Below are 56,043 nucleotides of genomic sequence, written 5' to 3'. Positions count from 1 at the left end.
CTCAGATTGGCTGCTATCTCTTCGACTGAGGCGGCGGTGTTTTGCAGGCTGGAGGCCGAGCGAGCGGTGCGGTCTGACAGATCCCCATTGCCGCTGACGATTTGCCCAGTGCTCTCCGCGACGTCGTTGGCTGCCGCGCCGACGCTGCCAACCACCCCGGCCAAGGCCTGCTGCATGGCTTGCATCGAGTCCAGCATCTGCCCCAGCTCGTCAGAGCCGGCGGCTTCGAATTGATGGGTCAGATCACCATTGCGAATGGCTTCCGCGGCGGCTTGAGCCTGCTTGATAGGCACAGTGATGGAGCGAACAATCGCCAAGCCGCCGAAGCTGCCGATCAAGACTGCGGCGATGACCAAGATCACGGTCACCAAGACCGAATTGCGGGCCAGCTCGCCGCCCGAAACAGCCAATTCATTGGCGTTCTCGAACTGCAGATCGACCAGGCCTTTGAGCCCGTCTTGATAGCTTTGCTGGGCCGGACGCACATCGGTGATCAGGCTTTCGCGGGCTTCGTCGGGGCTGCCGTCAATTTGAACCTTGCGGAACTTGGCGATCGAGGCGAAGAACTTGGCCTGAGCGTCCTTGATTTGACTGAGCAGCTCGGTCTCGCGACCTTGTTCGGGGTTGCTGAGCAGCGCCGCGAGTTGCTTCTCACTCTCTTGCAAGGCACCGTCGATCAGTGTTTTTTGCTTCTTGATCGCTCCTGCCGAGTCCAGCAGCAGCAGGTCGCGGGAGGCCCGGGCCACGATGCTGACTTGACTTTCCAGCCCGTTGGCGGCGGCGATTTTGACCAGGCTTTGCTTGGCGGTTTGATCCAAGTCCTTGGCGAGGCGGTTGGCGCTGTATGCGCCGTAGCCACCGATGATGGTGAGCAAAATAATCAGCAGACCATAGCTCAGTGCCAGGCGCTGGCTGATACGCAGCTTGCTAAGGAAGTTCATGGGAGCGCTTTCTTCCGTGCCGCGGCCGGCGGCGTTTCCGTTCCACCCCATGTGGATTACGGTAGACCAAAGCTACATCGACTGCCCCCCAAACTTCTTGAGCACTTCTTGCGCAGTTTTTTTGGGGATTAATCTGTAGCGAGGCCTAGCGTAACTGGATCGCCGCGACCCAATCGAATGATTTGCGCCGTTTCGCCGGTCAGATCAATCACCGTGGTGGGCTCAAGTGGGCAGGCCCCGGCATCGACGATGACTTGCAGCAAGCGATCAAAACGATCCGAGATCTCGCGCGCGTCGTTCATCGGTTCGGTCTCGCCGGGGGCGATCAGCGTAGTTGCCAACAAGGGCTGGCCCAGCAGGGCCAAGAGTTCCTGCGTGACCCGATGCTCGGGCACGCGCAGACCGATGGTACGGCGCGAGGGGTGAGAAAGCCGGCGCGGCACTTCCTTGGTGGCCTCCAGAATGAAGGTGAAAGGACCCGGCGTTGCCAGCTTGAGCAGGCGGTACTGGCTGTTGTCGACGCGGGCGTAGCTGGCCAACTCGCTCAGGTCGCGGCACAGCAGCGTCAGGTGATGCTTGTCGTCGATGCCGCGAATGCGCCGCAGCGATTCGGCGGCGGTCTTGTCGTCAAGGCGGCAGACGAAGGCGTAGCTGGAGTCGGTCGGGATTGCGCCGATGCCGCCTGCATTGATGATTTGCGCCGCTTGTTTGAGAAAGCGTTGCTGCGGGTTTTCGGGGTGAACTTCGAAATATTGGGCCATGCGGCAATTGTGTACCGCCGCTGGCTCAAATAGCGCCTACTGCCGCGCGGCCGGCGGCCAATGGATGCGCGTATCCAACAGTTGCCAGATCGGGCTCAAGCGTCCCGACAAATCCTTCAGTTGTCCCAGGTCGGTGCGGCTTTCCTCGGGCGAGTGAAAGTCGGAGCCGCGCGAGGCGAGCAAGGCGAATTCCAGGGCGGTCTCGGTGTACTTGGCCGCATCGGCGTCGCTGTGGCTGCCGGTGACGACTTCGATGCCGCGTCCGCCGTGGGCAATGAATTCGGTGATCAGCGCATATTCTTCGGTTGGCGTGAAGCTGTAGCGGGCCGGATGGGCAATCACCGCTTGGCCGCCGGCCTCCAAAATCCAGCGCATTGCGTCGCCCAGGCGTGCCCAACGGTGCTCGACATAACCGGGCTTGCCTTCGGTGAGGTAACGGCGAAACACCTCGGAGATATCGCTGCAATGGCCGGCCTCGACCAGAAAGCGCGCGAAGTGGGTGCGCGAGATCAACTCCGGGTTGCCGACATACTTCAGCGCGCCTTCGTAAGCGTCTTTGATGCCGACTTGAGCCAAACCTGCCGCCATCTCACGCGCGCGCTGCTCGCGCCCGCCGCGGGTGGCGCGCAAGCCCGCAAGCAAGGGCTCGTTGTGGTGATCAAAGCCCAGGCCTACGATGTGCACGACCTGACCCGCGAAGCTGACCGACACCTCGACGCCGGTCAAATAGGGCAGGCCCAGCGCCAGCGCCGCGTCCAGCGCGCGCTGCTGCCCGGCCACTTCGTCATGATCAGTCAATGCCCATAACGTCACACCATTGGCCTTGGCCCGCGCCGCCAGCGCTTCCGGCTCCAGCGTGCCGTCGGACACCTTGGAGTGGCAATGCAGGTCGGCGTTCGTCAGGTGATTGACGCGATCAGGGAAGGTCAATGTAGAGGTGCTCACAGCGGCATTCTAAAAGAGCAGGCCTCACACCATTGCTTCAACAATCATTTGCACCCGTTGTTGCCCCTGGTACTCGTCCAGGCTGAGCCGGTAAGCCATCTGGCCTTGGCTGGGTAGCGGCTCGATATGGCCGAACCAGATCGCATCCCGCAGCTGACCGGCTTGGCGCAGCCGCAGCTTGGTGTGCTTTTCGCCCACGATGCGCTGCGAGATGATTTCGACTGCGTCGCAAAACAGCGGCGCCTCGAAGGCCTGACCCCAGACCTGCGCCTCCAGCGCCCGCACGCTGTCGGGCTTGAAGTGCTCGGGCGCCAAGGGGCCGTCGGTGCGCAGGGTGCGGGTCAGGGCGCTGGCATCCAGCCATTCACCGGCCACCTCGCGCAAGGCCGCTTCAAAGGGCTCAAAGCCGTCATCCGCCAGCGTGCAGCCGGCCGCCATCGCGTGGCCGCCAAACTTCTTCAGCAAAGCGGGGTGGCGTTTGCTGATCAGATCCAGCGCGTCGCGCAGATGAAAGCCGGCAATCGAGCGGCCCGAGCCCTTGAGCTGGCCGTCGGCGCCGCGCGCGAACACAAAGGTCGGCCGGTGCACGCGGTCCTTCAGGCGCGAGGCGATGATGCCGACCACGCCTTCGTGGAATTCGGCCTCGAAGATCGCCAGCGCCGGCGGCGGCTCACCCTTCAGGCGCGGGTCTTGCAGCAGCGCATCGAGCTTGAACTCGGCCTGCTCGCGCATATCGGCCTCGATCACGCGGCGCTCGCGGTTGATGGCGTCAAGCTGCTTGGCCAACTCCAGCGCGCGGCCGGGGTCGTCGGTCAGCAGGCACTCGATGCCCAGCGTCATATCGGACAGGCGGCCTGCCGCATTGATGCGCGGCCCCAGCGCGAAGCCCAGATCGAAGGCGTTGGCGCGCGCGCTGTCGCGGCCCGCGGCGCTGAACAAGGCGGCCACGCCGGGGTGCGCCCTACCGGCGCGCATGCGCTTCAAGCCCTGCGAGACCAGACGGCGGTTGTTGGCATCAAGCCTGACCACATCGGCCACCGTACCCAGGGCCACCAAGTCAAGCAGGCCGTCCAGCTTGGGCTGGCTTTGCGCGTCGAAATGCCCGCGCGTGCGCAACTCGCTGCGCAGCGCCAGCAGCACGTAAAAAGCAACGCCGACGCCGGCCAAATTTTTGCTCTCGAATGTGCAGCCGGGCTGGCTGGGGTTGACGATGGCCGCCGCCTCGGGCAACTCGGTGACGCCGTCGAAGACAGCGGGCAGGTGATGGTCGGTCACCAGCACCTGCAGGCCCAGCGCCTTGGCGTGCGCAATGCCGGCAATGCTGGCGATGCCGTTGTCGACCGTCATCAAGAGCTGCGGGCGCGGCCCTTGTTGGGCCAGCGCCAGGTCGACGATGGCCGGCGTCAGCCCGTAGCCGTGAATGGCACGGTCGGGCACCACATAGCCCAGCTGCGCCGGCTTGGCGCCCAGCAAGGCCAAACCCCGCAGCGCCACGGTGCAGGCGGTCGCGCCGTCGCAGTCATAGTCGGCGACGATGCAGATGCGCGCCTGCGCTTCGATGCAATCGGCCAGCAGTCGCGCCGCGTCGGCGATACCCTTCAGGCCCGAGGGCGGCAGCAAGCGCCCCAGGCCGTCGTCCAGTTCCTCGGCAGTTTTGACGCCGCGCGCCGCAAACAGCTGTGCCAGCAGCGGCGACAGCCCCGCTTGCTCCAGTGCCCAGGCGGCACGCGGCGCGGCCGGCCGCTGAATCAGCTGCGGGCCGGCGCTCATAGCGCCCCCAAGATGCTGGCGGTGTTGCTGCGGCTTGACCGCAAGGACTGCCAGAGCCTTTGCAGGCGCGGGCGTGGCTTCAGCGACCAACTGCTCGCCAAGCGCTCACCGCAAAGCGTGAGGCGCAGGCCAGTTTCGCCCTGCCTGGCCCTCGCCAACAAAGCCGCCACAGGGCCGGCGTCGAGTCGCACCCAGGCATCGCTCCAGGCCTGCCAGTCGCCCGCCAGCAGCGGCTCACGCAGACCCTCCTCGATTTGTAAATCGGCCGGCAAGGGGCCGCCGCGGGCAACGCCGCAGCCGCTGATCCAGACCGAATTCAGGGCCAAGGCGCCGACTGCCTCGCGGGCCTCATTCAAAGGGTGTCCATGCAAGAGCATCTGCACCTCGTTTTGCAGCGTCCGCAAACGCCGGGCTTGCGGCATCCAGGGGTCCACATTGCGCTGCACCACCCGCTCTAGGCTGGCGCTGCGCAGGCCGGCAAAGCTGGGGTGGGCGATCAGCCATTGATCGCGGCCCCGCCACTGCGCGGCCCAGCCCTCGTCCGCCGGCCACAGTTCGGCCAAGCTGTTGAAGAAGGCTTGCGACTCGGCCTCGGTCAGCGCCAGCGCTTGTGGGGGCAGGGCAGTGATTTGGTCACTGCCGACCGACAGGTGAATGGGGCTCAGTTGGGCCCAGGCCTCAGGGCCGGCCGGATCTTTTGCCAGCCCCCAGGCTGCGGTGGGCAAGCAGCCGTCCTCAACTGCAGGCGCACCGCGCAGTTGGGCAAGGGCCAGCTCAAAAGGCGTGTTGAAGCTGTATTCGTCGCTACCTATTGGCGCGCCGACCGGCGTGAGCAGCGGCAGCAATTCGGCGAGATGGGGGAGGGTCAGTTCACCCAGCGTGTGGGAGGCGGCCTCGCCGACGGCGCTGGTATGGGGAATCATCAGGTGCATGGGGCTGATTATCCGGGCAGCCCGCGGATCGAGTGCTTGTCACGCAAGCTTCACCGAGTTGCCACGGCCGCGACACGCCCGCGCGTCAAGCTTCCCAGCCATGCAGCACGACTCCGCCCTGGCGCGCGCCGCCGCCGCCCTTGCCAACCCAGCGCTTGATGACGCTGAAGCCACTGCCGGCGCCGATGAGCCGAGTCAGCGCTTTCGCACCGTCTGGATTTCGGACATTCATCTGGGCACGCCCGGCTGTCAGGCCGAGGCCTTGCTGGAATTCTTGCGCGAGGTTGAATGCGAGCAGCTGTTCTTGGTCGGCGACATCATTGATGGCTGGCAGTTGCGCCGCAGCTGGTATTGGCCGCAGGCTCACAACGATGTGGTGCAAAAACTGCTGCGCAAGGCACGCAAAGGCTGCCGGGTGATTTTTATTCCCGGCAACCACGACGAGTTTGCGCGCAAGTACGTCAATCATGACTTCGGCGGCATTGAGGTCGTGCAAGATTGGATTCATGAGACGGCCGATGGCCGCACGCTCTGGATCACGCATGGCGACTTGTTCGACGGCGTCATCCAATGCGCCAAGTGGCTGGCGCATGTGGGCGACACCGCCTACGAGTTCACCTTGAAGCTCAACAGCTACCTGAACCGGCTGCGTGCCCGCATGGGTTTGCCCTATTGGAGCTTGTCCAAATACCTGAAGCTCAAGGTCAAACGGGCGGTCAGTTTTATTTCCGACTTCGAGGTCGCCGTCGCTCGCGAGGCGCGCAAGCGCGGCGTGCACGGCGTGGTTTGTGGCCATATCCACCATGCCGAGCTGCGCGAGATCGACGGCATCCTCTACGCCAACGATGGCGACTGGGTCGAGAGCCTGACGGCCTTGGTCGAGCATGCTGACGGGCGGCTGGAGATATTGGACTGGAGTGAGCGTTACCGCCGTCCGGTGGCGAAGGGTGTTGCTGCACAGCCGGCGTCGGTCGGGGTTGCGCTAGCTCAATTAAAATAGGCTCATGACCCTAAACACGCAGCCCATCGCCTTGCTCAGCCGAGAGCAAGCCATTCTTGAATTCAACCGGCGGGTGCTGGCGCAGGCGCAGCGCGTCGATGTGCCGCTGCTGGAGCGGCTGCGCTATGTCTGCATCGTGTCCTCGAATCTGGATGAATTCTTCGAGGTGCGCTTTGCCGACATGCTGGACGCCGCGCGCGACCCGCAGTCTTCGATCAATGCGCGTGATGTGGAGCGCGTTGCCCGCGCCGCCCATGCGCTGATCGACGAGCAATATTCGATCTTCAATGAGCAACTCGCGCCCAAGATGCTGGCCGAGAAGATCACCATCCTCAACCACGCCGATCGCAACGACGCGCAGCGCTTGTGGGTGGCCAAGTATTTCGAGCGCGAGGTGCGCCCGCTCTTGGTGCCGGTGGGGCTGGACCCCGCGCACCCGTTCCCGCAAGTGGCCAACAAGTCGCTGCACTTCATCGCGCGCTTGTCGGGCAAAGATGCTTTCGGTCGCGACAACCGTATCGCCATCGTCAAGGTGCCCCGGGTGCTGCCGCGCGTGATCAAGCTGCCTGCCGCGCTCAGCGATGGTCAGCAGGCCTTCGCTTTGCTGACCAGCGTCATCCGCGCGCATCTGGAGGAGCTGTTCTCTGGGCGCAAGGTCGAGTCTTTTTCGCAGTTCCGTGTGACGCGCGATTCCGAGTTGGAGGTGGACGAAGAAGAGATCGCCAATCTGCGCCACGCACTGCGCTCCGGCCTGACGACACGCAACTTCGGGCGCGCCGTGCGCTTGGAGGTGACCAAAAGCTGTCCGGCCGAGTTGGCGGACTTTTTGCTTGAACAGTTTGAGTTGCCGGCCGCCGCGCTCTACCGCGTCAACGGGCCGGTCAATCTGGTGCGCTTGAATGAGTTGATTGATCAGACCGATGCGCCGGAGCTGCGCTTTGTGCCGCATGAGCCGGTTTGGCCGGAGTGGCGTTTACCGCGTCAAAAGTCGATTTTTGAGTGCATACGCAAGGGCGATGTACTGTTGCACCACCCCTTTGAGAGTTTCGACCCGGTCGTGCAGTTTTTGCGCGAGGCGGTCGAAGACCCGGCTGTGATGGCCATCAAGCTGACGATTTATCGCACCGGCAGCAAGTCGGTGTTGATGGATTTGCTGATCGAGGCGGCCAGGCGCGGCAAGGAAGTGATGGCGGTGGTCGAGCTGAAGGCGCGCTTCGACGAGGAGGCCAATATCAATTGGGCCGAAAGGCTGGAAGCCGTCGGCGCGCAGGTGGTGTACGGCATTGTGGGCTTCAAGACCCACGGCAAGCTGATGCTGATCACGCGCCGCGAGGGCAATCGTTTCAAGCGTTATGCCCATTTGTCGACAGGCAACTACAACCCCAAGACGGCGCTGCTCTATACCGATCTGGGTTATTTGACGGCCGATCCCGAGCTGACCTCGGATGCCGATTCGGTTTTCCGTCAGCTGGCTTCGCTGGGCAAGATCAAGATGCCGCGCCGGCTTTTGTTGGCGCCGTTCAATCTGCACAGCAGCATGATGGAGTATTTGGCCCGGGTGGAGCAGGCTGCGCGCGAGGGCCGGCCGGCGCGCATCGTCGTCAAGATCAATGCCTTGACCGACACCGAGTTGATCAACGGACTCTTGAGTGCGGCGCAGGCCGGCGCCAAGATCGATTTGATCGTGCGCGGCGCATGCATGCTGCCGCCCGGCTTGCCCGGGATCAGCGACAACATCGTGGTGCGCTCGGTGGTGGGGCGCTTTTTGGAGCACACGCGGATCAGCTATTTCCGCTGGGGCCCGACGGATGCGGACGAGGCCTTGTACTTGTCCAGCGCGGATTGGATGAGCCGCAATATGTTCCGCCGTATCGAGATCGCTTGGCCGGTGCAAGACCCCAAGCTGCGCCAGCGCGTCATCGACGAAGCGCTGCAACCCTATTTGCATGACAGCCTGGATGCCTGGCAGCTCGGCCCCGATGGACGATCCACAAGAGTCGGCGGCGGGGGCATCAGTGCTCAGCAAGCCTTGATGCGGCGCTTTTTAGAGAATTGATGGGGCTGGCGCAATGGATTTGATCTTGTGGCGTCATGCCGAGGCTGAATTGCTGCGCGAAGGCAGCACCGACCTGCAGCGCTGTCTGACGCCCAAGGGAGAGCGCCAGGCCAAGCGCATGGCAGCATGGTTGAACCAGCGCATGACGGCCAGCACGCGCGTGCTGGTCAGCCCGGCGCAGCGTACCGTCAGCACGGCCGAAGCGCTGGGGCGGGAGTTCCGCATCGTCCCCAGCATTGCGCCCGACGCCAGCGTTGAAGACCTGCTGGCCGCTGCACGTTGGCCGGATGCGACCGAGCCCACGCTGCTGATCGGCCATCAGCCCACGCTGGGCATGTTGGCGGCGCTGCTCTTGACCGGGCATGACCAGCCCTGGTCCGTCAAGAAGGGCGCAGTCTGGTGGCTGCGCTCGCGCGAGCGTGACGGGCAGTCCGAGCTGCTGCTGCAGGCGGTGCAGGCGCCGGACTTTCTTTAGGCGATCGTCAATTCCAGCACGCCGCTACGGCCCCAGGCCAGCGCTTCTTCTTGCAGCAAAAAGTGAGTCCTGGGATGCTCGGCGGCCCAGCCTTTGGGGAGCGTCAATTGCACCCGTCGGCCTTGGCGGCTCAGTCGCATGGCCAAGGGGTTGACCGTGCTGCGTGCATGGCATTTGATCGAGGCCAGTCGCAAGCTCAGCAATTGCCAGAGCAGGCTCTCATCATCGAGCAAGCCATCCAGCTTGCGCAGGCCACCGCGCTGACCCAGGGCCAAGTCGCCCAGGCGCTTGAGCTGGTCTTGCGAGAAGCCGGCTGCGTCCACATGGGCCAGCAAATAAGCGCTGTGGCGGTGGTGGTCGTGGTGCGAGACCATCATGCCGATCTCGTGCAAGGCGGCCGCCCAGTGCAACTCGCGCCGGCGTTCCCCGTCTGTGCGTGGCAGCAGTTGGCGGTGCAGCGCTTCGGCCACCGCCTGCACGCGGCCGGCCTGTTGCAGGTCAACGGAGAAACGCTGCTGCAGGCCCGCGACCGAAGCGTCACGCATATCGAGCGCGGTCAGGCCCAGGGCGGCGGCGCTTTCGGCTTCAAGCCGTTCGATCAGATCGAAGATAACGCCTTGGCGCAGCGCTCCCTTGGCGGGCAGCAACTCCTCGATGCCGAACTGCGTCAGCAAGGTGTAGAGGATGCACAGGCCGCCACCGACCACGGCGCGGCGGTCTTCTTTCAGGCCGGGCAGCTTGAGCTTGTCCATGCTGCCAGCCGCCAAGGCCTGCTCAATACACCAGCGCAGCGCGGCTTGGGTGATGCGGCCATCGGTCACGCCGCTGGCGGCCAGAATTTGCGCCACCGCGCCGACCGTGCCTGAGGAGCCCAGTGCCTCTTGCCACAGGGCCGGCTTGAACAGCGTCAAGGCTTCTTCCAACTCGGCGCCGGCCGCGACCTGGGCCGCGCGGAAGGCGTCAGCGGTGAACTTGCCCTCGGGGAAGAAGCGCAAGGATAGGCTGACACTGCCGACCTGAAAGGATTCGGCTCGCTGCGGCTTGCGGCCCTTGCCCAGAATCATCTCGGTCGAACGCCCGCCAATGTCGATTACCAGGCGTGGCAAGTTGGACGGCTGCATGCGCGCCACGCCGGCAAAGATCAGCCGCGCCTCTTCGCGGCCCGAAATCACCTCGATCGGGAAACCCAAGGTTTCTTTGGCACGCTCCAAAAATGCGTTGCGGTTGCGTGCTTCGCGCAAGGTTTGCGTCGCGACGGCACGCACACGCACGGCGGGGAATCCGTTCAGCCGCTTGGCAAAGCGAGCCAGACAGTCCAGCCCGCGCTGCATCGCCGCTTCGGTCAACATGCCCTCGGCGTCCAAGCCAGCGCCCAGGCGTACGGTTTCTTTCAGGTATTCGAGACGCTTGTACTGGCCGCGCGGCATATGCGCAATTTCCAGTCGGAAGCTGTTGGAGCCCATGTCGATGGCGGCAAGTGGGGCGGCTAGGTCGGAGCTCAAGGGAGTAGCGGGCAAATTCATGCGCGCGATTGTCGGTGTAAATGACGACAAATTTGGGACAGCCGATGCGCTTTCATGCGCTCGGGCGCCTGCCTGCGCCGGATAACAACAGCCGAGCCGAGTCCGCCGGGAAGGCTTGCCGCTTGACACGGTTGATAAGATGTTGGCCTGCGCGACGCGCGGCTGCCTGAATTTAAGCCGCGCCGACTGGGCGCGGTTCTAGTTTGGGCCTGCAGTTCACTGGAAAACCATGACTCTTCTCTATATCGTGCTGGCGACCTTGGCCGGCGGGCTGCTGTCGGTCTTGATTGCCGCCAGCCTGACCGTGAGCCTCTTGGGGCGTGTGGTCAAACATTTGGTCAGCTTATCGACCGGCATCTTGCTGGGCACGGCCTTGTTGCAAGTGCTTCCCGAAGCCTTTGATGGCCGCGCCAGCCCGCAGTCGCTGTTCATGACGCTGTTGGGCGGCCTGATGTTTTTCTTTTTGCTCGAGAAGGCTGAGCTGTACCGTCACACCCATCACCATGAGGGCGATGGCCATCACCATCATCATCACTTTGACGTCGAGCAGGCCGGCAAGGGCGGCACCAGTGTGCTGGTCGGCGACAGCATCCACAACTTCTGCGACGGCATCATCATTGCGGCGGCTTTTTTGACCGACCCCTATTTGGGACTGGTGACCTCGCTGGCCATCATTGCGCATGAAATCCCACAAGAGGTGGGCGACTACATCGTGCTGCTCAATGCCGGCTTCTCACGCTCCAAGGCCTTGTTGTTCAACGCGCTGTCCGGCCTGGCCGCGGTGATAGGCGGCGTCGTCGGCTACTTTTTGGTCGGCCCCTGGGAAAGCTTGTTCCCCTATCTGCTGGTGGCCGCAAGCAGCAGCTTTATCTATGTCGCGGTGGCGGATTTGATTCCGCAGTTGCAGCGCCGCCTGCCCTGGCGCGAAACGGTGCTGCAACTGGCCTGGCTGGGCGGCGGCTTGGGGCTGGTGGTGATGGTCGTGGCGGTTTCCAGTCACGGCGGCCACGGCCACTGAGTCAGGCCCCAGCTGGTTTAGCGAACCACGAGCACCGGTGTGGTGCAGTGGGTCAGCACCTTCTGCGTCTCGCTGCCGAGCAACAAGGCTTGCACACCGCGCCGGCCATGCGAGGCCATAACAACCAAGTCACATTGATTGCTGCTCGCATGTTCGATGATGGCTTCCCAGGCATGCAAGGCCTCGACGGTATGGCCTTCGCAAGCGACGCCGGCGGCAGCCGCAGCGTCCATGGCCGCCTTGACGCGGGTGGCAGCGATGCGTTCCTGAACGTCAAAAAATTCCTGCGGCGGTGTCGGCTGCATCTCGGACACGGCGCTGTAGGGGAAGGGTTCTTTGACGCTCAAGGCGTACAAAGTGGCGCCGTGAAGGCGTGCCATGCCGACAGCAGTGTTGAGTGCCTTGGCGCTGATGTCAGAGCCGTCGGTTGGAACAAGAATTCGCTTGAACATGGTGACAATCCTCCGTTGAAATGCTCTGCAGTGTCGAGCGGCGAGGGCGGGGCTATCTTGCGCTATGTCAAGGGTACTCGCCATCCCTAAGGCGCTCAGCCTTTGGCGATGGGTCGCCTTGAATCGGCCGACCATTCGCTCCAGGAACCGGGGTAAAGCAGCGAGCCGCTCAGGCCGGCGTACTCCATGGCCAATAGATTGTGGCAGGCCGTAACGCCGGATCCGCACTGATGCACGACTTGGGCGGCCGGGTAGGGTGCCGTCAAAGCCTCGAACTCGGCCCTCAATTCAGGCGCGGTCTTGAAGCAGCCATTGGCTTGCAAGTTGTTTTTAAACAAGCGGTTGCTGGCGCCTGGGATATGGCCGGCCTGCTTGTCCAAGGGCTCCAGCTCGCCACGAAAGCGCTCGGGCGCCCGGGCGTCGATCAGCCTGACTCGGCCCAGGCTGGCTTGTAACTTGGCGGCGTTCAGGCTGGGGCTCAGGCAATCGGCGGCGGCGAAGTCACTTGCCTGCGCATTCGGAGTGGCCGTGGTCATGGGCAAACCTGCCGCCAGCCAAGCTTGTTGGCCGCCGTCAAGCACGGCCACTTGCCTATGGCCTACCCAGCGCAGCATCCACCAAAGCCTGGCCGCATACATGCCGCCTTGATTGTCGTAGCTGACAACTTGCTGGCCCGGCCTCAGGCCCAAGGCGGCGAGGCGCTTGGCGAAATCGGCTCGCTCCGGCAGTGGGTGGCGGCCGCGAAACTGGCCCTGGGAATCAAGCTTGGGTCCGCTGAGTTCGCGGTCCAGGTGCAGGTAATGAGCGCCGGGCAGATGTCCCTGGGCATAGGCGGTTTGGCCGGCCTCGGTGTCGGCCAGATCAAAGCTGACGTCAATCAAGAGCGGTGTCTGACCTAGTAGGGTCAGGTCTTGCAGCTGCGCCACCGAGATAAGAGTCTGATAGTTGGCTTGGATCATTTTGGCTTGGCCTGAGTTGACTGCAGGCATTATGGCCAAGCCATGAAAAACGCCCCGGCAGCGAGGCTGCGCGGGGCGCTGGATCTGATGGGCTGGCGCCGTTGAGGGTCAAGCTCGGATATTCATCTCGCGTCGGTACCACTCATGGAAATGCAGCATGCCGTCTTCCATCGGGCTCTGGTAAGGGCCGACCTCGTTGTCGCCGCGTTCCATCAAGGCACGCCTGCCGGCGTCCATGCGCAGCGCAATTTCGTCGTCCTCGACACATGTTTCCATGTACGCGGCTTGGTGGGCCTCGACGAAGTCGCGCTCGAAGGCGGCGATTTCTTCCGGATAGTAGAACTCGACAATATTGGCGGTTTGCTGTGGGCCCTTGGGGAATAGCGTCGACACCACCAGCACATGCGGGTACCACTCGACCATGATGTGCGGGTAATAGGTCAACCAGATGGCGCCAGCCTTTGGGGTCTCGCCGCCGCGGAACTTCAGCAATTGCTCGTGCCAGCGCTCGTAGACGGGTGAGCCAGGCTTGGCCAAGTCTTTGTGGATGCCGACCTTTTGCACCGAATGGTGGCGACCCATCTCCCAGGCCAGATCGTCACAGGTGACAAATTGGCCCAGGCCCGGATGGAAGGGACCGACGTGGTAGTCCTCCAGGTAGACTTCGATAAAGGTCTTCCAGTTGTAGTCGCATTGGTGCACATGGACCTTGTCCAGCACATAGCCCGAGAAATCGAGTTCGGCCGCAACACTCAGCTTGGATAATTCTGCGGCGACGTCGTGACCGTTGTCCTCGAACAGCAGACCGTTCCATTCGCGCAGTTTGTAGCGGTTCAAGTTGAGACAGGGGTCCTGCTCAAAATGCGGCGCGCCGACCAACTCGCCCTTGAGGTCGTAAGTCCAGCGGTGCAGCGGGCAGACGATATTGCTGCGCGTGTTGCCCCGGCCGCGCAGCATCACCGCTTGGCGATGCCGGCAGACATTGGAGATCAGCTCCAGCCCTTGGGGGGTACGCACCAGGGTGCGGCCCTCTCCTTCTTGGGGTAGCGCGTAGTAGTCGCCAATTTCGGGCACGGCTAATGCGTGACCGAGATAGCGGGGGCCGTTTTGGAAAAGCTGCACCTGTTCTTGGCGAAACAGGGCCTCATCAAAATAGGAAGTTACAGCTAACTGCGTCTTGCTGCGTTCAAGCGCTGAGAGGGAAATACTCAGGTCGGACATGATCCAGTCGGTTCTCCGAGAATCCAGCCACCCGTTCAGTCTCGGCCGGCGGGCTGAGCTGGGGTTGACCCGCTTGCGAAGCGGAAGGATTCTTGTGCCGGCCTGTTGTCAATCAGCTGCCGGGTTCGCGAAATAAAAGCTGGATAGCCATCAAAAGCGGATCCAGAAAGGGCGCGATTGTACCCAGCGGGCGAAAAGCCGTGTTGTGCTCTGTCAATACGACCTTTGGGGTGGGCGTGGCGGGCTTGTGACAGTCCTTATGGCCTCACTGACTACAATCGCCGCTTTTGCATAACGCAATGACCAGATCCAGCACCAGCGCCAAACCCGCGTCAAAAGACGCGGCGCCGACAGTGGCTACCAGCTACGAGCATGCGCTCGGCGAGTTGGAGCGGCTCGTGGCCGTCATGGAAGCGGGCCAACTGCCGCTGGATCAGTTACTTGAGAGTTACCAACGTGGGGCAGAACTGCTGGGATTCTGCCGATCGCGACTTCAGGCCGTAGAACAACAAGTCAAGGTGCTGGAGGGCGAGGAATTGAAACAATGGGGAGAGTCCTGAGCGTGAATGCCCGTGAGTTTGAAGAATGGATGCAGCGCTCACTCGCTGCATGTGAGGCGGCGCTCGACGGCTTTGTGCCGATTGATGCGCCGGTGGGGCTGGGCGTGGCGATGCGCTATGCCGTGCTCGACGGCGGCAAGCGACTGCGGCCGCTGCTGGTCTTGGCGACCTGCGAGGCGGTTGACGGCGATCGGGAGGCCGCAATGCGGGCCGCCTGTGCGGTGGAGTTGATCCATGCCTATTCCCTGGTCCATGACGATATGCCTTGCATGGATGACGATGTGTTGCGTCGTGGCAAGCCGACCGTGCATGTGCAATTCGGCGAGGCGCAGGCGATGTTGGCCGGCGACGCGATGCAAGCCTTGGCCTTTGATGTCTTGACGCCTGACAGCGGCGTGGCGCCGGTTTTGCAAGCCCGGCTGTGTGCTTTGTTGGCTCGCTCGGCCGGCCATGCCGGTATGGCCGGTGGCCAGGCCATCGATTTGGCAAGCGTTGGCTTGTCGCTCGATGAGGCCACCTTGCGCGATATGCACAGACGCAAGACGGGTGTGCTGCTGCAGGCCAGTGTGATGATGGGCGCGGCCTGCGCGGAGACGCCAGCGCGGGCGACGGAGGCGCTGGCCGAATACGGCGCTGCTTTGGGCTTGGCATTCCAAGTCGTTGACGATATTTTGGATGTGACCCAGGACTCGGAAGTGCTGGGCAAGACAGCGGGCAAAGATCAAGACGCCAACAAGCCGACCTATGTCAGCTTGATGGGCTTGGAACCGGCTCGGGCTTTGGCGCAAGAATTGCGATGTCAGGCGCAGCAGGCGCTGGCGGACAGCGGCTTGCCCAACACGGCCTGGTTGAGTATGTTGGCCGATATGGTCGTCGAGCGCGATAACTGAAGGCTGGCCCAGAGATGAATTACCCCCTCTTGCGAACGATAGACAGCCCTGCAGATCTGCGCCGCCTACCGCGCACGGAATTGGTCAAACTGGCCGGTGAGTTGCGCGCCTATGTGCTGGATACCTTGTCTAACTCCAAGGTTGGTGGGCATCTGGGCTCCAATTTGGGCACGGTCGAACTCACGGTAGCGCTGCACTATGTGTTCAATACACCTGAAGACCGTTTGGTTTGGGATGTGGGTCACCAGACCTATCCGCACAAGGTCTTGACCGGGCGGCGCGAGCAACTGGCGACTATCCGGCACCTGGGCGGCATCAGTGGCTTTCCGCGCCGGGATGAGAGTCCTTTTGATACCTTCGGCACCGGCCATTCCAGCACCTCGATCTCCGCCGCGCATGGCATGGCCATGGCCGCCAAGATCAAGGGTGAAGACCGCCGAGCCGTGGCCATCATTGGCGACGGATCGATGACCGCCGGCATGGCTTTCGAGGCGCTTAACAATGCCGGCGTGCCGCATGGCGGCCTGCTGGGCAATATGCTGGTGATTCTGAACGACAACGATATGTCGATCAGCCCGCCGGTCGGGGCACTTAACAAGTATTTGGCGCGTTTGATGAGCGGCAATTTCTACTCTTCAGCCCGCGAAGGTGCCAAGTCGGTATTGAAGAACACGCCGCTGTATGAGTTTGCCCGCCGCTTTGAAGAACACACCAAGGGCATGGTCGTGCCGGGGACGATTTTCGAGGAGTTCGGCTTTAACTATGTCGGCCCTATCGATGGCCATGATCTGGATGCCTTGATCCCTACGCTGGAGAATCTGCGCGCCAAAAAAGGCCCCCAGTTCCTGCATGTGGTGACCAAAAAGGGTCAGGGCTATAAATTGGCCGAGGCCGACCCGGTCAAGTACCACGCCGCACCCGGTAAGTTTGATCCCGCTGTGGGCTTTGTTAAGTCGGCGACGCCGGCCAAGACGTCCTTCACGCAAGTGTTCGGTGAGTGGTTGTGCGATATGGCCGAGCAGGACAAGCGCCTGGTCGGCATCACGCCGGCGATGCGCGAGGGCTCCGGCATGGTGGAGTTCCACCAGCGCTTTCCGACCCGCTATCACGATGTCGGCATCGCCGAGCAGCATGCAGTGACCTTCGCCGCCGGTCTGGCTTGCGAAGGCTTGAAGCCGGTGGTGGCGATTTATTCGACCTTTTTGCAGCGTGCCTATGACCAGCTGATTCATGACGTGGCGTTGCAGAATCTGCCTGTCGTGTTTGCGCTGGACCGGGCCGGCTTGGTCGGCGCCGACGGTGCCACCCATGCCGGCAATTACGACATTGCCTTCACGCGCTGCATCCCGAATATGGCCGTGCTGACGCCGGCCGACGAGAATGAATGCCGCCAAGCGCTGTTCACCGCCTACCAACACAATGGCCCGGTGACGGTGCGTTACCCGCGCGGCGCCGGGGCCGGTGTCGCGATAGAGAAGGAAATGACGGCCCAGGCCTGGGGGCGCGGCGAGATTCGGCGTGAGTCCAGCAAAGTACAGGCGCGTCCCGGTCAAGATACGCCCCGTATCGCCATACTGGCCTTTGGAACCTTGCTGTATCCGGCTTTGCAAGCGGGCGAGCAACTCGACGCGACGGTGGCCAATATGCGCTTCGTCAAGCCGCTGGATCAGGCTCTGGTGGCCGAATTGGCGCGCACGCATGATGCCTTCGTGACGGTCGAAGATGGTTGCGTGATGGGCGGCGCGGGTTCGGCCGTGATGGAGGCGATGCAAGCGGCTGGCTTTAATTTGCCAGTGCTGCAACTCGGTTTGCCGGATGAATACATCGAGCATGGCGACGTTGCCAGTTTGATGAGCGCCTGCGGTTTGGATGCCGCAGGTATCGAGCAGTCCATCTTGAAGCGTTTTGGTGCCCGGCCAAGTTTGGTGAGGCCGGCCGCGAATCAGTAGCCATCAATCAAGTCCTTGCGGCGGCAGGGCTTGGCAATAGCTGGCATGCTGGGCGCCTTGCCTTAATCAAGTATCCACGGTCCATTTTCTTCAGCATGAATCAAGTCACCAGCGCCCTGCACATCCCCGACACCCAAAGCGAGCGCGATGAGCGGCATCTATTGATTCAGCGCGTTGGCGTCAAGGATGTCCGTTATCCCTTGCAGATCCAGGTCGGCAAGCAGGCGCAAACAACGGTCGGCTCATGGACCTTGGATGTGGCGCTGCCGGCCGAGAAGAAGGGCACGCATATGTCCCGCTTCGTCGCTTGGCTGGACGCTTTGAACGCGCCGCTGACAGCGGAGTCCTTGCGCGAGCTGCACGGCCAGATGCTCAGCAAGCTGGAAGCGCAAGACGGCCGCATCGAGGTGCGTTTTGCCTTTTTCCTGCGCAAGCGTGCGCCGGTGTCCGGCATCGAGAGCATGTTGGACTACCAGGGTGCCTTGATCTCCGAGACACGGGCCGGCTTGACCTCGGTGTGGGCCGAGGTGGCCGTGCCGGTGAAGAGTTTGTGTCCTTGCTCGAAAGAAATTTCGGACTATGGCGCGCACAACCAGCGTTCCTTGGTGACGATCCGGGCTGAGCTGAGCGGCGGCGCGCCCATCAGCTGGCTGGAATTGGTTAGATTCGCCGAAGAAAGCGCCTCCAGCGAGCTCTGGCCGCTGCTCAAGCGCGCCGACGAGAAATGGGTCACCGAGCATGCTTATGAGAACCCCAAGTTCGTCGAGGACCTGGTGCGGGATGTGGCCTTGCGACTGAATGCCGACGCGCGGATTGGGCGTTATGCGGTCGATGTCGAGAATTTTGAATCCATACACAACCACAGCGCTTATGCGCGCATAGAGCGCGCATAAGCCCGCGCTTTGTGCGGCTTGGCGCTGAAGCGCCAAGGCTGTGATTGGACAACGTTAATATCGCGCAGCGATGTGAGCGTTGGCACAACCACAGCGCCTATGCGCGCATCGATCGCTCTAAGTTTGCTGCGGCAGCAAAGCGAATTTGCAGATTTTCAGTTTCTCGCTTTAGGCATTCAATCAACTCGCCCACCAGCGGCTGAGCAGGCCTGTGCAGCGGCAGTAAGGCCGCCACCTTGAACGGCACCGACTCGCTGAACGGCCTCAGATGCAGCTGCGGCCCGGCCAGTGCCAAAGCGGTCAAGGGGTTGACGATGGCCAAGCCCAATCCGGCACTGACCATTGCGCAGACGGCCACTGCGCTATGCGTTTCCATGCGCAGACGCCGGCTCACACCTTGTTGCGCAAAGATCGCGTCGAGCTGGGTCCGGTAGGGGTCGTCGGCGGACAGGCTGACGAAGTCCAAACCCTCAAAATCAGCAGGCGTCAGCACCGTCTTGGCCAGCAGCGCATGGCCTGCCGGCAAGATGCAGACCTCGTCCATCGCCAGCAACGGCAGCAACTGGGTGCCGGCCGGCGCTTGGTGAACCTGCTCGGTCAAGCCCAGGTCAAAGCGTTGGGCGCTCATCCATTCTTCGAGTAGCGGCGACTCCTGCGGCGTGACAGTTAGCTGCACGCCACTGTGCTGGGCCATGAAATCGGCACAGGCGCCCGGCAGCAAGGCATGGCTGAGCGCAGGCAGGCACAGCACGCTTAAGCGCACCGCCTGCTCGGCACGGCCCAAAGCATGCGCACGGCCAGCGATATGGTCCAGGCTTTGGTAGCTACGCTGCACTTCGTCGAACAAGCTCAGGGCGCGGGCATTCGGTTTGAGGCGGCCGCGCAGGCGCTCGAACAGGGCATAGCCGAGCAAAAACTCCAGCCGTGCCAGTTCGCGACTCACGGTGGGCTGTGAGCTGTGCAAGAGGGCGGCGGCCTCGGTCACGCTGCCGGCCGTCATGACGGCGCGGAAGACTTCGATGTGTCGGTGGGTCAGGGCTGCTGCCATGTCAAACCATATCAGATATGAATAAAGCTAAGAATACAAAGCATTTGTGCGAATGATAAGACGCTGGCATGCTGAGTGCATTCTTTGTTCTCGTCCATCTTGTAGGAATCAGCCCCATGCCTGCCGCCACCTTGACTCCCGCCCGTATCCAATCGCTGGCCGCCAGCTTCGGCACACCGCTGTGGGTTTACGACGCCGCCACCATCCGTGCGCGGATCAAGGCCTTGGCCGCTTTTGACACGATTCGTTTTGCCCAGAAAGCTTGCTCCAACACCCATATCCTGCGCCTGATGCGGGAGCAGGGCGTCAAGGTCGATGCGGTGTCGCGCGGCGAAATCCTGCGTGCTTTAGCCGCTGGTTTTGTTGCCGGAGGGGAGCCGTCAGAAATTGTCTTCACCGCTGATCTGTTTGACCATGCGACGCTGGCCACCGTGGTTCAACACCGTGTTCCGGTCAATGCAGGTTCGATCGACATGCTGCATCAGTTGGGGGCGGTCTCGCCCGGCCACCCGGTCTGGCTGCGCATCAACCCCGGCTTTGGCCATGGCCACAGCAACAAGACCAATACCGGCGGCGAGCACAGCAAGCATGGCATCTGGCACACCGAGTTGCTGAATGCTTTGGCTGCGGTGCGCCAGCATGGCCTGAAGCTGGTGGGCCTGCATATGCATATTGGCTCCGGCGTTGACTATGGGCACCTGTCCGAGGTTTGCGGCGCGATGGTGGGTTTCGTCAAGCAGGCCCATGAAGCCGGCCATGATTTGCAGGCGATCTCCAGCGGAGGCGGCCTGTCGACGCCTTACCGCTACGGTGACGCCAGCGTCGACACCCAGCATTACTTCGGCCTCTGGGATGCCGCCCGCAAGCAGGCCGAGGCCTTGCTCGGCCATGCCATCGGGCTGGAGATTGAGCCCGGTCGCTTTCTGGTTGCCGAGTCCGGCGTGCTGATTTCCGAGGTGCGAGCCAGCAAGAACGCGGGCCGCAATCACTTTGTGATGGTGGATTCAGGGTTCAGCGAGCTGATGCGGCCGGCCATGTATGGCAGCTATCACGCGATGAGCTTGATCCCCGCAGATGCCGAGCCTCGCCCGCTGCTAGCCACCGTGGTGGCCGGGCCTTTGTGCGAGTCGGGCGACGTGTTCACGCAAGGCGAGGGCGGGGTGGTTGAGCCGCGTGAATTGCCGCAGGCCCGGGTTGGAGATTTGCTGCTGATCCATGACACCGGGGCCTATGGTGCTTCGATGTCCAGCAATTACAACAGCCGCCCCCTGGTGGCCGAAGTCATGGTTGACGGCGACAGCGAGCGCCTGATTCGTCGCCGCCAGACGGTGGAGGAACTGCTGGCGCTGGAAGCACTGTGACGGTTTTATGGCTATCGCGGGTGCTGGTTGAATAGCCTGGGCCAATAGGCTCAGGCAATGACGGTGATTTGATTTATCAAAACTGCGGGCAAGCTCTTGCTCTTATGATTCAGGCACTGCAAGTTTTTTACCGTGTCTTTCGTTCGTTAGTTTTGTTTTTCAACCCAAAGGAACCCGTCATGTCCCTGATCAATACCCAAGTCCAGCCCTTCAAGACCGAAGCCTTTCACAACGGCAAGTTCATCACCGTCAGCGAAGAGTCGCTGAAGGGCAAGTGGTCGGTGCTGATCTTCATGCCAGCGGCCTTCACCTTCAACTGCCCAACCGAAGTGGAAGACGCGGCCGAGCACTATGCCGAATTCCAGAAGGCCGACGCCGAGGTCTACATCATCACCACCGACACGCATTTCTCGCACAAGGTCTGGCACGAGACTTCGCCTGCGGTGAGCAAAGCCAAGTTCCCACTGGTGGGTGACCCAACCCACAAGCTGACCCGCGCATTCGGCGTGCACATCGAAGAAGAAGGTCTGGCGCTGCGCGGCACCTTCGTGATCAACCCAGACGGCATCATCAAGACTGCCGAGATCCACTCGAACGAAATCGCCCGTGACGTCAAGGAAACCCTGCGCAAGCTGAAGGCCGCCCGTTACACGGCCGCCAATCCAGGCCAGGTTTGCCCAGCCAAGTGGAACGAAGGTTCTAGGACCATCGCTCCGTCGCTGGATCTGGTTGGCAAAATCTAATGAATTGCGGGACAGACCGATCGAGCGTCAGCGAGTAGCTCTGTCCCCAACTGACTAGGTCGCCTAGATCAAATGTTTGTCGAAGTTGCAGGCCCGGGAGGGTTTGCACTTTCCCCAGCGCAACGCTTGGACTTCAAGCCACGCTGAAAGCGTCCCGGCCTCGACCAGGGTGTTTTCAATGTGACTTAGCCTAGTCACGCCTAAACCCCAAGGAGAACCGCCATGTTGGACAGCCATCTGAAGACCCAGCTCCACGCCTACCTCGAGCGCGTCACGCTGCCGTTTGAAATCGAAGTCAGCCTGGATCAGCGGCCCGAGTCGGCCGAACTGCTGGACCTGCTGCAAGAGATCGCGGCCATGTCCGACAAGATCACGCTGAAGACCGACGGCCAAGACGCGCGCCGCCCGTCCTTCAGCCTGAATCGCATCGGCTCGGACATGAAGTTGCGCTTTGCCGCCATCCCGCTCGGCCATGAGTTCACGTCTCTGGTGCTGGCGCTGCTGTGGGTCGGCGGCCATCCGCCCAAGGTCTCTGACGAGACGATTGCGCAGATCAAGGGCCTGGACGGCGAATTCAGCTTCGAGGTCTATATGTCCTTGACCTGCCACAACTGCCCGGACGTGGTGCAGGCACTTAGCTTGATGGCGGTGCTGAATCCCAAGATCAAGACCGTGGTGATCGACGGTGGCTTGTTCCAGGACGAGGTGAACGAGCGCGAAATCATGGCCGTGCCCAGCATTTACTTGAACGGCGCGGTGTTCGGTGCCGGCAAGATGAGCGTCGAAGAAATCGTCGCCAAGCTGGACACTGGTGCGGCGGCCCGCGACGCGGCCAAGCTGAGCGAGAAGGCACCGTTCGACATGCTGATCGTCGGTGGCGGCCCGGCCGGCGCTGCGGCTGCCGTGTACGCCGCTCGCAAAGGCATTCGCACCGGCATCGCCGCTGAGCGCTTCGGTGGCCAAGTCAATGACACGATGACGATCGAGAACTATGTCTCGGTGCTGGAGACCGACGGGCCGAAATTCGCCGCCGCGCTGGAAGCGCATGTCAAGGAGTACGACGTCGAGATCATGAATCTGCAACGCGCCGAAGCGCTGATCCCAGCGACGACGCCGGGCGGCCTGATCGAGATCAAACTAGCCAACGGTGGCGCGCTGAAGGCCAAGTCGGTGGTCCTGTCGACCGGCGCGCGCTGGCGCCATGTCGGCGTGCCCGGCGAAGAGGAATACAAGAACAAGGGCGTCGCCTACTGCCCGCATTGCGACGGCCCGCTGTTCAAGGGCAAACGCGTGGCGGTCATCGGCGGCGGCAATTCAGGTGTTGAAGCGGCGATCGATCTGGCCGGCATCGTCGCCCAGGTGACCTTGATCGAATTCGGCGAGGCCTTGCGTGCCGACGCGGTCTTGGTCAACAAACTCAAGAGTTTGGCTAACGTGACGATTCATGTGAACGCGCAAACGACCGAGTTCACCGGCGCGGCCGGCAAATTGAATGGCCTGAGCTACACCGACCGGGTCAGCGGCGAGGCCAAGCACATCGAGCTGGAAGGTGTGTTCGTGCAAATCGGCTTGGTACCCAACACCGAGTGGTTGAAGGGTGTGGTCGAGCTGAGCAAGCATGGCGAAATCATTGTCGACCCCAAGGGCCAGACCTCGCTGCCCGGTGTGTTCGCGGCGGGCGATGCGACGACCGTGCCCTTCAAGCAGATCATCATCGCGACTGGCGATGGCGCCAAGGCGGCACTCGGCGCGTTTGATTACATGATGCGTTTGCCTGCCTGAGGTTTTAGGCCTGGGCTGTGCGCCGGCTGGCCCACCAGCCCTCCAGGCTGTAGGTCAGCAGCGCCGCCCAGATCAAGGCAAAGCCGAGCAGGCGCGAGGGCTGCATGGGCTCGTGGTAGAGCCACACGCCCAGCATGAACTGCAGCGAGGGCGAGATGTATTGCAACAGGCCCAGCGTCGCCATGGGGATGCGGCGGGCGCCGGCCGCGAACAGCAGAAGAGGGATCGCGGTCAGCGGCCCGGCAAACAGCAGCCAGCCCATCGTCGCGACTTCACCCTGGGTGACCGCCGCCGAGATGGCGCTCTGGCCGGTCCAAGTCCACCAAGCCAAAGCGGTCAGCGCGATCGGCGTCAGCATCAGGGTTTCCAGCGTCAATCCCTCCAAGGCGCCCAGCTTGGCAATCTTGCGCAGCAGGCCGTAAAAGCCAAAACTGATCGCCAATACCAGCGCCACCCAGGGCAGGCGGCCGGTTTGCAGCGTCAGCCACAAGACGCCGGCAGCGGCCATGGCGACAGCGGCCCATTGCAGCCGGCGCGGCCTCTCATGCAAAAACACATAACCCAGCGCCACATTGACCAGCGGGTTGATGAAGTAACCCAGACTGGCGTCCAGCACATGGTCGGTTTGCACGGCCCAGACATAGACCACCCAGTTCACTGACAAAAGCAAGGCCGACAGCATGAAGGCGGCCAGCACCTTTGGGGTTCGGCGCAGTTCGCCCAACCAGGCCCAGCGCTTCATGAAAGCCAGGATCCCCAGCATAAAGACCAGACACCACAGCGTGCGATGCATGACCACCTCCAGCGACGGCACTTGGGCGATCTGCTTGAAGTAGAGCGGGAACAAACCCCAGGCCAGATAGGCGAGGGCGGCATAAACGATGCCGCGGCTCATGTTTGGGGTGAGGTCGGTGATGGGATCATGGGCCCATTGTCGGCTAAGGATTTTTGAGCAATTGCCATTCCTCGCCCAGCGGTGCGTGTAGCAGCAGCGGCGCGCCGCTGACGGGATGCGCGATCTGTAGCTCCAGCCCATGCAACCACAGGCGGTTCAGGCCCAGATGAGCAGCCACGGCACGGTTGTGCGCGCCCTTGCCATGGGTGGTGTCGCCGATGATGGGGTGAGCGATGTGCTTGAGGTGGCGGCGGATCTGGTGGCGCCGGCCTGTCAGCGGGCATGCCTCGACCAAGGCGTAGCGGCTGCTGGCAAAGCGTCCTTCGACGCTGAACGGCCATTCGATCTGTTCAAGGCAACGCCAATCGGTGCGTGCGCTCAACATGGTTTGGCCGGCCGAGGGCAGCTCCGGGTCGCGTGCCAAGGGGTGCTCGATCACGCCGCTCTCGGCTGGCCAGCCGCGCACCAAGGCTCGGTAGCGTTTGTGCGCCCGGCCTTGCTCGAAGGTCTGGCCCAGCAGTGAGGCGGTTTGCGCATCGAGTGCAAACAGCAGTAGCCCCGAGGTGCCTTTGTCTAGCCGGTGGGCCGGCCAGACCTGCCGCCCCAACTGATCGCGCAGCATCTGCAGCGCGAATTGCTGCTCGTGAGCGTCCAGCGCCGTGCGGTGGACGAGCAGGCCGGCCGGCTTGTTGATGGCGACGAGGTGTTCGTCGATGTAGATGATTTGCAACATGGCTGATGGTGAATATTGCCTATGCGAGCCAAGGCTGCTCTATGAAGGTGCGATTTCACACAGATATGACCGATACCCCATTCAGGGGGTATGGCGCGTATGGGGCAGCACCGAAAGAATGCTGTCACACGCCACGCGCATCATCTCAGCTGTGTGTGAATGAATCGTTTGAACCAAAGGGTTCGAACAAAGTTGTGCAAAGCATCAGGAGTCAACATCATGCCTATAACCTTCCGTGTTGGATATCGCTCGCCCTTGGTCAGCGCCGTGGCTTGGGCCCTGATGCTGCTGGGCTTGTTGGGCCTGGGTCTGAGCGGCTATTTGTTTGGCCACATGAGTGGCTTTGCGGCTGCCGGACATAGCTGGTGGTTGATGGCTGGCCAGGCGCTGTTGGTGCTGGCCTCGGCTGCGTCGATTGCGTCAGGTCAGGGGCTGCTCCGCCGCCTGGAGTGGGCGCGCCGCTTGAGCTTGGGCTTGCTGGCGCTGATTTTGTTCTCGCTGCCGGTGCTGCCTTGGGTGGCGGGCTCGCCTGTGATACTCGGTCTGGCTTGCTTGGCCGCAAGTGCGGCGCTGCTGTGGGCCTTGCGCGAACTGAACACGATGCTGGTTCGCCAGGAATTCGCCTGATCAGCCAATCTCTCCGTCGAGATAGAGCCAGGCGCCATCCACTCGTTCAAACCGGCTGATCTCGCTCATCCGGTAGGCCCGCCCCCCCAGCTTGCTGCGGGCCACGAATTCCACCAAAGCATGTTCGGCATCTTGCCGGACATGCTTTTTTACTTGCAGGCCCAGCCATTTCAAACCCGGCTCGTTCGGCGTCAATGTGCTGGGTCGGCTGCTCGGGTGCCAAGTCGCCAGCAAATAGTCCAGCAGGTCCAGCACATAGGCGCTGTAACGTGAGCGCATCAGCGCTTCGGCATCGGCGGCGGTCAACTTGCCGGTGGCCGCAAAGTGCTGGTGGATGAGTCCGCAGCATTGCCCGTAGCTGGACGGTAGGCCGCAGGGGCAGGGAAGGTTGGAGTCATTCATGGCGACCCGCATCATGCCGTAAATTCGATTTCACGCGGGCCTCTCTAAAATGCCCCAATGAACCTGCCCCCGCAAGACGATTTCTTCGCCGCTCCTGATGCACCTGTTGCTGCTGTTGACGCCACCGGCCTGCTGAAGAGCCTCAACCCCGAACAATACGCGGCCGTCACCGCCCCGGCCGAGCCCTGCTTGATCTTGGCCGGCGCCGGCTCGGGCAAGACCAGGGTGCTGACCACCCGCATCGCCTGGCTGATGCAGACCGGCCAGGTCACACCGGCCGGCGTGATGGCGGTGACCTTCACCAACAAGGCGTCCAAGGAGATGCTGACGCGCCTGACCGCGATGCTGCCGGTCAATGTGCGCGGCATGTGGATTGGCACTTTCCACGGTCTGTGCAACCGCTTCTTGCGTGCACATTGGAAGTTAGCGGGTCTGCCGCAGGGCTTTCAGATTCTCGACAGCGCCGACACCGTCTCCGCCATAAAGCGGGTGATACGCGCTATGAAGCTGGACGAGGAGCGCTTTGTGCCCAAGCAGGTCGGCTGGTTCATCGCCGGCGCCAAGGAGGATGCCAAGCGCCCCGGTGATATTGAACCGATCGACGAGCAGACCAAGACGCTGATCGCGATCTACCAGGCCTATGAAGACCAATGCCAGCGCGAGGGTGTGGTCGACTTTGCCGAGTTGATGCTGCGCTCCTATGAGCTGATGAAGAGCAATCTGGCCATCCGCGAGCATTACCAGCGGCGCTTCCAGCATTTGCTGGTGGACGAGTTCCAGGACACCAACAAGCTGCAATACGCGTGGTTGAAGATGTTCGCGCCACCAGGGCGGGGTCAGGGCGTGATCGCGGTTGGCGACGATGACCAGAGCATCTACGCATTTCGCGGTGCGCGGGTCGGCAATATGGCCGATTTCGAGCGGGAATACCGGGTCAAAAAAGTCATCAAGCTGGAGCAGAACTACCGCAGCTTTTCCAACATCCTCGACTCCGCCAATGAGCTGATCAGCCGCAACAGCAAGCGCCTGGGCAAGACTCTGCGCACCGACGCCGGCCCCGGCGAGCCGGTGCGCGTGTACGAGGCGGCGAGCGACTTTGCCGAGGCGCAATGGCTGATCGAAGAGGCGCAGGCCTTGCACCGCCAGGGCGTGGACCGCAAGGAAATCGCCGTGCTCTACCGCAGCAATGCGCAGTCACGGGTGATCGAGTCGGCGCTCTTCAATGCCGGCATTCCTTACCGCGTTTACGGCGGCCTGCGCTTCTTTGAGCGGGCCGAGGTCAAGCATGCGCTGTCATATCTGCGCCTGCTCGAGAACGCCAATGACGACACCAGCTTTTTACGCGTGGTCAATTTTCCGACTCGCGGCATCGGTGCGCGCGCGATCGAGTTGCTGCAGGATGCGGCCAGGATGTCGGGCCGCAGCCTCTATCAAAGCGTCGGCGCGGTGGCCGGCAAGGCGGGCAGTAATTTGCAAGCCTTCACGCAGCTGATCGACTCGACCCGCAATCTGACGCAAGGCTTGACCCTGCGCGAGATCATCGAACAGATTCTGGAAATCTCTGGTCTGTCCGAGTTTTATCGCAATGACAAGGACGGCGCCGACCGGCTGGAGAACTTGGGCGAATTGATCAACGCCGCCGAGGCCTTCGTCACGCAAGAGGGTTTTGGCAAGGACGCTGTGGCGTTGCCGGTGGATGAGCTGTCGCCGGGCGCCATCTCGGAAGGGTTCCCGACTGCTGTGGCACCCGCCAATTTCACGCCCGATGCCGAGACCGGCGAGATCATGTCGCCGCTGGCCGCCTTCTTGACGCACGCCTCGCTGGAGGCCGGCGACAACCAGGCGCAGGCCGGCCAAGACGCGGTGCAGCTGATGACGGTCCATTCCAGCAAGGGCCTGGAGTTCGATGCGGTCTTCATCACCGGCCTGGAAGAGGGCTTGTTCCCGCATGAAAACTCGGCCTCCGACGCCGATGGCTTGGAGGAAGAGCGCCGGCTGATGTATGTGGCCATCACGCGGGCACGCCAGCGCCTTTATCTGTGCTTCAGCCAGACGCGGATGCTGCACGGCCAGACCCGCTACAACGTCAAGAGCCGCTTCTTTGACGAGTTACCCGAGAGCGCCTTGAAATGGCTGACGCCGCCGCGCCAGGCTTTTGGTTCCGGCTTTGCCAAGGAATACCAAAGCGCCTGGGAGCGCGGCTCGGGGCTGAAGTCCATGGTCGGCGCGGGTCGCGTCAATCACGACAAGGCCGCCTGGGCCGAGCCGGCCGTGCCAGCGGCGATGAAGAAAAAAGAAGACGCGGAGCATGGCGGGCTGAAGGTAGGCAAGGGCGTCTTCCACACCAAGTTCGGTGAGGGCGTTTTGCTCACGCTGGAAGGTAGCGGCGCCGACGCCCGCGCGCAGGTCAACTTCGGGCGGCATGGGATGAAGTGGCTGGCGCTGTCGGTGGCGAAGCTGACGCCGATCGACTGAACGGGTTTGTAAGCTCTTAGCCCCCGCTGAGCGCCAGCACGATGGCGACGAAATCATTCGGCGCCAAGGCGTGGCTCAGGTCGCGCACGCCGACACCGTTGACGAAGATGCGCATATTCGGCCGCAGCTGATTCTGCTCATCGACGACGCGAAAGCGCAGTCCGGGGTAGCGGCGCTCAAGCTCGGCGAACAGCTCGTTCAACGAGTCACCGGTTGCCGTGATCTGGGTTTCGCCGGTGTACGAACGTAGGGCGCTCGGCAGCAAGACGTTCACGTTTGAATCACGGCAAGGTCGCGACTTCCACCGCGTAAATCTCAGGCAGGTGGCGCGCGATATTGACCCAGTTTGCGCCTTCCTCGTGCCCTATCCACAACTCACCGCTGGTCGTGCCCAGGTACAGGGCGGGGACAGCCTGTGTGTCTACCGTCATCGCTTGGCGCTTCAGCGTCCACCAGGCTTGGCCGCTAGGCAAGCCCTGATCCAGTCGTTGCCAGCTTTTGCCGGCATTGCGCGTCACATAGGCGGCCGGGCGCCCGTCGGGGCTGGTGCGCGGCCAGACGTCGGTGCCGTCCATCGGAAAGACCCAGGCTGTGTCGGCATCAAACGGGTGCACCACCATGGGGAAACCGATGTCGCCGACGCGCTTGGGCATCTTCAGGCCTATGCGTTGCCAGACGTCGTCAGCAGGGTCGCCGGTCCGGTCCAGCCGGTAGATGCCGCAATGGTTTTGCTGGTAGAGCCGGTCCGGATTGCTCGGGCACAGTCGCAGGCAATGCGGGTCATGAAAGGTGACGGTGTCGGGGTCAAAGCCGCCGACTACCTGCATGCCCTTGATCAAGGTGGCCCAGCTGCGGCCGCCGTCGCGCGACTCGTGCACGCCGCCGCCGGACATGCCGAAGTACAGGTGCGCGGGGTCACGCGGGTCAATGATGATGGAGTGCAACTTAGGGCCATCGGGCGTGCCGTCCTGCACCGAGCCCATCCATTCGAGCAGCTGCGGGTTGTCGTTGACGCCGGGCAGTGGCGCCCAGCTGACGCCGCCGTCTTCAGAGCGGAACAGGCCCTGCGGCGAGGTGCCGGCGTACCAACTGCCTGTCTCGCTGGCATGCCCCGGGCTGAGCCAGAAGGTGTGGTCGACCGAGCGCGCCGGTAGCTCACCGGACGGCTTTGCGAAAGCGGGTGGTTGCTGCGCCTCTTTCCAACTACGGCCTAAATCCGTGGAGCGGAAGATCGTGGGCCCAAGGTGGCCGGTCTTGGCAGCAGCCAAGAGCGTGCGGCCGTCGCGCGGGTCCATCTGCAGATGGCTGATGGTATGGCCGAGGAAATGCGGGCCATCGACCTTCCAGCTCCTGCGGCGGGCGTCGCCGTGAAACAGCCAGGCACCTTTGCGCGTGGCGACGAGGATGACGAGACGCTGCGAAGCTTTGGCTTTGGACGCGGGCTTGGCACGAGCTGAAGTTGTGCTCATTGAAACTCCTCTGCGAACGCTTGCAGATAAGTTTAGTGCTGGGATAGTGGCCAGGCACTGAGGTGTGACCCTGACAAAACAGCAGGCCCTGGCCGCATCGCGCGAGCAGGGCCTGCTAGCTAACAAGTGGCCAGTGAAATGGCCGAACCTGGTGTTAGAGCTTGTTCAACTTGACGCTGGTGGCCTCGGCCGTCAGGTAGCCGACGGCAGCGCTGGCGCGGCCGGGGAAGTTCTTCAGCACCAAAGGTTCCAGCGTGGCGCGCACCTTGTCGTGCAAGCCCTTGCTGTCCCAGTCACCGGGGTGCTGGAAGTTGCTGGTGATGTAAGTCCAGCCATTCAAGTCGTCCACCACGCCCAGGCCGGTCGCTTCGGCGCCGACCGGCATCGACACTAGGCGGCTCAAGGTCTTGGTGTCGACGTTGTAGGCCCAGACGAAGTTGTTGACATGGTAGGCACTGTCTTCGCCAATGAAGAGGGTACGCAGCTTCTCGGAGAACTTCAGATTGTCCGGCGCACCGATCTTGTCGGGGTTGGCCTTGTTACCCAAGGCATCGGGCGTGGCCAGGTCTTCACCGACCAGCAAGGCCTTGGTCAGCGAAGGCACCCACTCGCTGTTGATGGCCGCGCCGGCGATGTCTTTCTGGCCCGCGCTCAGCGTGTGAGCCAACACAGCGCCGGCGTTGACGACTTTGTCGATCGCGATGCCGTAGTCGGGATTGTTGGCCGATTGGCCTTTGACCATCGAGCTCTGCATATTCTGCAAGGCCGAGTAGGCGATCTTGTCCTTGGCGTTGACGGTCGTGCCTTCCATCTTGGTGAAGGCCATGCTGCCGCCCTTGATCGCCGCATAACGGTGGGTTTCCAGGAAGGCTGCTGCCTTGTCCATGCCGGGCTTGACCTTGGCCCATTGCACCGCGCCGCTGAACCAGATCTTGGTGAAGCTGGCATCCTTGGGGTCGGCAGTGACGACATCCATGATGTCGGCCGGCTTGAGCGTGTTGGCCAGCGCTTCGATCTCGGCGCTGGTGGCCGATCCGAGCTTGATCCAGCTCAGTGCCGCACCTGCCGCTGCGGTGTCGATCGAGAAACCGGCGCCGACCTTGGCCACATAGAGCGAGCCCGCCGACAGGTCGGCGTCTTTGTCCGCCACGAACATGAAGAAGCCGCCGTTGGTAGCGTCATCACCCATCAGTGCCGTGCGCTTGTCCGGCATGACTTGAATCAGCTCATGCGAGATGCGGCCCAGGCAGTAATGCTTCTTGATGCTGCCGGTGCCGTCTGGATTGACCGTCACTTCGGGCAGATGGCCGTAGTGGTAGAGGTTGGCCTTGGTCTCGTCGCCGAAGGTGTTTTTGCTGAAGGCCTTGTATTGGGCGGTCAGGCCAGCACTTGGCGTGAACATGTCTGGTTCGTATTCTTCGCTGGACAAATGTGTACCCCATGGTGACAGGCTGGAGCCGCAGGTGATCCACAGGCCATGCACCGAGGAGGTATCGACGTTGTGATACTTCACCAGGCTGAGCTTGCCGGTGGCTTGGTCTTGGTCCAGCGTCAGCACGGCGATCGGCGAGGGCAGCTTGCCGTACATATCGGTCTTGTCGTCTTGGGCGCGGGTGGTGTATTCAAACTGGACCACGGCGAACACGGCTTTGCCTTTGATGCCGGTCACGGTCGGGTTGGGCAGGCTCAAGAGCGAGGTGCCGTCCGGCGAGTCCGAGAAGAACTGGCGCTCCTTGCCGGCCACGCTGCTGTCCATGATGGGCTTGTTATTGATGTCCACATAGCCGCCGGCCAGCACGGTGCCGCCCTTGCCGTCCGGCACTTGGCTGCCGGTCATGAAGAAGGATTCGTATTTCAGCTTGAAGCTTTGTTTGCTGCCGTCGCTGAGCGTCACATCCAAGGCCGAGGCGACTTCGGTGCGGGCCATTGCTTCGGGGGCGAGCAAGGTCGGCGCAGCCATGGCTGCAAAGGCTGCCGAGACGTAGTTGACGGCCGGCGTGTCATCACCACCGCCGCAGGCGCTCAACAGGCTTGCGGCACCGACGCCGCTCAAAGGCAACATCATGGGCATGCCCAAAAACTTCAGGGCTTGGCGGCGGGAGGGTTGAGTAGGTGTCGACATAGGTGCTGCAGATGAAAGAAAAAAATTGCTTGGCTTCAAGCTGATGAAAGGCGTCAGGCCTTGGATCCACCCATGGGCAAACCCTCCGCTTACGCAAGCCCGCAATGTAGGGGCCGCGTATGTCATGACGATGACTGTTTCTGTGTGAATCTGTGTTTTGCCTTGTTGGATGAGCATTTGGCCGGCGAAGTGCTGGGCTGAGCTGGGCCGAAGTACAAGCACAAGCACCCGGTTAATCCTGGCCTAATGCCGATCGGTTAAGCTGATCCCACTGCCTGTAGCGACCTTGCCCGGGAGCAAGTGGCGATGATGAATTTTGGAGTTGCTGAATGAAGAAGAAGTCTTTTGTGTTCTTGATCTCCCTGGGCCTGGTTCTCTCCAGCCTGGCAGCGGCGCCCGAAGCGCCAGCGCTGCTCAAGCCCCTGCCTCAGCAAGGTCTGGCCGCCACGATGTCGGCACAAATCCTGACTCGCCATCACTACAAGGCCCAGCCCTTGGACGACGCGATGTCGGAGAAGATTTTTGATCGCTATCTGAAGTCACTGGACCCCGAGAAGTTGTTCTTCTTGCAATCGGATATCGATCAATTTGCTGCAGCGCGCACCAAAATGGATGACGCGATTGGCACGCAAGACCTTGCCACGCCGTTTGCGATGTTCAACCTCTACCAAAAGCGCGCGCAGGAACGCATGCTTTATGCGCGCGAGTTGCTCGACGGCAGCTTTGACTTCACCGAAAAGGAAAGTTATCGCTTCTCACGCGAGAAGGAGCCCTGGGTCAAGACCGAGAGCGAGATGCGCGATCTTTGGCGCCAGCGCGTTAAGAACGACTGGCTGCGCCTGAAGCTGGCGGGCACCACGGACAAAGTCATCAAGACTACGCTGGCCAAGCGTTATGACAATTCGCTCTCTCGGATGAACAAATTGAAGAGCGAGGACGTGTTCCAGCTCTTCATGAATGCCTACGCGACCTCGGTCGAGCCGCATACCAATTACTTAGGTCCCCGGGCGAGCGAGGCCTTTGATATCTCGATGCGTTTGTCCTTGGTTGGCATCGGTGCGGTTTTGCAAGAGCGTGATGAGCTAATCACGATCCGCGAATTGGTGCCCGGCGGGCCGGCTGCGCGCTCCGGCAAACTCAAGGTGGGTGATCGCATTGTTGGCGTCGGTCAAGGTGCGGACTCAAGCCCGGTTGACGTGATCGGATGGCGTTTGGATGACGCGGTGGACTTGATCCGCGGCAAGAAGGACACCGTCGTGGTGCTCAATGTTTTGCCGGCCGCCGCAGGCCCGGATGGCAAGCCCCAGACCCTGTCCTTGGTGCGCAACAAGATATCGATGGAGCAGCAGTCGGCCAAGAAGTCCATCATGGACATCAAGCAGACTTCGACCACGCGCCGCATCGGCGTGATCACGCTGCCGACCTTTTATCAAGACTTTGAGGCCCGCGCCCGGGGTGACAAAGACTTCAAGAGCGTCACCCGTGACGTGGCGCGTTTGCTGGCCGAGCTGAAAAAGGAGAAGGTCGACGGCGTGATGATCGACCTGCGCGACAACGGCGGCGGCTCGCTGGCCGAGGCGGTGGAGCTGACCAGCCTTTTCATTGGGCCGGGCCCGGTCGTGCAGCAGCGCAATTCATCCGGCGATGTGCGGGTAGAAAGCGAGCGCGGCGCGGCGGTGGCTTGGGACGGCCCGCTGGCGGTCTTGATCAACCGCGGCTCGGCCTCGGCCTCGGAGATTTTTGCCGCTGCGATTCAAGATTATGGCCGCGGCATCATCCTGGGCGAATCCAGCTTCGGCAAGGGCACCGTGCAGACTATGGTCAATCTGGACAAGATGGACCGTTCCGCCCGGCTGCCCGGTGCCGACAAGCCCAAGTACGGTGAGCTGAAGATGACGGTGGCGCAGTTCTTTCGTGTGAATGGCGGCACCACGCAGCTGCGCGGTGTGAGCCCCGATATTGGGCTGGCGAGCTTTTCAGACAATGAGAGCTTCGGCGAGTCGAGCTATGACAACGCTCTGCCTTGGGTGCAGATCAAACCGGCGAATTACCAGGTGCTGGGCGATATGAAGGAGTTGCTGCCGCTGTTGCAGATCCGCCATGAGAGCCGCGTTGCCAAGGACCGCGACTACCAGCTCTTGCTGGAAGACATCAAGGATTTCAACGTCCAGCGCAAGGTCAAGATGGTGTCGCTGAATGAGGTCGAGCGCCGTGCCGAGCGGGATGCCCGTGCGCTCAAGACCAAGGAGCGCGAAGCCGCTCGCCTGGCCGACAAGGGCAAGGGCGATAAAAAGACTACCAAGGCCGAGCAGGCCGCCGCCAAACTGGCCGCTCAGGATGACGGTTTGCAGGCCAATGAGCGCAGCTTGGCGGATGAGTTGGCGGCCGAGAAGGCCCGCAAAGACACCCGCGACGTCTTGTTGGACGAAGCCGCCCATATCCTGGGCGATGCGGTGGACCTGCTGCAAAGCAATTTGAAACTCGCCGATCAGGTCACGCCAGGGTTGGCTCGCAAGAATCGCGCGGCTCAGTGAGCCAAACGCAGGGAGCCAAGCGCAGTGAGCCAAGCGCAGTGAGCCGCGCGCAGTGAGCCGCGCGCAGTGAGCCAAGCGGCAGACAAAACTGAGGCAAGTGCCTCAGTTTTTTTCCGTCAGGATGTCCTTGGGCGCGCCGAACATAAAGCAATCGATGAAGGTGAAGTAGAGCGAGGCGTAGAAGACCGTGGTCATCAACAGGCCCAGCGGCATCACCAACAAGGGCAGCATCTGCCCCAGACCCAACAGCGCTGAGAGCAGGCTGGCGGCAACGCCCACCCCTATCACCAAAGCGGCCCAGAGCAGGCCGTTATAGGCAAAGGCGGCGCGGTTGCGCCAAATCCCTAGCGTGCTGGAGAACAGCGCTTGCAGCACACCTTGGCCGCCCCAGTGAATCAGCGCTGGTGCATGCCAGAAGGGCACCGACAGCAAGGCGGCCAAGCTCAGGCGCGTGACGGCTCCCCAGAACAGGCGCGGGTCGGCAGCGGCAGCTGCCACCTTGTCGGCTGAAGCGTTCTCAAGCACCAAGCGTTGCAAGGCCTCGAAGCTGCCACCGTCTATCCACTCGGACAGCAGGCCGATGGCGATGGTGGCCAGGGCGTAGCAGGCACCCAGTAGCAACTGGCTATTGCGCCGCTGCGGCGTTAGTTTCAGCGGTGCTGCGAAGACGGCTGCGGTCGGGAGTTGGTCTTGCAAAACCAGATGGGTGGCCAGCATAAAGCCCAGCGACAGGATGGGCATCGCCATCAGCAAGAGCATGATGCCCACGCCCGGCAGCAGCAATAGCGCAAAAGCGATGAAGAGGAAAACGGACAGCAAGCCCGCCATCGCCAGCGGCTTGCGCCTGAAGACCTTCAAGCCGTGGCGGATCCACAGCAGCCCATTGCGGGCAGGCACGGTTTGCAGATGCAGCAGCATGGGCGAGGAGGAGTTCAAATCGGGGTGCTCACAAAGAAGTTAATGCATGCCAAGGGCGCGCAATGCGCTCACGCAGCACGCGCTCAAAATGCCCGGGGTCATGGGGCTTGAGCAGGGCGGCGTCACGCGGCAGATAAACGTCCCACAGGCGCGAGAGCCAAAAGCGCAGGGCGGCGGCGCGCAGCATTGCCGGCAGCAAGCGGTGTTCAACGCCGCTCATAGGCCGCACCGACTCATAGGCGCGCACAAAGGCCTCGGCGCGGGCTTCGTCGAGTCGGCCGTTGGCATGGTCGATGCACCAGTCGTTCAGACAGATGGCGAGGTCAAACAACCAGCTGTCGACGCCGGCGAAATAGAAATCAAAACAGCCGCTCAGGCGCTCGCGGCCGGGCAGGCCTTCGAACATGACGTTATCTCTGAACAAATCGGCGTGAATGGGCCCGCGTGGCAGCTCGGCAAAGCTGGCCGAGGCGGCCAAGTTCTGCTGAAACGCCAGCTCGGCGCTGAGCAGCTCGGCCTGCGTCGGGCTTAAAAACGGCAGCACCACCGGCACCGTCTCGCTCCACCAACTTAAAGCCCGCAGATTTTCTTGATGCTGAGGGAAATCCTGCGCCGCCAGATGCATGCGCGCCAGCTCGGCGCCGACCTGCTCGCAATGGAAGATGTCGGGAGCCAGCTGATGGCCGCCGCGCAGCTTGTTGACGACGGCGGCTGGTTTGCCCTGCAATTCGAACAGAATCTGCCCCTCCTCATCGGCCTGCGGGTCCGGCACGGCCAGTCCGCGCTGGGCCAGATGTTTCATCAGATGCAGATAAAACGGCAGTTGCTCGAAACTCAGGCGCTCGAAGACGGTCAAGACGAACTCGCCAGCGTCGGTGCTTAAAAAGTAGTTGGTGTTCTCGATGCCGGCCGTGATGCCGCGCAGGTTTTGCACTGAACCCAGATTCAGGCGAGCGGCGAGGGCTTGCGCCTCGCCCAGGGTGACTTCGGTGAATACGGCCATATCAACGCTTAAGAGGCAGCAAGACGGCGGGCCAAAAGGCCACCGACGGGATCAGAAACTCAGCACGCTCCACACGCGCCGCCCGGCTGCAGCGCGCGTGGTGCCGGCGCCGGGCGAGAGGTCACGACTGGCGTCGCCCATGATGATTTCGTAGCTGGGTAATTTGCTGTTCTTGGGCTGGACCGTGACCTTTTGGGTCTGGCCGCGCACGCGCAACTCTTCGATGCGGGTGTTGTCGTCCTCGATCACTGTCTCGACCACCTTGGCGTCGGCCACGGGCTGGGCGCTTGCTGGCGCCGTGGCCTCGGCCTTGTCGGCCGCAAAGGCTGCCGGGCTGACGAAAGCCGCCAACGACAGGGCCAGGAGAGGGGTGAGGAGGGTGCGTGACATGCGTCTATTCTATGTGCAGGGGCTGGCGGCGCTGATTGCTGCACGACAATGCCGGCCATGAGCAAACCCATCATGTTGCTGGTCGACGGTTCCAGCTATCTTTACCGTGCCTATCACGCCATGCCCGACCTGCGCGGCCCGGGCGGTGTGCCCACCGGAGCCGTGCATGGCATGGTGGCGATGATGAAGCGCCTGCGCGAGCAAATCGGCGCTGAACATGCGGTCTGTGTCTTTGACGCCAAAGGCCCGACCTTCCGTGACGCTTGGTACCCGGAATACAAGGCCCAGCGCGCACCGATGCCCGACGCTTTGCGCGAGCAGATCGCACCGATTCACGAGGTGGTGGCCTTGCTGGGTTGGCCGATTCTGGAGGTGCCCGGCATCGAGGCCGATGATGCGATCGGCACGCTGGCCCGCGTGGCGGCCGCCGCTGGCCATGCGGTGGTGGTGTCGACCGGGGACAAGGATCTGGCGCAATTGGTGACGGCGGACGTCACCTTGATCAACACAATGAGCAACGAGAGCTTGGACATCGCAGGTGTCATCGCCAAGTTCGGCGTGCCTCCTGACCGCATCATCGACTACCTGACCCTGATGGGTGACACGGTCGATAACGTGCCCGGTGTCGAGAAGGTCGGCCCCAAGACGGCGGCCAAATGGATTGCCGAATATGGCTCGCTCGACGGCGTGATTGCCAGCGCCGACAAGATCAAGGGCGCAGCCGGCGAAAACCTGCGCAAGGCGCTGGATTGGCTGCCGACGGCGCGCAAGCTGGTGACCGTCGTGCAGGACTGCGATCTGAACGGTCATGTGCCGCAGTGGCCGAGCTTGGAAGCGCTGGCGCTGCGGCCGGTCGATCAGGCCGGTTTGCAAGATTTTTATCAACGCAACGGCTTCAAGACTTGGCTGAAGGAACTCGGCGGCAAGGTGGCGGCTCCTGTCAGCGAGGACATGTTTGCCGAGCCTGCCTCAGCGACCGCAGCTGCAGCTGCGCAGGACGATTCGCCGCGTCATTACGACACCATCCTCGACTGGACGCTGTTTGATCAATGGTTGGCCAAGCTGAAGGCCGCGCCGCTGGTGGCGGTGGACACCGAGACCGATTCGCTAGACCCGATGCGGGCCAAGATCGTCGGCATCTCCTTTGCCGTCAAGGCCGGCGAGGCGGCGTACATTCCGCTGCGCCATGATGGCCCGGACGCACCAGTCCAACTCCCGATCGATGAGGTCTTGGCCAAGCTCAAGCCCTGGCTGGAGGACGCGGCCGCGCCGAAGCTGGGGCAAAACCTCAAATACGACACCCATGTGTTTGCCAACCATGGCATCGCGCTGCGCGGCGTGCAGCATGACACCATGTTGCAGAGTTATGTGCTGGAGGCGCACAAGACCCACGGCCTCGGCGCTCTCGGTGAGCGCCATTTGGGTCGCGCTGGCTTGAGCTACGAAGACTTGTGCGGCAAGGGCGTGCATCAGATCCCGTTCGCGCAGGTCGATGTGGCCCGCGCCGCGCAGTACTCAGGTGAAGATTCGGAGATGTGCGTGGCGCTGCATCAGCAGCTCTGGCCGCAGATCGAGGCCGATGCGGGATTAACCCGCGTCTACCGCGAAATCGAGATTCCGACCAGCGCCTTGCTCTCCCGCATCGAGCGCATCGGTGTGCTGATTGACGCGCCGCTCTTGCAGGCGCAAAGCCATGAACTGGGGCAGCGCCTGTTGGCGCTGGAGCAAGAGGCTTACGACATCGCCGGCCAACCGTTCAATCTGGGCAGCCCCAAACAGATCGGCGAAATCCTGTTCACCAAGCTCGGCCTGCCGGTGGTCAAGAAAACCGCCACCGGCGCACCCAGCACCGACGAAGAGGTGCTGGAAAAGCTCTCGCTCGACTACCCGCTGCCGGCCAAGATCCTGGAAACCCGTGGCCTGGCCAAGCTCAAGAGCACGTACACCGATAAATTGCCTTTGATGATCAATCCTGCCACCGGGCGCGTGCACACCAACTATGCGCAGGCGGTCGCGGTGACCGGGCGCTTGTCGAGCAATGAGCCCAATCTGCAGAACATCCCCATCCGCACGGCTGAAGGGCGGCGCGTGCGGGAGGCCTTTGTGGCGCCGCCGGGTCATTTGATCGTCAGCGCCGACTACTCGCAGATCGAGCTGCGCATCATGGCCCATATCAGCGAAGACCCCGGCCTCTTGCGCGCCTTTGGCGAGGGCGTGGACGTGCACAAGGCAACCGCTTCCGAGGTCTTCAACACGCCGCTGGCGGAGGTGACGACCGAGCAGCGCCGCTATGCCAAGACCATCAATTTCGGCCTGATCTATGGCATGGGCGCCTTCGGCCTGGCGACCAGTCTGGGCATCGATACCAAGGCGGCGCGAGACTATATCGACCTGTATTTCAATCGCTTTGCCGGCGTCAAGCAGTACATGGACAGCACCCGCGAGTCGGCCAAGGCCAAGGGTTATGTCGAGACCGTGTTTGGCCGGCGCCTATGGCTGCCCGAGATCAACAGCGGCAATGGCCCAAGGCGCACTGGCGCGGAGCGGCAGGCCATCAATGCGCCTATGCAGGGCACGGCGGCCGACTTGATCAAGCTGGCGATGATCGCGGTGCAGGCGGCGCTGGACAAAGAGGGCAAATCGACCCGCATCGTCATGCAGGTGCACGACGAACTGGTGTTCGAGGTGCCCGAGGCCGAGCTGGACTGGGTCAAGCTGGAGGTGCCGCGCTTGATGGCCGGCGTAGCCCATCTGAAGGTGCCGCTGCTGGCCGAGGTGGGAGTTGGTGCGAACTGGGATCAGGCGCATTGATCCGCTTTTGTTGGTCTTGGACTGGACTCCTCGGTTGGGTTTTTTCAAAAAACTCTGGTTTTGGCTGGTACTGCTTGTTTTTCCGTGAACTATGCACGGCGCTCCCCCCGAGTCCGGGGAGTGTCCAAATGACCGAGCTTCCCTACAGTTCAACCCATGCCATCGAGAAGTGACTTCGGTGGATTGACTCTCCAAGCACTTCATTGAAATTAGGGAACACCATGAACTTCAAGTCTTCTGTTATCGCCGCCGCTCTGATCGCTTCGTCGTTTGCTGCTTCGGCTGCTTCAGTGAATTTGGGCTCCGTTACATTTGACGGCCCAGAGTTCGCCACTTTTGCCAAGGGCAATTTGACTGGCGGGTTCGACCTTTTTTGGACTTTCCAGTTGGATCAAAACTCCAACGTGTCGTCCAGCGTTACCAGCCAAATCAACGGCATCAAGGATGTTGACTTCACCAGCGTGTACCTGACCGACGGTAGCAACATCGTGGCGGCCTACCAAAACAAGGGCACCGACGAAAGCGAGCAGTGGGTTTTGAATTCGGTTGCACTGAACTCAAACGTGACTTACCAAATCCACACTGTAGGCACGGCTTACAACAAGGCGGGTTTTGCTGGCGAATTGTCGGTCACAGCGGTTCCTGAACCAACAACCTACGCCCTGCTGTTGGCTGGTTTGGGTGCAGTTGGCTTCGTCGCACGTCGCCGCAAGTCGGTCTGATCATTCTGATCCGACCCTGACTGGCAAGAAGGAGGCACCTCGGTGCCTCCTTCTTTCGTTTGGGCTGCCTTTTCCTCATCTAAACTGGTATTGCACTGGTGTTTATATGGGGTGATGGCAATGACGGGTGGAATCGGGCTTCGCGCTGACGGTGGTCGCAGGCGCTTGGCTTGTCGTTTCGCGGCCTTTGCCTTGGCGATTTCCTTGGCAGCGGCTGGCACGAGCGCAGCGGCCATGCCCAATGACGCATCGCCGGCACCGGGCCTTGCCGGGCTCAAAACCTGGACCTTGGTCGCAGGGCCATCGGAAGCAAGCACAGAGGCGGACGACTACCGCGACCTGGCACCTTTTGCCGAGGCTATCGGCCAGGCCCGTATCGTTGCGCTGGGCGAGCAAACCCATGGCGCCAGCGAAGAGTTCCGACTCAAACTTCGGCTGCTGAAGTTCCTGCACGAGAAGCTCGGCTTCGAGGTCTTGCTGCTGGAGAGTGGCTTTTACGACATTGCCCGCCTGACCCAGCGTATGGCCGCCGGTGAAAAGCTTGACGCGATGGCGCCCGGCAATGTGTTCTTTATGTACGCCAATTCGGCCGAGGGCCGCGAGATGCTGCGCTATGTGGACGCGCAGCAGAGCGAGGCTGCACCCCTTCGCTTGGCCGGCATAGACAGCCAGCACAGCGGCGGGCTCAGCCAAGCCGAGATGCTGCCGCGCCTGCGGGCCTTTTTGCATCAACGTGGCTCCGACCTGGCCGAGGGTCAGGCCTGGTCGGACTTCGCCGGGCCGCTGCCGGCCTTGTTGGCTATGCAGCGTCAAAGCCCCGAGCCGACGGCGCGGCTTGCTTTCGAGCGGCAGGCCCTGGCCTTGCGTGCAAATTTGTGCGGGCCGGCCCGAGCACAAGCCGGGATGGATTCGGCCGAGTGGTGGTGCCAAGTAGTCAAAAGCCTGCAAGCTCAGGCCAGCAGCGTCTGGAGTGAAGGGCGGGACTACCAGCGCGACAACCAGATGGGTGATAACGCCATCTGGTTGATGGAGCGCCTATATCCGGGCAAGAAGGCGGTGATTTGGGCGCACACCATTCATGTGGCCAAGGGGTTTCAACGCAGTCCGGCGCAGTTGCACGCAGGAGAGGTGATGTCCAGGCACTGGGGTGCGGCTTACAAAGTGGTGCAGTTCACAGCGGGCACCGGTGCGGTGCTTGATTTTGGCGATCTGCGACCATTGAAGCTACCGGCAGTGTTGCCCGTTAGCTTGGAGTCCGACTTGGTGGCCATGGCAGGAAAAAGCAGCCTGATGGTCTTGCCGGCCACGCAAGGACCACTTGTTGTGCCGCAATGGAGCATCGACTACCAAACGCTGCCGCAGGGACAACTGGGGCGCAACTGGGATGTTTTGTTCTATTTGCCCCAGGTCAGCCCGGCGCGAATGACCCGTTGAGAGATGGCCTGAGCCTTCAGCGCGGGCAAGGCTCAAGCAGGGCCGTCGTCTCGCTCAGCTCTTTGCATCATCAGCCAGCGCGTCGCGCACTCGCTGCTCGGTCAAGGCCGGCGCACATTCCTGCAAGAAACGGTAAGCGAAACCGCGCAGGTACTGGCCTTTTTTCAGCGCGATGCGGGTGGTGTTGGTGGGGAAGAGATGGCCGGCATCGAGGCGGTGCAGGCCCGGGTCGCGCAGCGGCTCAAACGCCATCGCGGCGACGATGCCCACGCCCAGGCCGACACCGACATAGGTCTTGATCACATCGGCGTCCAGTGCCGACAGCACGATGTCGGGCGCCAGGCCCGCTTGGGCAAAAGCGGCGTCGATACGAGCACGCCCCGTGTAACCTTCGTGGTAGGTGATCAAGGGATGCTCGGCGAGCGCTTCCAAGCTCAAGGGCGCTACCGTCAGCAAGATATGACCCTCGGGCACCACGACCGCATGATGCCAGTCATAGAAGGGAAAACTGACGAGCCCCGATTGGCCGTCCAGCGCCTCGGTGGCGATGCCGATATCGGCTTCACCGGCCTGCAGCAGCTCGGCGATCTCGGTCGGGTTGGCCTGCAGCAGCACCAGATGCACGCGCGGGTAAGCGGATTTGAAGCGCGCCACCACCAGCGGCAACGCATAGCGCGCTTGCGTGTGGGTCGTGGCGATGGTCAGCTGACCCTGCTCAGCATCGGCGAACTGATCGGCTAGACGCTTGATATTGCCGGCGTCTTGCAGCATGCGCCGGGCAATCACGGCCAGCTCGCGTCCCGGCTCGGTCAAGCCCAGCAGGCGCTTGCCATGGCGCACGAACAGCTCGACGCCGAGTTCGTCCTCCAAGTCCTTGATGTGCTTGCTGACACCGGACTGCGAGGTGAACAAGGCGTTGGCGACTTCGGTCAGATTGAATTTTTGAAGCTCGGCCTCGCGGATGATGCGCAGTTGCTGGAAATTCATCTCGGCCTAGATCCCGGCTCCAGAGTCGAACAAGCTCAGACGTGAGGCGCTCAGATGCACGCGCTGGCCCGACTGTAGATTCAGTTGACCCGCTTGCTCGCGTGTCAGCTCAGCCTCCAGGTGTTGACCGTCCAGGCCGGTCAGCTCGACACGGGCGGCCGCACCAAAGCTCAGCACGCGGTCAACCGTGGCCGGCAAGCCGCGTGAATCGGCTGCCGTCAGAATTTGCAACTCATGCGGGCGGGCATAGGCTTGGACCTGACCGACCTTGTCCGTCAACGATTTGCCAAAGCTCAGGTGCTGATCGCCCAGATGGATCACGCCGCCTTCGGCTCGGCCTTCAAAGCGATTCACCGCGCCCAAGAAGCCGTAAACAAAAGGCGTGGCCGGATGTTCGTAGACCTCTTGCGGCGTACCGATCTGCTCGACCTTGCCATGGTCCATCAGCACCACGCGGTCGGCCACTTCCAGCGCCTCTTCCTGGTCATGCGTGACGAAGACGCTGGTGATGTGCAACTCGTCATGCAGACGGCGCAGCCAGCGGCGCAACTCCTTGCGCACCTTGGCGTCGAGCGCACCGAAAGGCTCGTCCAAGAGCAGCACGCGCGGCTCCACCGCCAAGGCGCGCGCCAAGGCGATGCGCTGGCGCTGGCCGCCGGAGAGCTGGGGCGGGAAGCGGTCGGCCAGCCAATCGAGCTGCACCAGGCTCAGCAATTCATGCACCTTGCGCTTGATTTCGCTCTCGCTGGGCCGCTCTTTGCGCGGCTTGACGCGCAGGCCGAAGGCGACGTTTTCGAACACCGTCATATGGCGGAACAGCGCGTAATGCTGGAACACGAAGCCGACTTGGCGCTCGCGCACATGGGTGTCGGACGCGTCTTGGCCGTCCAGCAAAACGTGCCCCCGGTCAGCGGTCTCCAGGCCGGCGATGATGCGCAAAAGTGTGGTCTTGCCGCAGCCAGACGGCCCCAAGAGGGCAACAAGTTCGCCGGTGGGGAAATCGAGGCTGACGTCGCCAAGCGCGGTGAAATTGCCGAAGGACTTGTGGATGTTTTTGACTTGGATGCTCATGGGGCTTCCTTGACCGTGGAATGGGCGCGCCATTCGACGAATTGCTTCAGGATCAGGGTAACGAGGGCCAGCAAGGCCAGGATCGAGGCCACCGCAAAGGCGGCGGCGAACTGATACTCGTTGTAGAGAATTTCGACATGCAAGGGCAGGGTGTTGGTCTGGCCACGGATATGGCCGGACACCACCGACACGGCGCCGAACTCACCCATGGCGCGCGCATTGCACAGGATCACGCCGTACAGCAGGCCCCACTTCACATTCGGCAGCGTGACCCGCCAAAAGGTCTGCCAGCCGGTGGCACCCAACACGGTCGCGGCTTCTTCTTCGTCACGACCCTGCGCCTGCATCAGCGGGATCAGCTCGCGCGCCACAAAGGGAAAGGTCACAAAGATCGTGGCCAGCACAATACCGGGCACGGCGAAGATGATCTTGATGTCATTCGCTTGCAGCCAGGGTCCGAACCAGCCTTGCGCGCCGAACAGCAGCACATAGACCAGGCCCGCCACGACAGGCGAAACCGAGAAGGGCAGGTCGATGAAGGTGATCAAGAGGTGCTTGCCGCGAAAGTCATGCTTGGCAATCGCCCAGGCGGCGCTGACGCCGAACACCAGATTCAAGGGTACGGCGATGGCCGCGGCGATCAGGGTCAGCTTGAGCGCCGAGACGGCGTCGGCCTCGACCAAGGCTGCCAAATAGACATCCCAGCCCTTGCGCAAGGCCTCGCTGAACACTGCCACCAGCGGCATCACCAGAAAGAGCGCAAAAAAGCTCAGGCCCAAGGTGAGAAGCAGGTAGCGCACCCAAGGCGCTTCGCGCGTGGCGGGGTTGTCTTGGTAGCGGCCGCCGGTTTTCTGCGGCACGCCCAAGCTTGAAACAACAATGCCGGCCATTATTTGCGTCCTTCTTGCCCGTTACGGCGTGAGCTCCAGGCTTGCAAGCCGTTGATCAGCAAGAGCAGGGTAAAGGAAAAGATCAGCATCACGGCCGCGATGGCTGTGGCGCCGACATAGTCGTATTGCTCCAGTTTGGAGATGATCATCAGCGGCGTGATCTCGCTGACCATGGGCAGGTTGCCGGCGATGAAGATCACCGAGCCGTACTCGCCCACGGCGCGCGCAAATGCCAAGGCAAAGCCGGTCAGCAGTGCCGGCAGCAGCGTCGGCAGAATCACCAGGCGGAAGGTCTGCCAGCGCTGCGCGCCCAAAGATGCAGCGGCTTCTTCCAGCTCGGTTTCCATATCCTCCAGCACTGGCTGCACCGTGCGCACGATAAAGGGCAGGCCGATGAAAACCAGCGCGACCAAGATGCCCAGCGGCGTGAATGCGACCTTGATGCCCCAAGGTTCAAGCATTTGGCCCAGCCAGCCATTGCCCGCATACAGCGCGGTTAGCGCGATGCCGGCAACGGCCGTAGGCAGCGCAAACGGAAGGTCGATCAAGGCGTCGACAATCTTTTTGCCAAAGAACTCATAGCGCACCAGGCTCCAAGCCAGGATCAGCCCGAACACCAGATTGATGCTGGCGGCCAGCAAGGACAGGCCAAAGCTGAGCTTGTACGAAGCGACCACGCGCGGCGAGGTGGCGGCGGCCCAAAAGGCCTCGAAGCCGTGACCGGCCGATTTGAGGAACACCGCCGACAGTGGGATCAAGACGATCAGCGATAGATAGAACAAGGTGAAGCCCATGGTCGGGCCGAAGCCGGGCAGGACCCTGCGCTTGGCGCGCTTTGGTGCTTGCACTTGGGCCTGGGTGTGGGCGGAAATTACAGCAGTGCTCATCTAAATATCAGCGCTTGATGCCGGCAACGATCTGGTCGTAGGTGCCGCCGTCCGCAAAATGAGTCTTGCTGACCAAAGGCCAGCCGCCCAGCAACTGGTCAACGCTGAATAGCTTGATAGGCGCAAAGCGCTTCTCTTCGCGCTTGAACACGGCTGCGTCACGGGGGCGGAAGTTGTGCTTGGCGATGATGGCCTGGCCCTCGGGCGTGTAGAGGAAGTCCAGATAGGCTTTAGCCGTAGTGGTCGTACCTTTCTTGGCTGCAACCTTGTCGACAATCGCCACTGGCGCCTCGGCCTCGATCGAGACGCTCGGGTTGACCACTTCGAACTGGCCCTTGCCGAATTCGTTTTCGATCAGCTCGGCTTCTGACTCAAAGGTCAAGAGCACATCGCCGATGCCGCGCTGTGTGAAGGTGGTGGTGGCGCCGCGCCCGCCGCCGTCCAGCACCGGCACATTGGCGAAGATCTTGGTTACTTGCTCGCGCGCCTGCGCTTCCGTGCCGCCCTTGGCGATAACCGCGCCCCAGGCGGCCAGATAGCTGTAGCGGCCGTTGCCGGTGACCTTTGGGTTGGGGATGATGACTTGCACGCCGGCGCGGGTCAGGTCGGCCCAGTCCTTGATGGCCTTGGGATTGCCCTTGCGCACCAGGAACAGAATCGTGGAGGTGTAGGGCGCAGCATTGTTGGGGAAACGCTTGCGCCAATCGGCAGGCGTCAGGCCCTTCTCGGCCAGCGCGTCCACATCGGTGGCCTGGTTCATCGTCACCACATCGGCTTCCAAGCCGCCAATCACCGAGCCGATCTGCTTGCTGGAGCCGCCATGTGATTGGTTGATCGTCAAGACCTTGCCGGTTTTGGCCTTGTATTGGGCAATGAAGGCCGGGTTGATTTCTTTGTACAACTCGCGGCTGACGTCGTAGGAGACGTTGAGCAGGGTGTCGGCAGGCGTTTGCGCCATGGCGGCCGTGCTGAAGACGGTGGCGCCGGCGATGGCAGTGACCAGAACAAATTGACGGCGAGTTGTGTTTGACATGGTTGCAAATGCAAGAAGTGCGAAGGTCGCAAGCATGCCTAGCTTTTCTTATTCTGAAAACGATAGTTTTTGTATTTGCTTATTCATTTTCCGGCAATGGATGCATTGAAGCCTCCTTGCTTTGCGTTCAGCAGGCAGCCGGGTAGCCCGGGTCGGTTAGCATCCCTGCCCATGAATTGGCCATATGAATTGCAAATCGGTTGGCGCTATACCCGCGCCGGCAAGGGCGGGCGGCGCAACCGTTTCATCTCCTTTATCTCGGGCGTTTCGGTCTTGGGTATTGCGCTCGGGGTCGCTGCGCTGATCATCGTGCTGTCGGTGATGAACGGCTTCCAGAGCGAGGTGCGCGACCGCATGCTTTCCGTGATTGCCCATGTCGAGCTGACTGATTACCAGGGCCGGGCCTTGGCCGACTGGCAGGCCACCGCCGCTCAGGCCAAGCAAAATCCGGCCGTGCTGGCCGCAGCGCCTTTCATCGCCTCACAGGTCTTGATCGCGCGCGGCGAAGACATGCGCGGCGCTATCGTGCGCGGCATTGACCCGCAGTACGAGCCGGCCGTCACGCCGCTGGCGGCCAAGCTCAAGGATGGGCCGCTGTCCAAGCTGCGCGCCGGCGAATTTGGCATCGTGGTGGGCGTCGAGCTGGCCCATATGCTGGGCGTTCAGCTCGGCGACAAGCTGACCTTGGTGGCGCCGAGCGGCAACGTCACGCCGGCCGGCGTGCTGCCGCGTTACAAGCAGTTCACCCTGGTTGGGGTGTTCAATGCCGGCCATTACGAGTACGACAGCGGCATGGCGATGATCCATGTCGATGACGCGGCCAAGTTTTTCCGCGTTGCCGGGCCGACCGGTGTGCAGCTCAAGCTCAGCGATGTGCATCAGGCGCGCCAAGTCGGCAATCAGCTGGCGAGCAGCCTGGGGGTGGAGACGCGGGTGCGCGACTGGACCCGCACCAATGCCAATTGGTATGACGCGGTGCAGGTCGAAAAACGCATGATGAGCATCATCCTGACCCTGATCGTCGCGGTGGCCGCCTTCAATCTGGTTTCGACCTTGGTGATGACGGTGACCGACAAGCAGGCCGATATCGCCATCCTGCGCACGCTGGGCGCCAGCCCGCGCTCCATCATGGTGATCTTCATGGTGCAGGGCGCGTTGGCCGGTGTCTTGGGGACCTTGTCTGGCTTGGGGCTGGGTTTGTTGATTGCGCTGAATCTGGACGTCATCGTGCCGGCGATCGAATGGGCGCTGAACACGCAGTTCCTGCCCGCCAGCATGTATCTGATCAGCCATATGCCCAGCGATCCACGGATGTCCGACATTGCGCCGCTGGTCGGCATTTCGCTGGCTTTGGCCTTCTTGGCCACCATTTATCCGAGTTGGCGTGCCAGCCGTGTTCAGCCCGCTGAGGCTTTAAGGTATGAATAAGAGCGATGACGTGGTGTTGCAAGGCCAGAATCTGGGCCGCCGCTTTACCGAAGGTGATCTCGACGTACAGGTTCTGAACGGCGTTGACCTGACCGTGCGGCGCGGCGAGACGCTGGCGATCGTCGGGGCCTCGGGTTCAGGCAAGTCCACCTTGTTGCATCTATTGGGCGGCTTGGACAAGCCCAGCAGCGGCGCGGTGACCTTGATGGGCCGCAAACTGGCCGGGATGGCCGAGCCCGAGCTGGGCCGCTGGCGCAACCAGCATCTTGGTTTTGTTTACCAGTTCCACCATTTATTGCCCGAGTTCAATGCGCTGGACAATGTCGCGATGCCCTTGCGCATACGCCGGATGCCGCAGGCTCAGGCGCGCGAAGTGGCGGCCGCCATGCTGGGCCGGGTGGGCCTGGGCGCACGCGTCTTGCACCGGCCAGCCGAGTTGTCGGGCGGTGAGCGCCAGCGGGTCGCGATCGCGCGTGCGCTGGTGACTCAGCCGGCCTGCGTGCTGGCCGATGAGCCGACCGGCAATCTGGATCGCAACACGGCGCAGGCGGTGTTCGAGCTGATGCTGGCAACGGCGCAGGACATCGGCACCGCCTTTGTGCTGGTCACGCATGACCAGACTCTGGCAGCGCAATGCCGCACCCAACTGAGCTTGGTCGGCGGCACCATGCAAGTTGCAATTGCAGCTTAACGTAATTGTTTGGTTTTTTCGGACACACCCGTGAACTCTCGCTTCATCCTCAAACTCAGCTGCCCCGATCAGGCCGGCATCGTCCACGCCGTCACCGGTGTGTTGGCGAGCCAAGGCGGCAATATCCTCAGCTCGGCCCAACATGGCGACGCCGACCACCGCCGCTTCTTCATGCGCATTGAGTTTGAATGTGCGCCTGGCGTTGAAGCTGGCGCTCTTCAAGCAGCTTTTGAGCCCTTGGCGCAGCGTTTGCAAATGGATTGGACGCTGGTGTCCAGTCGCGCCAAGACGCGCGTGCTGCTCTTGGTTTCCAAGCTCGGCCACTGCCTGAATGACTTGTTATTCCGTGTGCAGACCGGGCACCTGCCGATTGAGATCCCGGCCATCGCGTCCAACCACCGTGATTTCTATCAGCTGGCCGCCTCGCACAACATCCCTTTCCACCATTTCCCGCTCTTGAACTCGACCGAGGAACAAAAGCAGGCGCAGGAGCGCAAGTTGCGCGAGTTGGTGGAAGAGCAGCAGATCGACTTGGTGGTGCTGGCCCGCTATATGCAAATCCTCTCGCCCGAGATGTGCAAGTTTCTGGCCGGCCGGGCGATCAATATCCATCACAGCTTTTTGCCCAGCTTCAAGGGCGCCAAGCCCTATCACCAAGCGCATGAGCGTGGCGTCAAGCTGATCGGCGCGACCGCGCACTACGTCACCTCCGACCTGGACGAAGGCCCCATCATCGAGCAGGAGGTGGCGCGCATTGACCACAGCCTTGCGCCCGAGGCCTTGGTGGCGATAGGCCGCGACACCGAGTGCGTGACGCTGGCGCGTGCCATTCAGTGGCATGCCGAGCACCGGGTCTTGATGAACGGCAGGCGCACGGTGGTGTTCAAGTAAGTTACGTTGGCCTCGTTGATGTGGATAGACAGCCACTGCCATCTCGACGCGCCGGAGTTTGATGCCGACCGCGATGCGGTGGTGCAGCGTGCGGTGGCTGCTGGTGTGCGCATGTTGGTGATACCGGCAGTTGGTGCCTTCGACTGGGATAGCGCTCGTGAGCAGGCACATCGTCATGGTTTTGCCTATGCGCTGGGCATTCACCCTCTCTATGTGATGCAGGCCTGCGAGCAAGACCTGACCTTGCTGGCCGCGCAGTTGGAGCGCCACCGTGATGATCCGCGCCTGGTGGCGGTGGGTGAGATCGGGCTGGACTTTTTTGTGCCGGGTTTGGATGCCGAGAAGCAGCAGTTTTTTTACATGGAGCAGCTCAAATTGGCGAGGCGTTTTGCCTTGCCGGTGATCCTGCATGTGCGGCGCAGCGCCGATCAATTGCTGGCGGGCTTGGGGCGCATCCCGGTGGCTGGCGGCATTGCTCATGCGTTCAACGGCAGTGCGCAGCAAGCCCAGCGCTTCATCGACTTGGGCTTCAAGCTGGGCTTTGGCGGCACCTTGACGTTTGAGCGCTCCCTGCAGATTCGTCGATTGGCGACCGAGCTGCCCGAGATCGCCGTGGTGCTGGAGACAGACGCACCGGACATCCCGCCGTATTGGCTCTACAAGACGGCCGAGCAACGCGCTGCGGGCGAGTCAACGGGTCGCAACGAGCCGGCCGAGCTGCCGCGCATTGCCGAGAGCTTGAGCATGCTGCGCGGCTGGACGCCGGCACATACGGCGGCCGTCACCGGCGCCAATGTGCTGGCCGCCTTGCCGCGCTTGCGGGGGCTACTTGATGGATAGATTGAAGGGCTTGGCGCCCCAGGTCGCCCCCGACACCCGCTTGCTGGTGCTGGGCAGCTTCCCCGGCGTGGCCTCGCTGCAGGCCCAGCAGTATTACGGCCACCCGCGCAACCAACTCTGGCGCTTGTTGGGTGACAGCTTTGGGCTGCCCTTGGCGCAGGTCGACTATCCGGTGCGCTTGCAGCTCTTGCTCGCCAATCAAATAGGACTCTGGGATGTGATCAGCGAGACGCATAGGCGCGGCAGCCTCGACAGCGAGATCCGCGACCCCAGGCCCAGCGATTTGTTCACCTTGCTGGCCGGCCTACCGCAGTTGCGGACCATCGCCTTCAATGGCGGCACGGCCGCCAAAATCGGCTTGCGCCAGCTGGGTGCGCACGCCGATCGCTACAGAATTCTGACCCTGCCTTCATCGAGCCCCGCCTACACACTGGCTTATGCAGGCAAACTGGCGGCTTGGGCGACCTTGTCCAAGGAATACGCCGACGACTTTCATGGCAGCAGCAATGAGTAAAAAAATCAAAAAAATGGCCTGGGCACCGGCCACCTTGTCCGAGTTTGACGGCGTACGCTTTTTGCACCTGGACTCGATCTGGGTGCAGGGCGCGATGCGCATCCGCAAGCCCCAGCATCTGGAGCTGGAATACATACAGCGGATGATGGTGTGGATGCTCTGGCGTGACAGCGAATCGCTACGCGAGGGCCACGCAGTGCAGCTGGGCCTGGGTGCCGCTGCGATCACGCGTTACTGCCACAAGGTGCTGCGCATGCAAACCACAGCGGTGGAGATCAACCCGACCGTCATCCACGCCTGCCGGATCTGGTTTCACCTGCCCGAGGACGATAAGCGTCTGACCGTCTACAACGAGGACGCGGCGCGCTGGGTGGCGGATGCCGAGCGTACGCAAACGGCGCAAGTTTTGAACGTCGACCTTTACGACCATGATGCTGCGTCGCCGGTTCTGGATGACGAAGCCTTCTATGCGAACTGCTTCAATTTGCTGGCCGATGGTGGGCTGATGACGGTGAACCTGTTTGGCCGTGACGCCAGCTTTGCCCGCAGCGCCGCCCGCATTGCGGCGGTCTTTGGCAGCGACCAGGTCTGGAGTTTGGCGCCCACCAAGGAGGGCAACACCATCGTTGTCGCCGCGCGCGGTGTAGCGGTGCCGGAGCGTGAAGAATTGGAGCGGCGAGCGGCTAATATCGAGGCGCAATTTGATCTGCCGGCATCGAAGTGGTTGAGGCTGGTGCGTCCACTGCCTATGAGCATCATCAATCAGCTGAAAGCCGAGCCCCAGACATGAGCGCCAAGTCGAAAGCCGACCCCAATCCCGCTGCCGTTAAATCGGAAGGTCGGCTTGAATGGCGTGCACTGCTGCGCTGGCTTTTGGAAGATGAGCTGATCGACCCGGAGCAGGTGCAGCGTACCGAGCAGCGTTTTGCCGCCGGTGACAGCTCGCTACACCCCTTGGTGCGCATGGCGCATGCCGGGCTGACCCGCGTGGACAGCGGCAAGGCGCTTGATCTGGATGCGCTGACCGAATGGCTGGCCGGACGCGCCAAGCTGCCTTATTTGCGTATCGATCCGCTCAAGGTGGATGTGGGCCGGGTCTCGGACGTGATGTCGGTCGGCTACGCCGAGGCCAAGCGCTGCCTGCCACTTCTGGTCGGCCTGAATGACGTGACGATCGCTACTTCGGAGCCTTTTGATATCGCTTGGGTGGCGCAGATCGAGTCACATATGCGCAAGCCGATCAAGCTGGTGGTGGCCAACCCGCTTGAGATATCGCGCTTGACGACCGAGTTCTTCACGCTGGCGCGCTCGGTGCGGGCGGCCGCCAAGGCAGGTGAGTCCAGTCAGGTGGCGAGCTTCGAGCAACTGGTCGAGCTGGGCCGCAGCAATAAGCAGTTAGACGCCAATGACCAGGGCGTTGTGCAGGTGGTTGACTGGTTATGGCAATACGCGTTCGATCAGCGTGCCAGCGATATTCATCTGGAGCCGCGGCGCGAGATGGGCGTGATCCGCTTCCGCATCGACGGTGTTTTGCACACCGTTTATCAGCTGCCGCCTACGGTGATGAGCGCGATGATCTCTCGCATCAAGCTCTTGGGCCGCATGGACGTGGTCGAGCGTCGGCGGCCGCTGGACGGTCGCATCAAGACCCGCAACCCGGCCGGCGACGAGGTGGAAATGCGCTTGTCGACGCTGCCCACCGCCTTCGGCGAGAAGATGGTGATGCGTATTTTTGACCCCGACACGGCGGTCAAAGACCTGTCCATGCTGGGCTTTTCGCCGCATGACAACGAGCGCTGGGAGAAGCTGGTGCAGCGGCCGCACGGCATCATTCTGGTGACGGGCCCTACCGGCAGCGGCAAGACCACCACGCTGTATTCGACGCTCAAGCGCTTGGCCACCGACGAGGTCAATGTCTGCACGATCGAAGACCCGATCGAAATGATCGAGCCGGCCTTCAATCAGACCCAGGTGCAGACGGTGCTGGACTTTGGTTTCGCCGAAGGCCTGCGGGCGCTGATGCGACAGGACCCTGACATCATCATGGTCGGCGAGATCCGCGACCTGGCGACGGCCGAAATGGCAATCCAAGCTGCGCTGACCGGGCATCTGGTCTTCAGCACCTTGCACACCAATGATGCGGCTGCGGCGATCACGCGGCTGACCGATCTGGGCGTGCCGTCCTACCTGATCAGCGCGACGGTGATTGGCGTGCTGGCGCAGCGCCTGGTGCGCACGCTATGCAAACATTGCAAGGTGCCCGATCCCAGCGTCACCCGGGACACGCTCAACGAGATGCTCAAGCATTGGCGCATGAATGGCGGCGTCAAGCCTTACAAGGCGGTTGGTTGCCTGGAATGCCGCAACACCGGTTTCCGGGGGCGTGCCGGGCTTTATGAGTTGCTGACGATAGAGGAGTCGGTCAAAGCGCATCTGCATCCGACGCCCGACATCTCAGCGCTGCGTCGCCAAGCTGTTCAAGAAGGCCTGCGGCCCTTGCGTTTGGCGGGTGCGATGAAGGTTGCTGAGGGCATGACCACATTGGAAGAAATCTTGCGCAGCACGCCGCAATGGCAAAGTTAAGGCCGCCGCTGCTGATTTACTGCGCGTAAGCCATACTGGTTTGGCGTTTTGCGACACCTAGAATTCTCGCTCAACAGAATTCCCAGGGCGGCCAGGCAATGAAGATCAAGAGTCAGCGAGATTTTTTTTCGGGCCTGCTGTTTGTGGCCGTGGGACTGGCGTTTGCCTGGGCTTCCAAGGAATACAGCTTCGGCTCATCGGCCCAGCCCGGCCCGGCCTATTTCCCCTTCGGTTTGGGCGTGCTTTTGGCCCTGCTCGGCGGCATGGTCTTGTTCAAGGCGCTGACCATTGAGACCGAGGACGGTGAGCTCATCGGCCGCGTCGCTTGGCGACCCTTATTCATCATCATCGCGGCCATCTGCCTGTTTGGCTGGATGTTGCCGCGCCTCGGCCTGGTCTTGACCTTGCCCGCCGTGATTCTGCTGTCGTCCTTGGCCGGAGACGAGTTCAAGTTGAAAGATGCCTTGCTCAACTGCGCCCTGCTGACCTTCGGGAGTTGGCTGATTTTTGTCTGGGGTTTGCGGCTGATTATTCCGGTCTGGCCCACAATTTTTGCTGCTTGAGGGCGACAGGCATGGATCTTCTGAGTAATTTGTCGCTGGGTTTTCACACGGCGCTGACCTTTCAAAATCTGCTCTATGCCTTTGGCGGCGCGGTGCTGGGAACCTTGATTGGCGTGTTGCCTGGGCTCGGCCCGGTCGCCACGATCGCGATGCTGTTGCCTTCCATTTACGCCTTGGATGCAACTCCGGCCTTGATCATGTTGGCCGGCATCTATTACGGCGCGCAGTACGGCGGTTCGACCACGGCTATTTTGATCAATGTACCGGGTGAATCCAGCTCGGTGGTGACGGCCATCGATGGTTATCAGATGGCGCGCCAGGGCCGTGCAGGAGCGGCCTTGGCTGTGGCCGGCTTGGGGTCTTTTTTCGCCGGCTGTGTGGGCACCATCATCATTGCGGCATTTGCGCCGCCGTTGACCGAGTTGGCCTTCAAATTTGGCCCGGCCGAGTATTTCTCGCTGATGGTTCTGGGCTTGGTTGGCGCCGTGGTCTTGGCATCGGGCTCCTTGGTCAAGGCGATTGCGATGATTTTGTTGGGGCTGCTGCTGGGTCAGATCAACACAGATGTGATCTCAGGTACACCGCGCTTCTCGTTCGGCATCCCGGAATTGAGCGATGGCCTGGGTTTTGTGGTGGTCGCCATGGGCATTTTCGGCTTTGGTGAAATCATCGCCAACCTGGGGCTACCGGCCGAGCATCGCGAGGTGTTTACTCATGATGTGAAGGGGCTGTGGCCCAGCAAGCAGGACTTCAAGGAAGCCTGGCCCTCGGTAGTGCGCGGCACCGCTCTGGGATCGGTGCTGGGTGTGCTGCCGGGCGGCGGCGCTTTGCTGGCCTCATTTGCGGCCTACACCTTGGAAAAGAAAATCGTCAAGAACCCGCGTGTGCCTTTCGGCAAAGGCGCCATTCAAGGTGTGGCGGGTCCGGAGGCTGCTAACAACGCCGGCGCTCAGACCAGTTTTATTCCAATGTTGACGCTGGGTATCCCACCCAATGCGGTGATGGCTTTGATGGTCGGCGCGATGACAATCAAGGGCATTCAGCCCGGGCCGCAGGTGATGGTCAGCAACCCGGAGCTGTTCTGGGGCTTGATCGCGTCGATGTGGGTGGGCAATCTAATGCTGGTGGTCTTGAACTTGCCCTTGATCGGCATCTGGATCAAGCTGTTGACCGTGCCTTATCGGTTTTTGTTCCCCGCCATCGTGACCTTTTGCTGCATCGGCGCGTACACGCTCAACAACAACAACTTCGATGTTTTTGTGACGGCTGTCTTCGCCTTGCTGGGCTATGTGTTTTACAAGCTGAACTGCGAGCCTGCGCCTTTGCTATTGGGCTTCATCCTGGGGCCGATAATGGAGGAGAACCTGCGCCGCGCATTGCTGTTATCGCGTGGCGACTGGGGGACGTTCATGTCGCGCCCCTTATCCACCGGGCTCTTGATCGCGGCGCTTTTGATGGTGGTGATGGTGATGCTTCCCTCGATCAAGAACAAACGGGAAGAAGCGTTTCAAGAGGAGTGAAATGCATGAAGCTAGGTGCGCCTGCTGTCCTTTGACTTCTTGGTCGAGGGTAGTGCCGGCTCTGATGTCCGATGAATGCTGGCGTCTCGCGAACTTGCGATGGGTTTTTTCGGCGCTAGCTTACGTGTCCAAGAGCCGCTCTTTCTTTGTGTAGCGGAGCAAACGGCATTTCAGTCCTTTATTTGGTGTTATAGTCGTGGGCTTCGCTGCTGAGGTTCATGCCCAGGCAGCGGCAGAGGTAGTAAAAAGGAAGTGCAAAAGAAAATTTCGATGCACTTGACGGATTTGAAGAAAATCAGTCATAATCCCGCTTCTGCGCTGCTAGCGAATG

General features: G+C 61.8%; 49 protein-coding genes and 1 pseudogene (1 of these 50 only partly in view). 26 read left to right on the top strand and 24 right to left on the bottom strand.

Annotated elements, in window-relative coordinates; translation table 11 throughout:
• The 5 genes from LNV08_RS20685 to LNV08_RS20665 all read right to left on the bottom strand — a co-directional run.
• On the bottom strand, window positions 1-941 hold the 5' portion of the coding sequence (locus LNV08_RS20685; protein ID WP_263535635.1) for a methyl-accepting chemotaxis protein. Its footprint begins 607 nt before the window's first position; 941 of the gene's 1,548 nt are visible here — the first part of the coding sequence; its start codon is at window positions 939-941; the stop codon falls past the left edge of the window.
• A 128-nt stretch (window positions 942-1,069) separates the two neighbouring features.
• The gene (locus tag LNV08_RS20680; RefSeq protein ID WP_263535634.1) at window positions 1,070-1,702 is read right to left on the bottom strand and encodes an L-threonylcarbamoyladenylate synthase; all 633 of its coding nucleotides are present in this window, start codon (window positions 1,700-1,702) and stop codon (window positions 1,070-1,072) included.
• A gap of 36 nt (window positions 1,703-1,738) precedes the next feature.
• The gene (locus LNV08_RS20675) at window positions 1,739-2,647 is read right to left on the bottom strand and encodes a 3',5'-nucleoside bisphosphate phosphatase (protein WP_263535633.1); all 909 of its coding nucleotides are present in this window, start codon (window positions 2,645-2,647) and stop codon (window positions 1,739-1,741) included.
• A gap of 24 nt (window positions 2,648-2,671) precedes the next feature.
• A complete protein-coding gene (gene recJ, locus LNV08_RS20670) occupies window positions 2,672-4,417 on the bottom strand; it encodes a single-stranded-DNA-specific exonuclease RecJ (RefSeq protein WP_263535632.1) in 1,746 nt (581 codons plus the stop codon).
• Entirely contained in the window at window positions 4,414-5,349 is a 936-nt protein-coding gene (locus LNV08_RS20665) for a hypothetical protein (RefSeq protein ID WP_263535631.1), read from the bottom strand. Before LNV08_RS20665 ends, recJ begins: the two co-directional genes overlap by 4 nt.
• Before the next feature lie 100 nt (window positions 5,350-5,449).
• Between LNV08_RS20665 and LNV08_RS20660 the strand changes: the two genes are divergently transcribed.
• The 3 genes from LNV08_RS20660 to LNV08_RS20650 are packed head-to-tail and all read left to right on the top strand — an operon-like array spanning window position 5,450 to window position 8,880.
• The gene (locus LNV08_RS20660) at window positions 5,450-6,349 is read left to right on the top strand and encodes a UDP-2,3-diacylglucosamine diphosphatase (RefSeq protein ID WP_263535630.1); all 900 of its coding nucleotides are present in this window, start codon (window positions 5,450-5,452) and stop codon (window positions 6,347-6,349) included.
• 4 nt (window positions 6,350-6,353) lie between these two features.
• Window positions 6,354-8,405, top strand: coding sequence for a polyphosphate kinase 1 (gene ppk1 / locus LNV08_RS20655; protein ID WP_263535629.1), 2,052 nt, complete (start codon window positions 6,354-6,356; stop codon window positions 8,403-8,405).
• 13 nt (window positions 8,406-8,418) lie between these two features.
• Window positions 8,419-8,880, top strand: coding sequence for a SixA phosphatase family protein (locus LNV08_RS20650; protein ID WP_263535628.1), 462 nt, complete (start codon window positions 8,419-8,421; stop codon window positions 8,878-8,880).
• On the opposite strand, the gene ppx is transcribed toward LNV08_RS20650, so the two are convergent.
• Window positions 8,877-10,403, bottom strand: coding sequence for an exopolyphosphatase (gene ppx / locus LNV08_RS20645; protein ID WP_263535627.1), 1,527 nt, complete (start codon window positions 10,401-10,403; stop codon window positions 8,877-8,879). The genes LNV08_RS20650 and ppx overlap by 4 nt on opposite strands.
• Window positions 10,404-10,632: 229 nt before the next feature.
• Here ppx and LNV08_RS20640 point away from each other — a divergent pair, with 229 nt between their 5' ends.
• Window positions 10,633-11,421, top strand: a complete 789-nt coding sequence (locus LNV08_RS20640; protein WP_263535626.1) for a ZIP family metal transporter — start codon at window positions 10,633-10,635, stop codon at window positions 11,419-11,421.
• A gap of 17 nt (window positions 11,422-11,438) precedes the next feature.
• On the opposite strand, the gene LNV08_RS20635 is transcribed toward LNV08_RS20640, so the two are convergent.
• From LNV08_RS20635 to LNV08_RS20625, 3 genes are all read right to left on the bottom strand, one after another.
• Window positions 11,439-11,873, bottom strand: coding sequence for a universal stress protein (locus LNV08_RS20635; RefSeq protein WP_263535625.1), 435 nt, complete (start codon window positions 11,871-11,873; stop codon window positions 11,439-11,441).
• Between the two features lie 95 nt (window positions 11,874-11,968).
• Complete coding sequence (locus tag LNV08_RS20630; RefSeq protein ID WP_263535624.1) at window positions 11,969-12,832, bottom strand: sulfurtransferase; 864 nt, start codon at window positions 12,830-12,832, stop codon at window positions 11,969-11,971.
• 108 nt (window positions 12,833-12,940) lie between these two features.
• The gene (locus LNV08_RS20625) at window positions 12,941-14,053 is read right to left on the bottom strand and encodes an aromatic ring-hydroxylating oxygenase subunit alpha (RefSeq protein ID WP_263535623.1); all 1,113 of its coding nucleotides are present in this window, start codon (window positions 14,051-14,053) and stop codon (window positions 12,941-12,943) included.
• Window positions 14,054-14,352: 299 nt separating this feature from the next.
• On the opposite strand from LNV08_RS20625, the gene LNV08_RS20620 reads away from it, so the two are divergent.
• From LNV08_RS20620 to folE2, 4 genes are all read left to right on the top strand, one after another.
• Window positions 14,353-14,613 carry an exodeoxyribonuclease VII small subunit gene (locus LNV08_RS20620; RefSeq protein ID WP_263535622.1) on the top strand — a complete coding sequence of 87 codons (261 nt, stop codon included), beginning with the start codon at window positions 14,353-14,355 and terminating at the stop codon, window positions 14,611-14,613.
• Entirely contained in the window at window positions 14,598-15,503 is a 906-nt protein-coding gene (locus tag LNV08_RS20615) for a polyprenyl synthetase family protein (RefSeq protein WP_414858778.1), read from the top strand. Before LNV08_RS20620 ends, LNV08_RS20615 begins: the two co-directional genes overlap by 16 nt.
• Window positions 15,504-15,517: 14 nt before the next feature.
• Window positions 15,518-17,452, top strand: coding sequence for a 1-deoxy-D-xylulose-5-phosphate synthase (gene dxs / locus LNV08_RS20610; RefSeq protein ID WP_263535621.1), 1,935 nt, complete (start codon window positions 15,518-15,520; stop codon window positions 17,450-17,452).
• 95 nt (window positions 17,453-17,547) lie between these two features.
• A complete protein-coding gene (gene folE2 / locus LNV08_RS20605; protein WP_263535620.1) occupies window positions 17,548-18,345 on the top strand; it encodes a GTP cyclohydrolase FolE2 in 798 nt (265 codons plus the stop codon).
• A gap of 97 nt (window positions 18,346-18,442) precedes the next feature.
• Here the strand turns inward: folE2 and LNV08_RS20600 are convergent, their stop codons facing one another.
• Window positions 18,443-19,393, bottom strand: coding sequence for a LysR family transcriptional regulator (locus tag LNV08_RS20600; protein ID WP_263535619.1), 951 nt, complete (start codon window positions 19,391-19,393; stop codon window positions 18,443-18,445).
• A gap of 116 nt (window positions 19,394-19,509) precedes the next feature.
• Between LNV08_RS20600 and lysA the strand changes: the two genes are divergently transcribed.
• The 3 genes from lysA to ahpF all read left to right on the top strand — a co-directional run bounded on the left by lysA (window position 19,510) and on the right by ahpF (window position 23,279).
• Window positions 19,510-20,754: a diaminopimelate decarboxylase gene (lysA, locus tag LNV08_RS20595; RefSeq protein WP_263535618.1), complete on the top strand. Its 1,245-nt coding sequence runs from the start codon at window positions 19,510-19,512 to the stop codon at window positions 20,752-20,754.
• Between the two features lie 179 nt (window positions 20,755-20,933).
• On the top strand, window positions 20,934-21,497 hold the full coding sequence (gene ahpC, locus LNV08_RS20590; RefSeq protein ID WP_263535617.1) for an alkyl hydroperoxide reductase subunit C: 564 nt from the start codon (window positions 20,934-20,936) through the stop codon (window positions 21,495-21,497).
• 222 nt (window positions 21,498-21,719) lie between these two features.
• Window positions 21,720-23,279, top strand: coding sequence for an alkyl hydroperoxide reductase subunit F (gene ahpF, locus LNV08_RS20585; protein ID WP_263535616.1), 1,560 nt, complete (start codon window positions 21,720-21,722; stop codon window positions 23,277-23,279).
• 4 nt (window positions 23,280-23,283) lie between these two features.
• Here the strand turns inward: ahpF and rarD are convergent, their stop codons facing one another.
• Complete coding sequence (rarD, locus tag LNV08_RS20580; protein ID WP_263535615.1) at window positions 23,284-24,174, bottom strand: EamA family transporter RarD; 891 nt, start codon at window positions 24,172-24,174, stop codon at window positions 23,284-23,286.
• Window positions 24,175-24,217: 43 nt separating this feature from the next.
• Window positions 24,218-24,907, bottom strand: coding sequence for a pseudouridine synthase (locus tag LNV08_RS20575; RefSeq protein WP_263535614.1), 690 nt, complete (start codon window positions 24,905-24,907; stop codon window positions 24,218-24,220).
• Window positions 24,908-25,126: 219 nt separating this feature from the next.
• On the opposite strand from LNV08_RS20575, the gene LNV08_RS20570 reads away from it, so the two are divergent.
• On the top strand, window positions 25,127-25,534 hold the full coding sequence (locus LNV08_RS20570; protein ID WP_263535613.1) for a hypothetical protein: 408 nt from the start codon (window positions 25,127-25,129) through the stop codon (window positions 25,532-25,534).
• On the opposite strand, the gene LNV08_RS20565 is transcribed toward LNV08_RS20570, so the two are convergent.
• Complete coding sequence (locus LNV08_RS20565; protein ID WP_263535612.1) at window positions 25,535-25,936, bottom strand: YchJ family protein; 402 nt, start codon at window positions 25,934-25,936, stop codon at window positions 25,535-25,537. It lies immediately after the preceding gene.
• A gap of 57 nt (window positions 25,937-25,993) precedes the next feature.
• On the opposite strand from LNV08_RS20565, the gene LNV08_RS20560 reads away from it, so the two are divergent.
• Entirely contained in the window at window positions 25,994-28,411 is a 2,418-nt protein-coding gene (locus LNV08_RS20560) for a UvrD-helicase domain-containing protein (RefSeq protein WP_263535611.1), read from the top strand.
• Between the two features lie 16 nt (window positions 28,412-28,427).
• On the opposite strand, the gene LNV08_RS20555 is transcribed toward LNV08_RS20560, so the two are convergent.
• The 3 genes from LNV08_RS20555 to LNV08_RS20545 all read right to left on the bottom strand — a co-directional run bounded on the left by LNV08_RS20555 (window position 28,428) and on the right by LNV08_RS20545 (window position 32,002).
• Window positions 28,428-28,685, bottom strand: a complete 258-nt coding sequence (locus LNV08_RS20555; RefSeq protein WP_263535610.1) for a MoaD/ThiS family protein — start codon at window positions 28,683-28,685, stop codon at window positions 28,428-28,430.
• Window positions 28,686-28,692: 7 nt separating this feature from the next.
• The gene (locus LNV08_RS20550) at window positions 28,693-29,880 is read right to left on the bottom strand and encodes a WD40/YVTN/BNR-like repeat-containing protein (protein WP_263535609.1); all 1,188 of its coding nucleotides are present in this window, start codon (window positions 29,878-29,880) and stop codon (window positions 28,693-28,695) included.
• A 154-nt stretch (window positions 29,881-30,034) separates the two neighbouring features.
• Entirely contained in the window at window positions 30,035-32,002 is a 1,968-nt protein-coding gene (locus tag LNV08_RS20545; RefSeq protein ID WP_263535608.1) for a PhoX family protein, read from the bottom strand.
• A gap of 329 nt (window positions 32,003-32,331) precedes the next feature.
• Between LNV08_RS20545 and LNV08_RS20540 the strand changes: the two genes are divergently transcribed.
• Complete coding sequence (locus LNV08_RS20540; RefSeq protein ID WP_263535607.1) at window positions 32,332-34,536, top strand: carboxy terminal-processing peptidase; 2,205 nt, start codon at window positions 32,332-32,334, stop codon at window positions 34,534-34,536.
• Window positions 34,537-34,638: 102 nt separating this feature from the next.
• On the opposite strand, the gene LNV08_RS20535 is transcribed toward LNV08_RS20540, so the two are convergent.
• The 3 genes from LNV08_RS20535 to LNV08_RS20525 are packed head-to-tail and all read right to left on the bottom strand — an operon-like array spanning window position 34,639 to window position 36,847.
• On the bottom strand, window positions 34,639-35,472 hold the full coding sequence (locus tag LNV08_RS20535) for a BPSS1780 family membrane protein (protein WP_263535606.1): 834 nt from the start codon (window positions 35,470-35,472) through the stop codon (window positions 34,639-34,641).
• Window positions 35,473-35,482: 10 nt separating this feature from the next.
• The gene (locus tag LNV08_RS20530; RefSeq protein WP_263535605.1) at window positions 35,483-36,457 is read right to left on the bottom strand and encodes a homoserine kinase; all 975 of its coding nucleotides are present in this window, start codon (window positions 36,455-36,457) and stop codon (window positions 35,483-35,485) included.
• A 51-nt stretch (window positions 36,458-36,508) separates the two neighbouring features.
• On the bottom strand, window positions 36,509-36,847 hold the full coding sequence (locus LNV08_RS20525; protein WP_263535604.1) for a hypothetical protein: 339 nt from the start codon (window positions 36,845-36,847) through the stop codon (window positions 36,509-36,511).
• Window positions 36,848-36,895: 48 nt separating this feature from the next.
• On the opposite strand from LNV08_RS20525, the gene polA reads away from it, so the two are divergent.
• From polA to LNV08_RS20510, 3 genes and pseudogenes are all read left to right on the top strand, one after another.
• Window positions 36,896-39,658: a DNA polymerase I gene (gene polA / locus LNV08_RS20520; RefSeq protein WP_263535603.1), complete on the top strand. Its 2,763-nt coding sequence runs from the start codon at window positions 36,896-36,898 to the stop codon at window positions 39,656-39,658.
• 251 nt (window positions 39,659-39,909) lie between these two features.
• Window positions 39,910-40,380 (top strand): annotated as a pseudogene (locus tag LNV08_RS20515) (FxDxF family PEP-CTERM protein); the annotation flags it as partial.
• A 234-nt stretch (window positions 40,381-40,614) separates the two neighbouring features.
• On the top strand, window positions 40,615-41,814 hold the full coding sequence (locus LNV08_RS20510) for an erythromycin esterase family protein (RefSeq protein WP_263535601.1): 1,200 nt from the start codon (window positions 40,615-40,617) through the stop codon (window positions 41,812-41,814).
• 54 nt (window positions 41,815-41,868) lie between these two features.
• Here LNV08_RS20510 and LNV08_RS20505 read toward each other — a convergent pair whose 3' ends face one another.
• The 5 genes from LNV08_RS20505 to LNV08_RS20485 are packed head-to-tail and all read right to left on the bottom strand — an operon-like array spanning window position 41,869 to window position 46,682.
• Window positions 41,869-42,801, bottom strand: a complete 933-nt coding sequence (locus tag LNV08_RS20505; RefSeq protein ID WP_263535600.1) for a CysB family HTH-type transcriptional regulator — start codon at window positions 42,799-42,801, stop codon at window positions 41,869-41,871.
• A gap of 6 nt (window positions 42,802-42,807) precedes the next feature.
• Window positions 42,808-43,872, bottom strand: coding sequence for a sulfate/molybdate ABC transporter ATP-binding protein (locus tag LNV08_RS20500; protein ID WP_263535599.1), 1,065 nt, complete (start codon window positions 43,870-43,872; stop codon window positions 42,808-42,810).
• Window positions 43,869-44,762, bottom strand: coding sequence for a sulfate ABC transporter permease subunit CysW (gene cysW / locus LNV08_RS20495; protein WP_263535598.1), 894 nt, complete (start codon window positions 44,760-44,762; stop codon window positions 43,869-43,871). The genes LNV08_RS20500 and cysW overlap by 4 nt, the downstream gene beginning before the upstream one ends.
• Entirely contained in the window at window positions 44,762-45,649 is an 888-nt protein-coding gene (gene cysT, locus LNV08_RS20490) for a sulfate ABC transporter permease subunit CysT (protein ID WP_263535597.1), read from the bottom strand. The genes cysW and cysT overlap by 1 nt, the downstream gene beginning before the upstream one ends.
• Window positions 45,650-45,656: 7 nt before the next feature.
• Complete coding sequence (locus tag LNV08_RS20485; RefSeq protein WP_263535596.1) at window positions 45,657-46,682, bottom strand: sulfate ABC transporter substrate-binding protein; 1,026 nt, start codon at window positions 46,680-46,682, stop codon at window positions 45,657-45,659.
• A 171-nt stretch (window positions 46,683-46,853) separates the two neighbouring features.
• On the opposite strand from LNV08_RS20485, the gene LNV08_RS20480 reads away from it, so the two are divergent.
• The 9 genes from LNV08_RS20480 to LNV08_RS20440 all read left to right on the top strand — a co-directional run bounded on the left by LNV08_RS20480 (window position 46,854) and on the right by LNV08_RS20440 (window position 55,712).
• A complete protein-coding gene (locus LNV08_RS20480) occupies window positions 46,854-48,110 on the top strand; it encodes a lipoprotein-releasing ABC transporter permease subunit (protein WP_263535595.1) in 1,257 nt (418 codons plus the stop codon).
• Window positions 48,103-48,801 carry a lipoprotein-releasing ABC transporter ATP-binding protein LolD gene (lolD, locus tag LNV08_RS20475; RefSeq protein ID WP_263535594.1) on the top strand — a complete coding sequence of 233 codons (699 nt, stop codon included), beginning with the start codon at window positions 48,103-48,105 and terminating at the stop codon, window positions 48,799-48,801. Before LNV08_RS20480 ends, lolD begins: the two co-directional genes overlap by 8 nt.
• Window positions 48,802-48,831: 30 nt before the next feature.
• Complete coding sequence (gene purU, locus LNV08_RS20470; RefSeq protein WP_263535593.1) at window positions 48,832-49,692, top strand: formyltetrahydrofolate deformylase; 861 nt, start codon at window positions 48,832-48,834, stop codon at window positions 49,690-49,692.
• Window positions 49,693-49,710: 18 nt separating this feature from the next.
• Window positions 49,711-50,532 (top strand): TatD family hydrolase, encoded by an 822-nt coding sequence (locus LNV08_RS20465; protein WP_263535592.1) that lies wholly within the window; start codon window positions 49,711-49,713, stop codon window positions 50,530-50,532.
• Window positions 50,525-51,046 carry a DNA-deoxyinosine glycosylase gene (locus LNV08_RS20460; RefSeq protein WP_263535591.1) on the top strand — a complete coding sequence of 174 codons (522 nt, stop codon included), beginning with the start codon at window positions 50,525-50,527 and terminating at the stop codon, window positions 51,044-51,046. Before LNV08_RS20465 ends, LNV08_RS20460 begins: the two co-directional genes overlap by 8 nt.
• Window positions 51,039-51,836: a spermidine synthase gene (locus LNV08_RS20455; protein ID WP_263535590.1), complete on the top strand. Its 798-nt coding sequence runs from the start codon at window positions 51,039-51,041 to the stop codon at window positions 51,834-51,836. The genes LNV08_RS20460 and LNV08_RS20455 overlap by 8 nt, the downstream gene beginning before the upstream one ends.
• Window positions 51,833-53,629: a GspE/PulE family protein gene (locus LNV08_RS20450; RefSeq protein ID WP_263535589.1), complete on the top strand. Its 1,797-nt coding sequence runs from the start codon at window positions 51,833-51,835 to the stop codon at window positions 53,627-53,629. The genes LNV08_RS20455 and LNV08_RS20450 overlap by 4 nt, the downstream gene beginning before the upstream one ends.
• A gap of 98 nt (window positions 53,630-53,727) precedes the next feature.
• A complete protein-coding gene (locus tag LNV08_RS20445) occupies window positions 53,728-54,192 on the top strand; it encodes a tripartite tricarboxylate transporter TctB family protein (RefSeq protein ID WP_263535588.1) in 465 nt (154 codons plus the stop codon).
• Window positions 54,193-54,203: 11 nt separating this feature from the next.
• Window positions 54,204-55,712, top strand: coding sequence for a tripartite tricarboxylate transporter permease (locus LNV08_RS20440; protein ID WP_263535587.1), 1,509 nt, complete (start codon window positions 54,204-54,206; stop codon window positions 55,710-55,712).
• Window positions 55,713-56,043 lie beyond the last annotated feature (331 nt).

Source organism: Paucibacter sp. TC2R-5 (genome assembly GCF_025717605.1).
Classification (GTDB): domain Bacteria; phylum Pseudomonadota; class Gammaproteobacteria; order Burkholderiales; family Burkholderiaceae_C; genus Paucibacter_A; species Paucibacter_A albus.
The sequence above is the reverse complement of the archived record's forward strand: the minus strand, read 5'-3'. Positions and strand labels throughout refer to the sequence as shown.

Coding starts and splice junctions, on each gene's coding strand:
- LNV08_RS20680 (WP_263535634.1), bottom strand. CDS start 1,702: ATGGCCCAATATTTCGAAGTTCACCCCGAAAACCCGCAGCAACGCTTT.
- recJ (WP_263535632.1), bottom strand. CDS start 4,417: ATGAGCGCCGGCCCGCAGCTGATTCAGCGGCCGGCCGCGCCGCGTGCC.
- LNV08_RS20665 (WP_263535631.1), bottom strand. CDS start 5,349: ATGCACCTGATGATTCCCCATACCAGCGCCGTCGGCGAGGCCGCCTCC.
- LNV08_RS20660 (WP_263535630.1), top strand. CDS start 5,450: ATGCAGCACGACTCCGCCCTGGCGCGCGCCGCCGCCGCCCTTGCCAAC.
- ppk1 (WP_263535629.1), top strand. CDS start 6,354: ATGACCCTAAACACGCAGCCCATCGCCTTGCTCAGCCGAGAGCAAGCC.
- LNV08_RS20650 (WP_263535628.1), top strand. CDS start 8,419: ATGGATTTGATCTTGTGGCGTCATGCCGAGGCTGAATTGCTGCGCGAA.
- ppx (WP_263535627.1), bottom strand. CDS start 10,403: ATGAATTTGCCCGCTACTCCCTTGAGCTCCGACCTAGCCGCCCCACTT.
- LNV08_RS20640 (WP_263535626.1), top strand. CDS start 10,633: ATGACTCTTCTCTATATCGTGCTGGCGACCTTGGCCGGCGGGCTGCTG.
- LNV08_RS20635 (WP_263535625.1), bottom strand. CDS start 11,873: ATGTTCAAGCGAATTCTTGTTCCAACCGACGGCTCTGACATCAGCGCC.
- LNV08_RS20630 (WP_263535624.1), bottom strand. CDS start 12,832: ATGATCCAAGCCAACTATCAGACTCTTATCTCGGTGGCGCAGCTGCAA.
- LNV08_RS20625 (WP_263535623.1), bottom strand. CDS start 14,053: ATGTCCGACCTGAGTATTTCCCTCTCAGCGCTTGAACGCAGCAAGACG.
- LNV08_RS20620 (WP_263535622.1), top strand. CDS start 14,353: ATGACCAGATCCAGCACCAGCGCCAAACCCGCGTCAAAAGACGCGGCG.
- LNV08_RS20615 (WP_414858778.1), top strand. CDS start 14,598: ATGGGGAGAGTCCTGAGCGTGAATGCCCGTGAGTTTGAAGAATGGATG.
- dxs (WP_263535621.1), top strand. CDS start 15,518: ATGAATTACCCCCTCTTGCGAACGATAGACAGCCCTGCAGATCTGCGC.
- folE2 (WP_263535620.1), top strand. CDS start 17,548: ATGAATCAAGTCACCAGCGCCCTGCACATCCCCGACACCCAAAGCGAG.
- LNV08_RS20600 (WP_263535619.1), bottom strand. CDS start 19,393: ATGGCAGCAGCCCTGACCCACCGACACATCGAAGTCTTCCGCGCCGTC.
- lysA (WP_263535618.1), top strand. CDS start 19,510: ATGCCTGCCGCCACCTTGACTCCCGCCCGTATCCAATCGCTGGCCGCC.
- ahpC (WP_263535617.1), top strand. CDS start 20,934: ATGTCCCTGATCAATACCCAAGTCCAGCCCTTCAAGACCGAAGCCTTT.
- ahpF (WP_263535616.1), top strand. CDS start 21,720: ATGTTGGACAGCCATCTGAAGACCCAGCTCCACGCCTACCTCGAGCGC.
- rarD (WP_263535615.1), bottom strand. CDS start 24,174: ATGAGCCGCGGCATCGTTTATGCCGCCCTCGCCTATCTGGCCTGGGGT.
- LNV08_RS20575 (WP_263535614.1), bottom strand. CDS start 24,907: ATGTTGCAAATCATCTACATCGACGAACACCTCGTCGCCATCAACAAG.
- LNV08_RS20570 (WP_263535613.1), top strand. CDS start 25,127: ATGCCTATAACCTTCCGTGTTGGATATCGCTCGCCCTTGGTCAGCGCC.
- LNV08_RS20565 (WP_263535612.1), bottom strand. CDS start 25,936: ATGAATGACTCCAACCTTCCCTGCCCCTGCGGCCTACCGTCCAGCTAC.
- LNV08_RS20560 (WP_263535611.1), top strand. CDS start 25,994: ATGAACCTGCCCCCGCAAGACGATTTCTTCGCCGCTCCTGATGCACCT.
- LNV08_RS20550 (WP_263535609.1), bottom strand. CDS start 29,880: ATGAGCACAACTTCAGCTCGTGCCAAGCCCGCGTCCAAAGCCAAAGCT.
- LNV08_RS20545 (WP_263535608.1), bottom strand. CDS start 32,002: ATGTCGACACCTACTCAACCCTCCCGCCGCCAAGCCCTGAAGTTTTTG.
- LNV08_RS20540 (WP_263535607.1), top strand. CDS start 32,332: ATGAAGAAGAAGTCTTTTGTGTTCTTGATCTCCCTGGGCCTGGTTCTC.
- LNV08_RS20530 (WP_263535605.1), bottom strand. CDS start 36,457: ATGGCCGTATTCACCGAAGTCACCCTGGGCGAGGCGCAAGCCCTCGCC.
- LNV08_RS20525 (WP_263535604.1), bottom strand. CDS start 36,847: ATGTCACGCACCCTCCTCACCCCTCTCCTGGCCCTGTCGTTGGCGGCT.
- polA (WP_263535603.1), top strand. CDS start 36,896: ATGCCGGCCATGAGCAAACCCATCATGTTGCTGGTCGACGGTTCCAGC.
- LNV08_RS20510 (WP_263535601.1), top strand. CDS start 40,615: ATGCCCAATGACGCATCGCCGGCACCGGGCCTTGCCGGGCTCAAAACC.
- LNV08_RS20505 (WP_263535600.1), bottom strand. CDS start 42,801: ATGAATTTCCAGCAACTGCGCATCATCCGCGAGGCCGAGCTTCAAAAA.
- LNV08_RS20500 (WP_263535599.1), bottom strand. CDS start 43,872: ATGAGCATCCAAGTCAAAAACATCCACAAGTCCTTCGGCAATTTCACC.
- cysW (WP_263535598.1), bottom strand. CDS start 44,762: ATGGCCGGCATTGTTGTTTCAAGCTTGGGCGTGCCGCAGAAAACCGGC.
- cysT (WP_263535597.1), bottom strand. CDS start 45,649: ATGAGCACTGCTGTAATTTCCGCCCACACCCAGGCCCAAGTGCAAGCA.
- LNV08_RS20485 (WP_263535596.1), bottom strand. CDS start 46,682: ATGTCAAACACAACTCGCCGTCAATTTGTTCTGGTCACTGCCATCGCC.
- LNV08_RS20480 (WP_263535595.1), top strand. CDS start 46,854: ATGAATTGGCCATATGAATTGCAAATCGGTTGGCGCTATACCCGCGCC.
- lolD (WP_263535594.1), top strand. CDS start 48,103: ATGAATAAGAGCGATGACGTGGTGTTGCAAGGCCAGAATCTGGGCCGC.
- LNV08_RS20465 (WP_263535592.1), top strand. CDS start 49,711: ATGTGGATAGACAGCCACTGCCATCTCGACGCGCCGGAGTTTGATGCC.
- LNV08_RS20460 (WP_263535591.1), top strand. CDS start 50,525: ATGGATAGATTGAAGGGCTTGGCGCCCCAGGTCGCCCCCGACACCCGC.
- LNV08_RS20455 (WP_263535590.1), top strand. CDS start 51,039: ATGAGTAAAAAAATCAAAAAAATGGCCTGGGCACCGGCCACCTTGTCC.
- LNV08_RS20450 (WP_263535589.1), top strand. CDS start 51,833: ATGAGCGCCAAGTCGAAAGCCGACCCCAATCCCGCTGCCGTTAAATCG.
- LNV08_RS20445 (WP_263535588.1), top strand. CDS start 53,728: ATGAAGATCAAGAGTCAGCGAGATTTTTTTTCGGGCCTGCTGTTTGTG.
- LNV08_RS20440 (WP_263535587.1), top strand. CDS start 54,204: ATGGATCTTCTGAGTAATTTGTCGCTGGGTTTTCACACGGCGCTGACC.